Genomic DNA, 57,671 nt, shown 5'->3' with positions numbered 1-57,671 from the left:
CACAATCTACAGCGTAGGATTTAGAATGATTAATATGGGTCTCTACGGTTTCAAGATCCCATTTTTTTCTTCTTGCATACATTTGAATTGTCATAGAAGTACAGGCTGCCAAGCCGGCTGCGAGTAACTGATAAGGATCCGGGCCAAAATCATTTCCTCCGGCCTCAACTGGCTCATCGGCAACCAAATGATGATTTCCAGCTTTAATCCTGGTTGTGAAACCTGAATTTCCAAGATTCGCAGCTACTTCGTGATTCGATTCTAAGGCCTTTAGGACTGGAATTTCCAAATACCTGATTGCCCAACTGCCAATAATATTTCCGGCATATTGTGAATCTTTTTTATCTGAGAGTAAATGATCTGCTCCATCCAAAGACACAAAACTTTTGGGATGTTTGGCGGCAATATATAATTCTTCGGCATTTTCGATCGCTACTATGTTATCCTGCGGAGAATGAAGAATAAGAATCGATTTTTCCAGTTCCGGAAGGACTTTTGTTAAGTCTTTTTTTTCCAGATCTTCAATAAATTGTTTTTTTATACTGAAGGATCTTCCCCCAATATTTACAACTGCTTTGCCCTTTTTATTTATTTCTTCAAGGTTTTCCTTTATTAGATGTCTCACGTGGTTTATTGATGAGGGAGCGCCCAAAGTGGCAATAGCTTTTACCTTTGGAAGATGTTGTGCGGCAAAGTAAACCGCTGCCCCACCCAGGGAATGTCCAATTAAAAGGGTAGGGGACTTGTAGTTGGCTTTAAGGAATTCTGCAGCAGAGAGAAGATCTTCCACATTTCCCGAAAAATTGGAGTCAGAAAATTCTCCTTCGCTTTCTCCAAGGCCTGTAAAGTCAAAACGCAAAACACCAAATCCTTTATCGGTTAAGGCATCACAAATATTCTTAACGGCAAAAAAATTCTTGTTGCAAGTAAAACAATGTGCGAAAATAACAAAATTATGAGGTACCTGATCAATGGGTAATTCCAGTTTTCCGTGGAGTTCAAACCCTTCTTGGTTTTTGAATTTAACTTTTTCTGAGCTCATTGGTATATTTTTTATTTTAAGGAATTCAATTTTGTTCAAATTAAGGAAAAGATCGAAATAAATTTCTTCTTCAAATAAAAAAAGCTGTAACAGGGTTTCCTGTTACAGCTTTTTCATTCTTAAAAAAATGACTTATTTAAGTTCCCGTATTTGTATATTTCTGAACCAAACTTTGTCATCATGGTCCTGAAGGGCGATATGTCCGGTTCTATGTTTTCCGAAATCTTCCCATCCTTTAAATTTGGATCCATCCACCATTTTATCCCATTCTTCGCCATGTACCGGAAATTCTGTGATTTTTTCACCATTTAGGGTTACCGATCCCAAATTTGCTTCATGATCTATTCGTAAAATAACCTTATTCCATTCCCCTACAGGTTTTGTAACATCTTTGGATGCTGGAACCATATCATAAAGAGCTCCCGCCTGACGGATTGGACCGTTTTTGGCATCTGGATGCTTTTGGTTGTCCAATACTTGTATTTCTGGGCCGGTAAGGTATGGTTCATCAAATTTTTTATCTTCCTGAACCCCCCACATAATTCCACTGTTACCGCCTTCAGAAATTTTCCATTCTAAAGAAAGTTCAAAATTGGTAAATTCTTCTTCTGAAATAAGATTTTCAGATCCTGAACGTTCTCCTTCAGAAGCCGAAAAAGATATTGCACCATCTTCTACCTTCCATTGCGTTATTTCATCAGAATTATATGCTTTCCATCCATCAAGGTTTTCACCATTAAAAAGCATGGTTACATCCTGGTCTTCCTGATCGCTTATATTTTCAGTTTCCACGGGTTCCATGGCTTCTTCCTGGGTTTCGGTTTTGTCTTTACAGCTAATGCTAACCATCGCAATTGCCAGTATTATTAGGTTTGTTTTTTTCATAGGTAGATATTTATTGTTTTTTAATGGTCATATGCAATTCGCATATTAATCTGTGTTTGTATCTTATTCCCACTATGCTCATTTCATAAGCATGTATTTATTGGTTTATTTAATTCCTAAGATTCTTTTTAATTTTTCTTCATCGATTTCAGTTCCTGCAAAATCATCAAATTTCTTTTGCGTGGCTTCAATAATGTGGGATTGGATAAAGGAAGCACCTTCCCTTGCTCCCTGTTCTGGAGATTTTATGCAACATTCCCATTCCATAACAGCCCAAACATTACATCCATACTGGGTTAATTTGGAAAAAATAGTTTTAAAATCCACCTGACCATCTCCCGGGCTTCGATAACGTCCAGCACGGTCTATCCAGTCTCCATAACCTCCAAAAGAACCCTTTTTTCCGGTAGGATTAAATTCGGCATCTTTTACGTGGAACATTTTTATATAATCGTGATAATGATCTATATATTCAATATAGTCCAGTTGTTGAAGCACAAAATGACTTGGGTCATATAATATATTTACCCGTTTATGATTGTTGGTAGCATCTAAAAAACGTTCAAAAGTAACCCCGTCGTGAAGATCTTCTCCGGGATGGATCTCATAACATACATCTACTCCCTGCTCATCGAATTCATTTAAAATTGGCATCCATCGCTTGGCTAATTCCTGAAAACCCATTTCTACCAAACCTTCCGGACGTTGGGGCCAGGGATGCGCTGTGTGCCATAACAAGGAGCCACTAAAGGTTCCATGAACATCTAAATCCAGATGTCTGCTGGCTTTGGCAGCACTCTTTAATTGGGCAACGGCCCATTCAGTTCTTTTTTTAGGATTGTTTTTATAAGCTTCAGGAGCAAAATTGTCAAACATGATATCATATGCAGGATGCACCGCAACCAATTGCCCCTGTAAATGGGTGCTAAGCTCGGTTATCTCCAATCCGTAAGACTGAATTTTTCCTTTTAATTCATCGCAATAATCCTTGCTTTCTCCGGCTTTGGTAAGATCTATAAGGGAAGTTTCCCAGGTTGGGATCTGAATTCCTTTATAGCCAAGATCAGCCGCCCATTGGCATAATCCTTCCAAAGAATTAAACGGTGGCTTGCTGTCCATAAACTGCGCTAAAAAAACCGCAGGGCCTTTTATAGTTTTCATCTGTTTATTTTTTTGTTTTTTATCGGTCATAGGTAACATCCATAATAATCATCCAACTTTAGATGGACTTGCCGTTATGGATGTTTCATTATATGTCTACTTTAAATTTTATTCTTCAATTTTCACCCAAACATTTCCTTGTTGGTGAGAAGCTACCGCTTTTTCTATAAAATTAACACCTCGTATCCCATCTTTCATAGTTGGGAATTCCCCAGGGTGATATTTTTCCTTTTTAATAGCTCTGGCAACTCCTTTATAGATATTACCCATTGAATCAAAAATTCCCTCGGGATGTCCAGGTGGTAATTTGGTTCCATCTAAGGATAGTTCGCTATTGTAAGCATGTCCGGGTTTTAATACACGTAAAGGTTCACCATGCTGAAGTAAATACAGGTAATTTGGATTTTCCTGTTCCCATTTAAGTCCGGCTTTGTCCCCGTAAATGCTTACTGTAAAATTATTTTCTTCCCCGGTAGCGATTTGGCTGGTCCTTATAACGCCTTTTACAAATTCTGAAAATCGCAATAAAATTGTTCCGTCAATATCCATTTTATTATCCTTATACAGGTAATTAAGATCTGCCAGAATTTCTTTTATTTCAAGGCCACTTACATACTCAATCATATCGAATGCGTGGGTTCCAATATCTCCAACACAGCAACTTATTCCCGATTTTTCAGGATTTAAGCGCCAGGTATTAGCACGTTTTTCAGCATCATGAATTATTGGATTAATCCAACCCTGGTAGTATTGGACATCGATTTTCTGAACTTTTCCTATGGCTCCGTTCGAGATCATTTCCCTCATTTGGCGTATCATAGGATACCCGGTATAGGTATAGGTCACTGCAAATACCGTTTTGGATTTTTCAAGAAGATCTTCCAATATTTTGGCTTCTTCAAGAGTTGTCGTTAAGGGTTTCTCGCAAATTATGTTATATCCGTTTTCCAAAAGTTTTTTCGCCATTGGAAAATGAAGAAAGTTGGGGGTTAGAATAGAAACTACTTGCATTCGTTCTTCCTTTGGTAAAGCAGATTCAGCTGCTATAAGAGCATCGAGATCTTTGTATATTCTATCGGTACCAATCCCTATTTTTTCAGCAAATGCAATGCTTTCGCTTAGTTCCGGATTAAAAACCCCTCCTACAAGTTCATATTGGTCATACATTGCCGAAGCAACCCTGTGTAAAATTCCAATAAGGGAATCGCCTCCGCCGCCAAGTATGCCTAATCTTATTTTGTTATTCATCAATCAAATTTTTAGCAATTAAATTTTTTCTATTACTTTTTTGTCAAGCTTTTCATTTTTGAAGAAAATAGCAAATAATATCATCACTACAAATGCAAATGCTGCAGGAACTATCCATATTTGTTCCCAGTCATGGGTTCCGTCTGCATTTAAATATAGATCGCTTATTTGCCCGGCAACCCAAAAACCTATTAGCATTCCAACACCATAGGTAGCCAGGGTTATTAATCCCTGTGCAGCGCTTTTAATTTTCGGACCAGCTTTTGAATCGGTGTAGATTTGGCCCGCTACAAAGAAAAAGTCGTAACAAATACCGTGTAATGCGATTCCAATGATAAGCATGTATACCATTTCTCCTGCATCTCCATAGGCAAAAAGCAAATATCTTACCGCCCAGGCCAGCATTCCCGCAAGCAGGGTAATTTTAAATCCGAATTTTTTAAAGAAAAACGGTAATAAAAGGAGGAAGAGCACTTCAGAAATTTGGCCAATAGTCATCATGGCAGTGGGATCTTCCATTCCAACTTCAGATAAAAATGGGTTTGCATTCTGATAATAAAAAGCCAATGGAATACAAATAAGCACAGAAGATATAAAGAACATCAGAAAATTTCTTCCTTTCAATAAAGCAAGTGCTTCCAAACCTAAAATATCTGAAAGAGTTACTTTTTCTCCTTTGCTGCTGGGAGGGGTTTTTGGTAATGTGAAGCTAAATAATCCCAAAACTGCAGATGCTATTGCTACCATTAAAAAGGTGTTTCTCAACATTCCTTCTGCTCTTGCTGCCGGAGCATCCCAGGCAAAAACAAGGCTTATAACCAAGCCTGCGATAATCCAGCCAAGGGTTCCAAACACCCGTATACCGGAAAATTGTTTTTCAGGATCGTTCATTTGGTAGAAGGAAATGGAGTTCACCAATGCCAAGGTTGGCATATAAATGATCATATATCCTAAAATATAAGGGTAGAAGGTGCCAAAGTCTTCAGAGGTGTACATCATATACAATAAGACGGCTCCGGCTAAATGAAGGAATCCAAGAATGCGTTCTGCATTAAAGAATTTATCTGCAATAAGCCCAATAATAAAGGGAGCTATAATTGCTCCCCAGGATTGTGTAGAGAAAGCCATCGCGGTTTGTGTCCCGGTAGCTTCTAGGTTATTGCCTAAAAAAGTTCCTAATGTTACAAACCAACCTCCCCAAATAAAAAATTCAAGGAACATCATGGCCGAAAGTTGAAAACGGACTAAATTTTTCATATGCTATTAAAGTTTACTTCCTTCAGCAATTAATAATTCTTTAGTAGCTATTATACCTTCTTCGGCTGAGAGTTCCTCACCTTCATATTCAATCCCAATAAAACCGGAATACCCGGCATCTTTTACGATTTTAAGCATTTTACCAAAATCAATTGTTGTTTCCTGTCCGGATTCATCAAAAGCATAGGATTTAGCACTTACTGCTTTAGCGTGAGACATCATTTCTTCTACTCCCTGATATTTAGGATACTCCTCAATACAAGCTGCCTCCCATCGCTCTCCTTCTTCACGTTTAAGACAGAAGTTCCCGAAATCTGGAAGGGTTCCAACATTAGGTAGGTTTACACCTTCCATCACTTCTACCAAAAGTTTTGCATTAGAAGATAAATATCCGTGGTTTTCCACTAATACATTGACCCCTTTGGAAGAGGCATATTCTCCTAAACTTTTAAGTCCATCTATTGAATTGGCTTTCCATACTTCAGGATCATCACTTCCAAATAAATTTACCCGTATGGAATGTGCTCCCAGGAACTGCGCTGCATCCACCCATTTTTTATGATTTTCCACGGCCTTATTTCGTTCTGCTTCATCTGAAATAGCAAGATCTCCCTCACCATCTATCATTATTAAAACATTTTCAACATTATATCGTCCGCTTCTGGCTTTTAAGGTATCCAAAACAGTTGCGAGGTTTGTTTTTTCAATTTCAGAAGTATAAAGACCGCTTACATATTCAATTCCTGTAAAACCCATCTCATTGGCCTTTTGAGCAAAATTCATAGGATCCATTTTACCTTCAATAATTGGTTTGCTTAGGGACCATTGAGCCAAAGAAATTTCGAAAAACAATTCCTGAGTTTCGGGTTGGCTATCGGTAGTTTCAGTTGTTTCCTTTTTTTCCTGATTGTTTTTACATGAAACCAGGCTTGCCATAATAAATAAAGCAATAAAAAATGATTGAGTAATCTTTAGGGATTTTTGTGTCATGAATTCTTGTTTAAAAGTTTTTATTTTGGTTGTAACTTTAGGAATCTTAAATGTAGACTTTTTTTCAAAGATGTGAAAAAATAAACATAATTTGATATATTTGGCAATATAGATTAAATGAAAAATTAATTAATCCCAGAACTGTGAGTAAAATTTATGAAAATGAAACCTATGATGCAATTGTAGTAGGTACAGGAATTAGCGGTGGTTGGGCTGCTAAAGAACTTTGTGAAAAAGGATTTAAAACCCTTGTTTTAGAAAGAGGCCGCATGGTAAAACATGTGGAAGATTATCCAACTATGAATGATGATCCCTGGGATTATAAATTTAAAGGACAGGTTCCCAGAGAAGAGGCTAAAAATCAAAAAGTACAGGCCAGAACCGGATATACTGTGAACGAAGCTAGTAAACACTGGTTTGTAGATGACCTTAAGCACCCTTACAATGAAACAAAACGATTTGACTGGATGCGTGGATATCACGTTGGAGGAAGATCTATCATGTGGGGGAGACATAGTTACAGATTAAGCGACCTGGATTTTGAAGCGAATAAAAAGGATGGTATCGCTGTAGACTGGCCGGTACGATATAAAGATGTTGCGCCATGGTATGATTACGTAGAATCTTTTATTGGGGTAAGTGGCGAGAATCTCGGACTTTCACAATTGCCGGATGGTAAATTCCTGCCAATGATGGAATTGAATTGCGTGGAGGATCATCTCAAAAAGAGTATGGCCCAGAATTTTACCGACAGGGTTCTTACTGCTGGGCGTGTGGCACATATTACCAATAATGACAAATTTGAAGGAAGGGCTCCTTGCCAATACCGAAATCGTTGTATACGCGGATGTCCTTATGGAGCATATTTCAGCAGTAATTCATCAACTTTACCTGCTGCCGAGCGTACAGGGAATATGACGCTACGCCCAAATTCAATCGTGAGTGAGGTGATCTATGATCCTGAAACCAAAAAAGCAACAGGTGTAAAAGTTATTGATGTGGATTCCAAGGAGGTTCATGAATTCAAAGCAAATGTTATATTCTTATGTGCCTCTGCCATTGCATCAAGCAGTATTTTGATGCAATCCAAATCAGACAGATTTCCTAACGGAATGGGAAATGATAGCGGGGAACTGGGACATAATGTAATGGATCATCACTTTAAGGCTGGAGCCTCTGGTAAATATGATGGTTTTGAAGACCAATATTATAAAGGAAGGAAACCAAATGGAATTTATCTGCCACGTTTCCGAAACCTTTCCGAAAATGAAAATCTTGATTTTATACGCGGATACGGATATCAGGGTGGCGCAAGTCGTGGAGACTGGGCCGCTGATATAGCGGAAGCAGGATATGGTAAAGAACTAAAAGAAGCCATTGTTAAACCGGGAGGTTGGACTATGGGATTGATGGGGTTTGGAGAAACTTTACCTTATCACGAAAATAAAATGACTTTAGATTATGATAAACTGGATGATTGGGGACTGCCAACAGTAACTTTTGATGCAGAATTCAAGGAGAATGAATTGAAAATGCGTAAAGATATGGTCGATCAGGCCGTTGCAATGTTGGAAAAAGCCGGTTTTAAAGATGTTCAGGGATATGATGATATAGGCGCACCAGGTTTAGGGATTCATGAGATGGGAACAGCCAGAATGGGAAGAGATCCTAAGACTTCTGTTTTAAATGGGAATAATCAGGTTCATGATGTACCAAATGTGTATGTTACCGATGGTTCCTTTATGACCTCTGCTGCCTGTCAAAATCCTTCGCTTACCTATATGGCCATGACGGCAAGAGCTGCAGATCACGCTGCAAAGAATTTTAAAAAATCCAAAGCTTAATTTTTATAAATTATGAACAGAAGACAAGCATTAAAAAACTTCGGCCTGGGTGCAGGAATCCTTATAGTTGGGCCAAGTACACTAAGCCTGTTGCAAAGCTGTAAAAGCGAACCCAAAACCGATTGGGAACCTGCTTTTTTAACGGTAGGCAACGGTTTTATACTCAAACAAATCCTGGACGTTATAATTCCGGAGACAGATACTCCCGGAGCAAATGATTTGAATATAGCCGAATTCATTGATTCCTATATGGACCAGGTTGCGCCAATTGAACGACGGGATAAATTTAACAGCAGCGCAAATGCTTTTGCAGCTGCATTTAAATCTGAATTTGATAAAAACCCGGAAAAGGGAAGTGCAGAAGAATATGAACAAATAGTAAAGAAATATCTAAAAGCTACTCCAGAACAACAGGAAATTTATTTAAAACGGCCAACTGAGGATCAATTAGATATAGAGCCTGCGGAGAGTTTGGATACTGGTGCCGGAGTTTATTCTTATTTAAGCGAAGTTAGGGGGATGGCTATATGGGCTTGGAAAACCAGTGAAGAAATTGGAGAAAATGTGCTGTGGTATGATCCTGTTCCGGGTCAATATATCGCATGTGGTCCAGTTTCAGAACTAGGAAAAGGCAAGGCGATGTCTTTATAATAAATTCCATCTAGATAGAAATTTAAGGGAACCCAGTGTGGTTCCTTTTTTTATGTTGAAATCAACAGTAATAGTTCCTTTTTTGGATGATTTATGAAGGGAAATGAAGCTAAGAAAGTCTAAATATGCGGTGTTTTAACTTATATGGAAATATTTTTCACATTTAAAATCTTGAATTTTGATAGTTTTTGTGCCTTTTTAAAGCCATTTTTTAGCTAAATCTGTAATTTTTTTTAATTCTTTTTCACAATAAATAAATTGAAAAACGGTCTTTCTTTTAAATATATCATTAAAAAATATTGAATTTTGTGAAAATCTATTATAAATTGAATGATGATGCAAAAAGATGTTAAAATGAACACGAAAACGATTTCGTAATTATATCGATATTGTGCTTCGCGTTTACCAAATATTTACATAAATTTAACTTTGATTAATATTTCGTTTGAAAACTAAACTAAAACTTTAATTTATGAAAAAATTTACTTTCAGGGGCTTTTTGTTTGCTATCGCTTTTCTGTGTTTCAGCATGGTGAATGCCCAACAGACTGTTTCCGGAACAGTTACAGATGAAAGTGGCCCTCTGCCTGGCGCAACTGTTGCCGTTAAAGGAACATCTACAGGTACCACTACTGATTTTGATGGAAATTACACTTTGAACAATGTACCGACTGATGGAATCCTGATATTTAGTTTCATAGGTTATGAAAGCCAGGAAATTGGTGTCAATGGACGTTCTATTATCAGCGTAAATTTAGCGGCTGATGCAGCTGAATTGGAAGAAGTAATACTTATTGGTTATGGTACTACCACAGTTAAGGATGCGACTGGCTCTGTAGCCTCTGTAACAGCTAAGGACTTTAATAAGGGGGTTATAGCTTCTCCTGAGCAACTTATTCAGGGTAAAACCGCCGGAGTTCAGATTTCAGAAACTTCTGGAGAACCTGGAGCAAGCATAAATGTTAGAATACGGGGTTCCAATTCAATTCGTTCCGGAAACAATCCGTTATTCGTTGTAGATGGAGTCCCTTTAACCAGTGGTGCTGCTCCACAAACAAATGCTGCAGGTATTGGTGGTGGTGGACAGAAAAACCCTCTAAATTTCCTTAACCCCAATGATATTGAAAGCATCTCTATTTTAAAAGATGCTTCTGCTACTGCTATATATGGTTCCAGGGGAGCCAATGGAGTTATTATTATTCAAACCAAAGGAGGTAAAGGAAGAAAAGGAACCTTTGAATTTAATAATACATTAAGTATAGCTTCACCTGCAAATGAATATGACCTATTAGGCAGAGAGGCCTTTTTGGAAGGCCTTGCCAGCGTAGGGAATGATCCCGATGCCTTGGATTTTGGAGCAGATTCAGATTTTCAGGATTTTTATACCCGTACCGCTATTTCTAATACTACAGATTTAAGTTATTCTAAAAGTTACAACACGGGTAATGTGAGAGCCTCTTTGGGATATGCCGATCAAGAAGGTATTGTCGAAAACTCCTCTTTAGATCGATTATCAGCACGTGTTAATGCTACTCAACGTCTTTTGAAAGATAAATTAACCTTGAGCGCTCAGTTATCCTATTCAGGAGTGGATGAAGAAAGAGCTCCAATTTCCGGGGAAGCTGGTTCTACGGGGGATTTAATAGGTGCCTCTATCACCCAGAATCCAACAGCTCCTATTGATCCTTTATTTAATCCGGGTGGTAACGTTTTAAACCCGGTAAGTTTATTGAATAGTTTTCAGGGACTTTCTGAATCAGACAGGTTTTTAGCAAACTTATCTGCAGAATATAAAATTACAAGTGAGTTTACGGGAAAGATAACGGTAGGTTATGATAAACAAGACACAGAAACCACCTCGGTTTTTGGATCTGATGTTATAGGCCTTAATGGTGTTTCCGGAATTGGTAGAGGTAATTATAACACTTTCAATCAAGAAAATACATTATTGGAGACTACCCTTAATTATCTAAAAGAGTTTGATAACTCAGTGCTCGATGTGGTGGGAGGTTTTTCTTATCAAAAATTTCAACGTGATGGATTTGGATCTGAAGGAGCAGGATTCAATACTACAGATCTGGGTGCAATGGCATCTCAGCTGAGAGAGGCTTATGGTAATGTTACATCCGTTATTGATAATTTTGCAACTTTTGGATACGGCGAAGATGGAACTTATTTAAATACAATATTACCAAGTTTTACTTCCGGAGAATTACCTTCTAATTTCGATCGACCTATTCCAGCTTTCGTTGTGAATAATACCTTTGACAATTTTGACGAATTGCAATCATATTTTGTGCGTGCCAATTACACAATAGCAGAAAAATACCTTTTCACCGGAACTTTTAGAGCCGATGGTTCTTCTACATTTGGAGAAAACAATCAATATGGTTATTTCCCTTCCGGAGCATTCGCCTGGCAAATACACAGGGAAGACTTTATTGGAGAAAATGTGTCTATGCTTAAATTGCGTTTAGGGGCAGGTATAGTTGGAAGTCAGGAAGGTCTGGGGTATGGGCGTTTCGTTCAGCGTGAAAGAGCCGCAGGTGGAGGAATTAGCAATGATCTTAATGTATTGCCGGCACCTGGTTCTTTTATTGTAGGTGATGCAAACGCCGATCTTAAATGGGAAGAAACTACAGATCTAAACCTTGGTATTGATTTTGGGTTTAATGCGGATCGCTTAACGGGTACCTTTAACATCTATCAAAAAACAACCAATGACCTTTTGCTTCCAAGGCAAACTGCCGCACCTAGTAATGGGGAAGTAGTTTTTAGTAACCTAACGGACGGTAAAGTTGTGAATAAAGGGGTGGAGTTTTCACTTGACTACGATTTTGTAAATACACAGGATTTTGGGTTTTCAGCAAGCTTTAATGTTGCCTACAATGATAATGAAGTTCAGGACACACCTTTCATCATTAATACAGGGGCGATACGTGGAAATGGTTTGACTAATGCTTTTGCACAACAGCTAAAAGCAGGACAGCCATTGTTCTCTTATTTTATGGCTGAATTTACAGGCTTTGATGAAAATGGAAACCCAACCTATCTCGATGTGGATGGAAATGGTATTGGAGATCCTGATGCCGATAAATTCTTTGTAGGAAAAGATGCTATTGCAGATTGGAATGCAGGTCTTTCTTTAAATGCCCGGTATAAAGCTTTTGATTTTGCTGCATATTTTAATGGTCAATTTGATTTCTATGTATATAACGCAACTGATAATGCATTTTTTACAAAAAGTGCTTTATTAATAGGTAAGAACGTAACAGAAGATGTATTAACTAACAATGAAAATGCAGCTTCAACTGTTGCAGTTTCAACAAGATTTCTTGAAAGAGGTGATTTTGTTAGGTTAACTTCAGCTTCTTTAGGATATCAACTTCCGTTGGATGGTGATAACTTTGTAAAGTCTTTAAGACTTAGTGTGATAGGTCAGAATCTTTTCTTGATCACAGGGTATAGTGGATTAGATCCTGAAATCTCAACTAATACGGGATCGGTGAATGCCTCAGCTATTCCTACAGCCGGGATAGATTATGCAGCTTTTCCAAGACCAAGAACTGTATCTTTTGCACTCAACGCTAGTTTTTAATTAAATAAAAATTGATAATGAAAAATATTAGAATAACAAAACGAATTATAAACCTTACTCTGGTAATGGTATTGCTGGGAAGCACCATCATCTCTTGTAGCGATTTGGAAATTGAGGGAACAGATTCGATTATAAAGGATGCGAGCGAAGCAGGTTTTCAAGGAGTAAGTGATCCAGATTCCTTTCTGGACAATGCCTATAACAGCTTACGTGGTTATATAGGCGATCAGGCCAATTTATATGCCCTAGCTGAAGTAACCACAGATGAACAACTGGTGCCTACCAGAGGTTCAGACTGGGGGGATAATGGGATTTGGAGACAATTACACCAACATGAATGGACACCGGAGCATGCCTTTATTCTGAATGTATGGAATCAATGGAATACACTTCACTTTCAGGGTGCACAGGTGCTTGCTGAATTAACCAATAGCAATCCGCAACAGGAAGCTGATGCTCATTTTTTGAGAGCCCTTGGTATGTGGGTTGTGCTGGATAATTTTGGTCAGGTACCCGTTAGGGACCCTCAGGCGCCTCTTTTTGAAGATCCAATAGTACTTAAGGGTCAAGAGGCGGTAGATCAAATTGTTTCGGATTTAAATGCGGCTATAGCAGGATTACCAGCTATTGGTCCAGGTGCCGGTGTGGGAGATGCCGGAGCAGCAAATGCACGACCTGGAAAAGAAGCGGCGAAATACCTATTAGCAAAAGTTCTTTTAAATAAACATATTTATCTTGGAACAGAGCCTAATTCTGCAGATATGAACCAGGTTGTAAGCCTTGTTGATGAAATTACTGCATCGGGATATGGCCTTGAAGAAGGGTACTTCGATATTTTTAGAAGAGAATTGGACAGGGAAACTATTTGGTTTATCCCTACCGCAGTTGGTAATAGAATCTGGAATGGACTTCATTATAATATGGCTCCAGATCAAACTGGTGGTGGTTGGAATGGTTTTTCTACCCTTGCAGAATTTTATGATATGTTTGAAGGTGACCCTAATTCTAACAAGGGTACAGCTCAGGGAGAACCTTTGGATGGGCAGGAAGAGCGCAGAGGTTATGTTCCTGCAGCTGGAGTACCGGCTGGAGCATTTCCGGGTGCAACAGATAGCAACAATGATGGGTTTGCAGACGGTTCCAGTGTTGGTTTCGGTTTTCTTATCGATCAGCAGTTTGATTATGATGGAACGGCTTTAAAAGATAGAGGTGGAAATCCATTAACTTTTAAAAGACAGTTTACTGATGGTTCGGGAAATATTAGCCTTATCAATAACAGTGAGACCACTGGTATTCGTACCATTAAATATAATCCTCGCTATGGGGCATTTACAGAACATGAAATTTTCTTCAGATATTCAGATGCACATCTTATGAAAGCAGAGGCAATGTTGAGATCCGGTATGGATGCATCAGCATTGGTTAACGAATTAAGGATCCTTAGAAAAGCCCAGCCACTTGGTACTGTTACAGAAAGTGATCTTCTGGAAGAAAGAGGAAGGGAATTATATATGGAATTCTGGAGAAGGAATGATATGATTCGATTTGGAGAATATACCAGAGATTGGAGTTTAAAAGCTCCTTCCGCTGTTGGGGATGAAACAAAAAACTTATTCCCAATACCTGCAAATCAATTGATTTTAAATCCTAATCTTATTCAGAATCCTGGATATTAATTTTAAGTTTTTAAAAATAAAAAATAGAGGGCCAATTGGCCCTCTATTTTTTTAAATATTTTATTTTTGAAAATATTTTGTTATAAATTGCCTCAAATTCCAGTTTTCAAATTCGTGGTAAAAACTAAAAAACTATTCCTAATTTCTATCTTTTCTATCCTGTTTTTCCAGGCCTGTAAAAAAGAGGAATTTCTTTTCGAAAAGATAGTGCCTTCGCATTCAAATCTTCTTTTCTCTAATGAACTAAATCCAAACTCTGAATTAAACATTTTTAATTATCTGTATTATTATAATGGCGGCGGAGTCGCAGCAGGGGATTATAACCAGGATGGCCTTATAGATTTATATTTCACCTCCAATGAGCAAGAGGATAAGCTTTTTTTGAATATTGGTAATTTTAAATTTAAAGATATAACTCCGGTCTCCCAGATTGATAACTCCCAGGGATGGACCACAGGAGTTAGTAATATAGATATTAACGGGGATGGTTTACTGGATCTTTACATTTGTAAAGTAAGTGGATTCCTTAATCTGGAAGGGCATAACCTGCTATACGTTAATCAGGGACCTAATGAAGAAGGGATTCCCATTTTTGAGGAACAGTCTGCAAAGTATGGTCTCGATTTTTCAGGTTTTTCTACTCAAGCTGTCTTCCTGGATTATGATCAGGATGGAGATCTTGATATGTTCTTATTAAATCACTCCGTGCATCCAAACAGGAATTACGGTAGAGGGGATAAAAGGAAGAGCTATGATCCTAAATCAGGCGACCGGTTGTTCAGAAATGATAATGGTTTTTTTACAGATGTTTCTTCTGAAGCTGGAATTTTTCAGGGAGTGATTGGCTACGGACTGGGTGTGGCAGTGGGAGACCTTAATAATGATTTGTATCCTGATATTTACGTTGGAAATGATTTTTTTGAAAATGATTATTTATATATTAATCAGAAAAACGGTAGTTTTCACGAACTAATTTCAGATCAACCTGAAAAATTAGGCCATACCACGCATTTTTCCATGGGTAACGATATTGCCGATATCAATAATGATGGCCTTGCAGATATCATATCTCTGGATATGCTTCCTGAAAATCTGAAGACCTATAAAACCTCAGGACTGGAATATCCATTTCAAACTTATGCTAGCTATTTAAAGAACGGCTTTGCTCCACAATACATGCAGAATACCCTTCATATCAATTCAGGAAATCTCAATTTTTCGGAAACTGCATTTCTTAGTGGTATTGCGGCTTCAGAATGGTCTTGGGGAGCACTTTTTGTCGATTTTGATAATGATACCCACAAGGATATTTTTATCACCAATGGAATAAAAGGCGCTACCAATGATATGGATTTTATCAAGTATATTTCAAATGAAAAAATTCAGAAACAATTAAGTCAGGGAAAATTTGAAAATTATGATGATTTCGTCAAAGAGCTACCTGAAAAGAAAATAGCAAATTATATTTTTCAGAACAATGGTGATAATACTTTTGACAACCGAAAAAAAGAATGGTTAAATGCTGAGCCAAGTTTTAGTCATGGTTTTGTGTATGCTGATCTTGACAATGATGGGGATATGGATTTAGTAGTGAACAATACCGATGGAAATGCCAGTATTTTTAAAAATAATTCAGAAAAATTAATACGAAACAATTATCTCAGAGTGAACCTGTTGGGAGATAATAGCAACAAATTTGGTATCGGTGCAAAAATTATACTTTACTATGGAGATAACCTGCAACAACAAGAACATTATTTAAGCAGGGGCTATCTTTCTTCATTGGCACCGGGTTTGAATTTTGGCCTCGCCAAGCATACTTCAATAGATTCGGTAAAGGTAATTTGGCCGGGTTTTTTAACTGAAACCAAGTACAATATTAAGCCCAATAGAACTATCGAATTTAATATAAATGATGCCGACTCCCTTATATTCAATAAATCTGAAAGAAATTCTATTTTTACAAAGAAAGATTCTTTAATAGACTATAAGCATGTCGAGCAATCCACGCTGGAATTTAACCGTGAGCCGCTAATTCCTTTTGGTTATGGTAATCAGAGTCCGCGTGCCGCAGTAGCCGACATCAATAAAGATGGTCTTGACGATCTGGTAATAGGAGGAGGAAAATCACAGAGCTTGAATTTGTGGCTGCAAAACCTTGATGGTAGTTTTGAAAAATCTGAGCAAAAAATATTCGAGGAAGATGCAATTTCAGAAGATACCGATCAAATATTCCTGGATGTGGATGTGGATGGTGATATGGATTTGATAGTGGTAAGCGGGGGTAATGAATTTACAAAAGGAAAATCCTTGCAACCGCGACTATACCTGAATGAAAACGGTAAATTCAGATTGGACGATCAACAGTTTAAGGGTGTCAGCCTTAATGCTTCGAAGGCAACATCGGTAGATTTGAATGCAGATGGTTTTCCCGATCTTTCTTTTAGTGCAAATATAGTCCCGGGGGAATACGGTAAAAATCCTGTGCAGTATTTATTTTTGAATGATGGCAATGGTAAGTTTACAGAAGTTACCGATCAATATTCTGAAACATTTAGGAATGTCGGAAATGTTCAGGATATTATCTGGATCGACATCAATAATGATAAGATTAAGGATGCAATAGTAGTTGGTCACTGGATGCCTGTCACGATTTTTATCAATGATGGGAGCAAACTTAGCAAACTGGATAGCGGGCTTGAAGATACGAACGGATGGTGGAATGCCGTGATTGCAAAAGATTTTGATGGCGACGGCGATATAGATATCGTTGCAGGAAACTGGGGGCTAAATTCCAGACTAAAGGCTTCTATAGAAAAACCTTTAAGACTGTACCTTGGCGATTTTGATGGAAATGGATCTATTGATCCGGTAGTGAGTTATTTTTATGAAAATAAGGAAACAGCTTTTGCTTCTAAGGACGAACTCGATCACCAAATGCCATTTTTAAAAAAGAAATTTCTCAGGTACAAAGATTATGCAGATGCAGATTTTTCTGAGATTCTACCCATGGAAAAACTGAAAAATGCTGAAGTGAAACAGGTTTTTGAATTAGCCAGTTGCTATTTTGAAAATAATGGGGATAACACTTTTACAAAGCATATTTTACCCTTTGAAACACAGGTTTCGGCAATCTTTGCTATTGAGACGCAGGATTTTAACAGTGATGGTTTTCCCGATCTGTTTTTAGTAGGAAACAACTATGAAATCAGCACTCAATTGGGTAGATTAGATGCCAGCCATGGAACTGTTCTTATCAATGATAAAAACGGTTTTTTCCAAACTTATAATAAAGAAATGCCTGATATTTCCGGAGCTGCCCGTGATATTAAGGAAATCTGTATAAATGACGAATTACATCTTATCGTAACATTTAATAATGGTACTCCAAGCATTTTGAAAATTAATAATTAATGAAAGCACTGTAAGGGGAGCTGTATCCTAAATAAGTTAAAAATGACCAATTCTAAAGAGAAATTTGCAACCAGATAAATCCATGAAAAAAATACTTATATTATTCCTTGCCCTGTTGCTTTTAGGATCGATTTGGTACTTATTTATTAAAAAATATGATTATCGTTTCACGATGGAAGCGAAATACGGCCCCGGTACCGTCTTTCATGAAATTTTAGAATGGAAAAATTTGAACCCTGATATTTCTGAAGAAAATATTGCGGTCACCCAAAGTGAACCTTTCAAAAATCTAACACAAAAAGTATATTCATTTAGTGATTCCCCGGTAGAATTCTACTGGGAATTTGAAAAAAGAAATGATAGCCTAACAGAAGTTGTACTAAATATTAGATCTGACAAGAATTCACTGGCTAACCGCCTGGATATAATGAACCCCTTTGTAAAAAGTAATTATATAGATAGTTTAAAACAACATTTGCTGGCTTTTAGACTTAGATTACAAAATGAACAAAAGGCCTATCGTATTCAAATTGGCGACAGTATCGTCACTTCACCCGCACTGGACTGTATTTGTCATACTTCTGAAAATGTTCCGGTAAAAGGAAAGGCCCGGGAAATGGTAAAAACCATTGATATTCTGGAAGATTACATTCTAAGTCGTGATCTTAAATTAACAGGAAATCCATTTGTAAAGATCATTAAATGGAATCGAAAGGAGAATATCATAGATTTTGAATTTTGTTTTCCGGTGAATCTTCCCCAGGATATTAAGCCTTACGGAGAAGTTAAATTCAGGCAAATTCCATCTTCTACCGCATTGAAGGCGGTGTTCAACGGAAATTATAGGTTATCCCATAAAGCCTGGTTTGACCTTCTTTATACAGCTGAAGAAAAGAAATTAAAAACTAATGGATTACCGCTGGAGGTTTTTTTTAATAACCCTAATGTAGAAAGCACTCCATCACCTACATGGAAAGCAGAAATCTATTTGCCAATAGTGGAATAAAATTATTCTTAGATCTTATTTTAAGAATTAATAGCAACGGTTAACCTTTTGGACTTTAATTAGGCATGAACGGACTCCCTTTTTTCCTAAATTTGATAATTTTACTCGAATTTAAACAAATTGCTATATTCTAAAAATAAATCCGGTATTATGAATATTCTCAATCTTAATGGACGGTTCCTTATCAAGATATTTCCTTAATCGGGAAACAAATACATTTAAACTTCTTCGGGTGAAATAATCATTTGTTCCCCAAATATTTTTCAACAATTCCTTATGCGTACAAATTTCATTTTGTTTCGAAGTCAAATATCTTAATAATTCATTTTCCCTGGAAGTTAAGGACACCTTGGATTCTCCAAGTCCTAAAGTTTGCTGCTGGGGTTTATAGGAATATTTTCCAAGATGGATCTCTTCCCTGGATGAACTTTCGATCTCGGGTTGAGAAAGATTTTTCAGTAAAATATTGATGCGTATTACAAGCTCTTCTTCATCTATTGGTTTTTTAAGGTAATCTACTGCCCCTTTTGAAAAGCCTTTTAAAACATCAATTTTAAGAGATTTCGCGCTAAGAAATATGAATGGAATTTCCGGATAAGTAAGCTTCATCTTTTCAGCCAGTGTAAAACCATCCATTTCTGGCATCATTACATCCAGGATTGCAAGATCAAATTTTTCCTTCTCCAGTTTTTGCAAGGCCAGATTCCCATTTTTGGCCCAGGATATACCAAAACCCTTTATTTGAAGATATTCTGTGAGTAAATATCCTAATGAATCATCATCCTCAACCAGTAGAATATTCTTTTTGTTTTCCATAGTAATGTAAAGGTATTTTGAATTTTATATAACCTAACCTTTTTTCCGCATTTGTTAGGTGAAATTAAAATAAATATTCCGCCTCGAGCTCATAAAGGATTCCAAAGTCTGAAATTAGCAGCGAATTAACCGCACTGATAATAGGCTTAAAACTCCGTTTTTGAAAGATATAGATGTAAATACCAGATGAAATACTGAAAATAATTTTTGCTTAATCTTTCCTTGTGTTAATTTATCTTTCATTAATACTTTTTAATAGGTCTTCGCCTCGTATTCTCCAATATTATACTATTTTACACCGGTTTTCAAAAGAAATAAATCAAATTCGAATGTAGTTAAGAAAATATTAAAATGTCTTTCTCATCCAGTATAAAACTTATAATTTCGAAGTTATAAATATTTTTTATCTACACTCGATTTTAGTCAGACAAAACTTTTACTCTGATTCACAAAAAAATAAAAATAAATTAATAATAGTTATATTATTTAATGACAATGAATTTTAATTTACCCCGAAATATTTTCACATTTTCTCTTATTCTTTTAATTTTTGGTTCCTGTGAATCCAATAAAAAAGAATCAAATGTAGAATTAGATGTGGAAGATAAAAACACGCTATTTACCTTAATGTCTCCCGGAGATACCGGATTGGATTTTATTAATGAAGTGGTAAATCAAAAGGATTTCAATATTTTTAAATATCGGAACTTTTATAACGGGGGTGGTGTTGCAATTGGAGATATTAATAATGACGGACTTCCTGATATTTATCTAACAGCCAATATGGGTCCCAATAAATTATTTTTAAATAAGGGGGATTTTAAATTTGAAGATGTTACTGATAAAGCTGGTGTAGCCGGTAATAAACCATGGTCTACCGGGGTGAATATGGTGGATATCAATAATGATGGTTTACTCGATATATATGTGAGTAACGCGGGGAATATGGAAGGCAATAACCACGATAATGACCTTTATATCAACAATGGTGATCTAACTTTTACCGAAAGTGCAGAAGAATATAATTTAGCTAAAACCGGATTTAGTACTCACGCAACATTTTTTGATTATGATCTGGATGGAGATCTGGATGTTTATATATTAAATAACAGTAATATTCCTGTCAGCAGCCTGGGGTATGCCGAACAAAGGGGGGTAAGAGCACAGGACTGGGAAGGAATTCCTGCAATTTTTAGGGGAGTTGGCGATATGCTATTGCGAAATGATAACGGAAAATTTGTAGATGTTAGTGAAGAGGCAAATATTTACGGAAGTTTAATCGGTTTTGGACTGGGCGTTCTAATAAGCGATATCAACAAGGATCTTTATCCGGATATTTACGTATCAAATGACTTTTATGAGCGGGATTACCTGTACATCAATAATCAGGATGGAACCTTTACGGAAGATATCATGAACTGGACATCGCATTTAAGCCTTTCGGCGATGGGAGTAGATATGGCCGATATCAATAATGATGGACATATTGATGTTTTTATTACAGACATGCTGCCTGAAGAAGATTCCCGCGTAAAATCGGTGATGGAATTTGAAGGTTATAATATCTTCAAATTAAAACAAAGCAAAGGCTTCTCCCAGCAATACATCCAAAATACACTTCAGCTTAATAATGGTAACAATTCCTTTTCTGAAATCGCTTACTTCAGTGGAGTGTCCGGCACAGACTGGAGTTGGGCAGGATTGCTTTTTGATATGGACAACGATGGGTTTAGAGATATTTTTGTTACCAACGGAATTAATCATGATCTTACAGATATTGATTTCATAAACTTTTTTGCCGATGAAATAATGCAAAAAATGGTATTAACAGGCAAGAAGGAAGCCATCGATTCTATAATTAGTAAAATGCCGGTGACTCCCATTCCCAATTATGCATATAACAATCAGGGAGATCTGAAATTTGAAAATACGGCAAAAGAGTGGGGGCTTGATACTCCGGGATTTTCAAATGGGGTTGCATATGCAGATTTGGATAACGATGGAGATCTGGATATGGTGGTTAACAACGTGAATATGCAAGCCTTTCTTTACAGGAATAATACTGAAAAGTTTACAGAGAACAATTATTTAAAAATAAAACTTGAGGGTAGCGAAAAAAATAAATTTGCTATTGGAAGTGTAGTAAAACTCTATTATAACAATTCGGTTATTTTACAGGAACTCCAACCCTCCAGGGGATTTCAGTCCTCCATGGATTATGTTATGACCATAGGCCTGGGAACTTCCAATAAAATTGATTCACTTAGGGTGATCTGGCCCGATAAAAGCACCCAGTTACTTAAAGATGTGAGCGTAAATCAACAACTTGGGCTAAGTCAGAAGGAAGCGACCAATCAATATAAAATTCCGAAGTCCTTAAATGAACCTGCTTTCCTTCAGGAAATGGAGGCAAAACAAGTGGTAAAGCACGAAGAAAATACTTACAATGATTTTGATTACGAAGGGCTTGCTTATAAAAAGCTTTCCCAGGAAGGACCAAGTCTTTCGGTAGGTGATATTAATGGAAATGGAAATGAAGATGTTTTTATAGGAGGTGGGAAAATGCAACCTGGAATAATTTATCTCAATTCTGGAAATGGAGTTCTGAAAATTACTTCCCAGAAAGCTCTGGAAACCGATGCCGGTTTTGAAGATACAGCAGCTTCATTTTTTGATGCCGATGCCGATGGGGATTTGGATTTGATCGTTGGTTCCGGCGGGAACCAGGTTGGAGATTCAAGAACCTATTCTGCCAGACTTTATATAAACGATGGGAATGGAAATTTCACCAAATCATCCGTGGAATTACCGTCAACCTTTCATAATATTTCGGTGATCGCCCCTTACGACTTCGATGGCGATGGCGACGTAGATCTTTTTATTGGTTCACGGAGCGTGGTTGGAACCTACGGGGTAGATCCGGATCATTTATTTTTGGAAAACAAAGGGGATGGAACTTTTACGAATGCTACCCAACGTGTGGGATATGATCTAAAAAACGCCGGTATGATTACCGATGCGATTTGGACAGATATTGATAATGACGGAAAAAATGATCTTGTAACTGTTTCTGATTGGGGTTCACCTGTGATATTTAAAAATACAGGACAAAGACTTTCAAGAATGAAATCCGAACTGGATGAATTAACAGGATGGTGGAACACCGTTGAAGTTGCCGATTTGGATGGAGATGGAAATAATGATCTAATTTTAGGAAATAGTGGGACCAATACGGCTTATAAAACTTCCAAAACGAATCGCATGAAAATATGGATCAATGACTTTGATAATAACGGAACTATAGAGCAAATTGTAACAAGGAATTTGGGAGGAAAGGATATGCCAATTCATATGAAAAAAGAATTAACAACCCAGTTATCATCCTTAAAAAAGCAAAACCTGAAAGCGTCTGATTATGCCAGGCGTTCTATTCAGGAATTATTTCCGGCAGATGTTATTGAAAATTCAATAGTAAAAGAAGCGGTAATGGGAGAAACTATCATTGCTTTAAATTTAGGGAACGGAAAATTTGAGACTAAAATTTTGCCGTCCAGGGTTCAGTTATCCTGTGTTTGTGGGATTACTTGCATAGATGTAAATGGAGACGGAATCCTTGATCTTATAATGGGAGGGAATAATTTTGAATTTAAACCGCAGTTCTCAAGGCTGGATGCCAGCTACGGTCATGTTTTGCTTGGAAACGGAAATATGGAATTTACCTTGCAGGATTATACTAAGAGCGGTTTTGTTGTAGAAGACGAGATCAAACATTTAAAGAAATTTTCAGATAAAAACGGGGATACCTATATTATCACTGCTATCAACAATCAAAAACCTAAGGTATTTAAATTAAATGCGAAGTAACTATTTTTTTATTGGATTGATTTCTCTTCTCTTTAGTTGTTCTGAGAAGGAAGGTGATTTATTTGCGGATTTACCAGCTGATAAATCAGGGATTTCTTTTGCCAATACCCTTACCGAATCTGAAGATCAGAATATATTGGATTATATGTATTTCTACAATGGGGGCGGGGTTGCCATTGGAGATATTAACAATGATGGGCTAGCGGATATTTTCTTTTCCGGAAATCAGGTTAAGAATAAATTATATTTAAATAAGGGCAACCTTGAATTTGAAGATATTTCAGAAAAAGCCAATATTACCGGAAACAGTACCTGGAACACGGGTGTAACTATGGCCGATGTCAATGGAGATGGGCTTCTGGATATTTATGTATGCGCAGTTGTTGGAATTAACGGGTTTAATGGTCATAATGAATTATTCATCAATAATGGCGATGGGACCTTTACTGAAAGCGCTGAAAAATATGGGATCGATTTCGATTCGTACAGTTCTTCTGCCGTTTTCTTTGATTATGATCTGGATGGTGATCTGGATCTTTATTTATTGAATCATGCAATCCATACACAGGAATCCTATGGCAGGGCCGATTTAAGAAATCAGCGTACTTATGCTACCGGAGATAAACTTTTGAGGAATGACGGAGGCATATTTACCGATGTGAGTGAAGAAGCTGGGATTTTTGGAGGAGTTAATGGCTATGGGCTTGGAATTTCTATTGCAGATTTTAACCAGGATGGCTGGCCGGATATTTATGTGGGCAACGATTTCCACGAAGATGATTATTATTACATCAATAATCAGGACGGGACTTTTGCCGAAAGTTTGAAGGAATACTTTGGACACACCAGTAAATTTTCCATGGGGAATGATGTTGCAGATTTAAACCACGATGGTTTCCCGGATCTTATTACCCTGGATATGCTTGCTGAAGATGAAAAGGTTTTAAAAGCTTCAGAAGGAGACGAAAATTCAGAAATGTTATCGATGAGAACGGAGCGTTTGGGCTACCATTATCAATATCCGCGAAATATGCTTCAGGTCAATCAAAACGGGCAATTCTTTTCTGAAACTGGACTGCTCAGCGGAATTGAAGCAACCGACTGGAGTTGGGGCGCATTATTTGCAGATTATGATCTCGATGGAAAACAGGATCTTTTCATCTCCAACGGAATTCCCAAACGACCCAACGATTTAGACTATATTAAGTTTCTTTCCAATGACCAGATCAGAAAAAAAATCAATAACACAAACCTTGTAGATAAGGAAGCATTGGCATTAATGCCCTCCGGAAACGTTCATAATTTTATTTTTAAAGGGGAAAGAGATTTAAAATTTGAGGATATGTCTGGAAAATGGATAAGGAAGGACACCATAATTTCTACCGGAGTCGCTTACGGGGATTTGGATAATGATGGAGATCTGGATATTGTTACCAATAATATTAACAGTCCGGCAACCTTATATATCAATAAGTCAAAAAACGGGAATTATCTTAAACTCAATTTTAAATATAAAAAACAAAATGTATTTGGGGTAGGGACAAAAGTTTTTTCATATTCAAATGGAACCTTACAATACAAAGAACTCTTTCCCAATAAAGGTTTTCAGTCTTCTTCAGAACCAATTATTCACTTTGGCTACGGAAGTGATTCTAAGGTGGATTCCCTTGTAATTGTTTGGCCGGATAAATCGTATGAAACTTTAAGAAATATACAGGTAAATCAAACGCTGGAAATTACACCGGGAAAAAGTGAAGGAATTTTTGAATTCGGCCCGGTAAATAAAAAACGGGTATTATTTGAAAAGATCAAAGATAATTTAGGAATAGATTATACCCATCAGGAAGATAGTTTTTTAGATTTCAATGCACAAAAACTTATCCCTTATAAAATATCAGATCGTGGTCCGGCAACAGCCGTGGGGGACTTAAATATGAATGGGAAAAACGATATTTACTTTGGAAGTTCAAAATATTTTCCATCTGCAGTTTATGAACAAAGAGACACTTCCTTTGTCCTGAAAAGCCCTGAGGTAATACTTAAAGATTCTATAAATGAAGATGTGTCTGCCATAATTGGAGATTTTAGTAATAATAGTAAAAACGATTTGCTTATTGGTACTGCTGGAGGTAATTTTTATGGCAAGGCGAAACCATTGCTGGATAAACTATATTTAAAAAAGGATTCTTTTTTCCTTGAAAGTGAACTTCCGCTTATTTATGGAAATTCTTCGGTAATAAAGGCAAATGACTTCGATAAGGATGGTGACCTTGATTTGTTTATTGGAAGCAATGCTGTTTCTTATGATTTTGGGAATATACCAACTTCGTATTTATTGACTAATTCTAAAGGGAAATTTTCGATTGTTAAGAACGAAGAACTTTCAAAAGCAGGAATGGTTACAGATGCCGTCTGGACAGATTTTGATAAGGATGGATGGGATGACCTTGTTGTTGTAGGGGAATGGATGTCTCCAACTTTTTTCAAGAATAATAAAGGAAAACTTGAGAAAGTTGAAGTTTTATCATCTAAATTAAACGGACTTTGGCAGGCAATAATTCCATTTGATATTGATAATGACGGTGATATTGATTATATTTTAGGAAATTGGGGCACAAATACCAGGTTTGAGGCATCAGAAAAATCTCCGTTACGGATGTATTATGGCGATTTTGATAACAATGGATCAACAGAAACGATTCTGGCTTCCTATAAAAATGGGGAATATTATACGCTGGAAGGCCTGGATGGGCTTTCAGGTCAAATGAGTTCTTTAATGCGAAAGAAGTTCACCAGCTACAAATCATTTGCCGGAAAAACTGTGGAAGAGGTGTTTTCCAGAGATCTTTTAAAGAAAGCCCAATTATTGGAAGTTCAGGTGCTGGAATCAGGATATCTTAAAAATGAAAATGGATCTTTTACTTTTGTCCCTTTTGAGTCCGGTTTACAGGTTGCTCCTTTAACCGCTTTCGTAGAATATGATTTTGATAGCGATGGTAAAAAGGAAATCCTTGTTGCTGGAAATTACTTCGGAGTAAAACCTTATCATGGAAGATTTGATGGCTTTCCGGGAGCCCTTATCAAAAATGAAAAAGAGATATTATCCGGACATCTTTTGGGATTAAATCTTCGGAATAAATCCGTTCGGCATTTGAATATTATTGAAGCCAACAATCAGAAATATTTACTGGTTACTGTGAATAATGGCAAAGCTGAAGTATATAGCTTAAGAAACTATAAAAATTAATTACCAATGAATCGATTTAAATTCACATTGTTATTTGCTGGGTTACTACTATTTTCTTGTAATAAAGAGGAGAAATTTGCAGAAATATCGGCAGAGGATTTGCACGCATCTTTAGATAAGGTGACCAATATTATGGTTCACGATATCTTTTCTCCCCCTGTTGCCAGTAGAATATACGCATATGCCAATGTCGCTGCATATGAAATTGTTGCATTGTCCAATCCTAATTATATTTCACTTGCGGGTCAGTTAAACGGACTGGATTCAATACCGAAACCAAAGCAAACATCTCATTTAAATTACAGGATGGCGGCACTTATGGCACATATTGAAATAGGCCAGCATCTCATTTTTTCCGAAGAGAAAATGATTCAATATAAGGATAGTTTGTATTCTAATTGGAAGAAAACGAATTCGCAGGAATTTGAAAATTCCAGAACTTATGCCACTGAAGTTATTGACCACATAAAATCCTGGATGGATAAGGATAATTACAAACAAACCAGGACCATGCCTAAATATACGGTGAAAAGTGATGATCCTGGAAGATGGCAACCAACACCACCTTCTTATATGGATGGAATTGAACCACATTGGGACAAGATTCGACCTTTTTTAATCGATACAGCAAGTCAATTCCGACCAATACCACCCCCGGAATTTTCAATGGAAAAAGGAAGCAAATTTCACGATGAATTGATGGAGGTATATGCCATTAAAAATAAAATGGCCGAAGATGGGGAGGAAAGCGAAGAATTGGAAATAGCGAAATTCTGGGATTGTAATCCATACGTTTCTGTCACCCGGGGACATCTAATGTTTGCAACTAAAAAAATTACCCCCGGTGGTCACTGGATGGGAATTGCTAAAATAGCAAGTAAGAAAGCGAATGCTGATTTTGAAGAATCGGTTTATGCCTATACAAAAACTTCCCTTGCCATGGCAGATGCGTTTATAAGCTGTTGGGATGAAAAATACAGAAGTAATCTTGTACGTCCGGAAACGCTTATCAATAAATATATAGATGAAAACTGGAAACCTGTCTTACAAACTCCGCCTTTTCCTGAATATACCAGCGGGCATTCTGTTGTTTCCGGTGCTGCAGCCATTGCACTTACAGACATTTTTGGTGACAACTTTAGTTTTAGTGATGATACCGAAGTTATTTATGGTTTACCCATTAGGGAGTTTCAGTCTTTTAACCAGGCAGCCCAGGAGGCAGCTATGAGCAGAATGTATGGCGGAATTCATTATCGGGCTGCAGTGGAGGTAGGAATAGACCAGGGTCAAAGACTGGGTGATTACCTAATGAACAACCTTAAAATGAAAAAATCCAAGGATCCAATTGCTGCGAATTAAGTTTTTGAAGAAGATAATTTTGATTTTTTTATGCCTTTTTTAGTTTGATCTCCAGTTTAGATTTAAAACAAAATATGAATCCGGAGCTACATATCGGGAAATTCTGGATATAGATAATTTCAATGCGAACGATCCAAATTATAAAGTTAAAATCCTGCAAAAAGAGCCTTTTAAAAACATAGTATAAAAAGTTGACCTCAAAAACGGAAATCATCTTATCCTGGATTGGAATTTTGATTTCGTAAACGATTCTGTAATTCAGGTAACGGTAAATACTTTAGATAAAAAAAATAGTTTTCAAAACCGATTAGAGGTCTTAAATCCATTCGCTAAAAGTGAGAAAATAGCGATGCTTAAATCAAATTTGAATGCCATTAACACTATAATTAACGCGCATCAAAACTATTACAAAATCACTTTGGAAGATACCGCTTCCAATCCGGCATCTAATTGCGCCTGTATAACTTCCTCATCAACATTAGAAAAAAAGGCAATGGCGATGATGGGTACCATAGATAAACTCGAAGAGTTTATCGAAAATAACGATCTTAAACTCGACGGGTTTCCAATGCTAAAAGTAACTTCCTGGAACCTGGAAACAAATCAAATTTCTTTCGATTTTTGTTTTCCAATAACCGCTAAAAAGGGTCTTGCCTCCGTTGGAAATATTCAATTAAAACGAATAGAATCTAAGGAGTCTTTAAAAGCTGTTTTTAACGGTTATTATAGATTATCCCATTTAACCTGGTTGAACCTACTGGAAAAAGCAAAAAGAAAAAATATCGAGGTTGAGAATCTTCCACTCGAAATATTTTACAGCAACCCAAGGATGGGGGGAGAGGCTATGGAATGGAAAGCAGCCGTTTTTATGCCGCTAAAAAAATAAAAAGCATTCAAACAATTTTTTCCGGAATTGCAACGGTTAATTGATTGGGCAGTATTTTAGCACGAATGGATTCTTTTCTCCCTAAATATTCTCCATCTATTTGGAACGCAACAGGACTTGTACAACTTATTATTGCCTCTTGCGTACTTATAGTTTCCATGAATTCCGGATCATAGTCCACTTCATTTCTAAGGGTTTTTAATATTTTAAAAAAATCAAAATGTTTGAAGATTAAAATTTCGAAGTAGCCATCATTAATTTTTCCCTTCGGATTCACCTTGGCGCCGGTTCCATAAGAATTGGCATTTGCAATGGCTAAAAGAATCCCTTCTTTTTCGAATGTTTGGTTGTTTGCCTCAATTTTAAACTGAAAAGGGTATTCGCTGTCGAGCAATGTAGGAATAGAATTTAATACATAACCAAGTTTCCCCCTTATATTGGATTCTGCATATTTACCAATGAGTTCTGCATTAATTCCAAAATCGGCTATATGCAAACAATATTCCTCATTAATTACGATAATATCTATCTTTTGAAATGTATTACCCAAAGCTATATGGATTTGCTCCTCTATACTTACAGTTAGTTGAAGATTAGAGGCTAAACCATTTGCAGATCCGGCAGGAATAATCCCAACCGGAATGTCTTCACCTTTTAAAGCTTCGGCGGTTAATTTTATAGTTCCATCTCCTCCGGCAATCAAAATTCGGCAAGGTTTCAATTCCCTAATTTTCTTTTCAAGATTGAGCAAATCTTCCAGGCCTGTTGTTAGAAAAATATTTAAGTGGGCATTTATTTTTTTGACCTCTAATTCTATTTGCTGAATGAGATTCGCTTTATCTAAAGCCCCCGAAATAGGGTTAACCACCAATAAAACATTTTTAATAGCCGACATAGTTTCACTTTGAATCCAAAATTAATTAATTTGGTTCATCTTAAGAGTTAATAAAACGTAAATAGAGTGAAATTTGATCTAAAATTATATAGAGGGTATGCAAACGGGAATCAATTAGTGGTTTTCGGTCACGTTTTTGAATCCTGGGCACCGGATAAATATAGATCAGATCGAAAAGGATTACGACATGCCTTTTCCATTATTCATATGTTTAGAATAAAGCCCCTTAAAAATATTGCAATAACGCTAAAGTTTAAAAACCAGGAAGTTACTACCAAAACCCTCGATGATGGGTATTTTAGATTCGACATTCCATTCTTCGAGCCGTTGGAAAGCGGTTGGCACACCTACTGTGTTTCTTATGAGGTGGATAACATTGGTATCATTCAACAGGGAGAACTACTAAAGCCCTTCGAGAGTAAATTGGGGATAATTTCAGATATTGATGATACCTTTCTTATTTCCCACAGTAACAATTTTTTAAGGAAATTGTATGTGATGCTTTTAAAAAATATTGAAAAAAGGAAGATTTTTGATGATGTAGTAAAGCATTATAAGCATTTGAGCAGGGCAGGGCAGGAAAATAAAAACGGCTCTAATTCCTTTTTCTATGTTTCCAGCAGCGAATGGAATCTATATGGTTTCATCAATGATTTTGTTGAAATTCACGAACTTCCAAAGGCAGTTGTTAAGCTTAAAAAAATTAAAACAGGAATTTCAGATTTTCTTTTTACCGGTAGAGATAACCACGATCATAAATTTGAAAAGATAAAAGATATTATTTCCTTTTACCCAAACCTGCAATATGTACTTTTAGGGGACGATTCTCAAAAAGATCCTTTTATTTATGAACGTATTTGTAAAATTTTCCCAAAAAATATAAAAGCGGTATACCTTCGCCAAACAGGGAAGAAAAAGAAAGACATTACTCAAAGAACTCTTGAAAATATTCAAAGTTTAAACGTGGAAACCTGTTATTTTAAGCACAGTGAAAAAGCGATAGCACACTCCATAAAAATAGGGATTACTTAATAGGATGTTTGTTCAGATTACTTAATTTGTGATTCGTAGCCATATATTTACTTTCCTTTTCATTCAGTAATTTTTTTAAAACCAGTTCTATTGAAGTTATTAGATTTTATTAAATCTCAGGTAGATTTTCCTGAGAAATCCATTCAGAATACATTAAGCCTTCTTTCCAAGGATGCTACCATTCCTTTTATAGCCCGTTATAGAAAAGAGTTAACGGGGAACCTTGATGAAGTTGAGATAGAAAATATTTCAGATTTGCTTCGGAATTTCAAAGAACTTGAGAAACGTAAGTCAACTATTTTAAAGGCTATTGAAGAGCAAAATGCTTTAACAAAGGAGTTGCAATCAGCAATTGAAAAAGCAACTACACTTAGCATTTTAGAAGATCTTTATCTACCCTATAAAAAGACCAGAAAAACAAAGGCAGATGTTGCCCGGGAGCAAGGTCTTGAACCTTTTGCGAAAATATTGATATCTCATAAGGAAGCAAATATTGAGTTTATAGCAAAACGGTTTAAATCCGCCCAAGTTAAATCTGTTGAAGAAGCTATAGATGGTGCTAAAAATATAATTGCTGAATGGGTTAATGAAAATCAAATTGTAAGGGACGCGATCCGGCAGCTTTTTCAACGTCAGGCAGTTATTAAGACAAAAGTTGTAAAAGCAGAAGAGAAAACGGAAAAAGCCCAAAAATTTCAACAATATTTTGATTGGGAAGAATCTTTAAAAAAAACACCTTCACATAGGTTTCTTGCAATGTTTCGTGCTTATAATGAAGGCATTCTGAGGCTAAAAATTGAGGTGGATGCAGCGAAGACCACAAATTTAATTTCAGGGATCATCCTTAAAAATGGCACAAATACTAGCAGAAAATATATTATTGAAGCTATTGAAGATTCCTATAAACGTTTATTAAAGCCATCTTTTTCCACCGAATTTTTATCGGAAGCCAAAGCCAGAGCAGATAAAGATGCTATTCTTGTGTTTGCAAACAACCTGGAGCAATTACTGCTTTCAGCACCTTTAGGCGGAAAACGTATACTTGCCATAGATCCCGGTTTTAAATCCGGCTGTAAAGTGGTATGCCTGGACGAAAACGGGCAATTACTGGATAACGAGAATATCTTTCCGCATCCGCCACAAAAAGAAAGGAAAACGGCAGGGAAAAGGATTAGCGATTTGGTAAAGGCGTACAATATTGAAGCAATTTCAATTGGGAATGGGACCGCCTCCCGTGAAACCGAAGAGTTTATCAGGGAAATTCCGGGTTTGAAGGACATTGCTGTTTATGTTGTAAATGAAGCAGGGGCTTCTATTTATTCCGCTTCAAAAATTGCAAGAGAAGAATTCCCTTCCTTCGATATTACTGTTCGTGGCGCTGTTTCTATTGGCCGACGATTAAGTGATCCTCTGGCAGAATTGGTGAAAATAGATCCGAAGTCGATAGGAGTAGGGCAGTATCAGCACGAGGTAGATCAGTCTAAACTCAAGGATAAGCTCGATAATGTGGTGATGAGTTGTGTGAATAGAATAGGAATCAATGTAAATACGGCCAGTAAAGAATTGCTTTCCTATGTTTCTGGAATAGGCCCCGGGTTAGCCGGTAATATTATAGCATATCGAAAGGAACACGGGAATCTTAAATCCAGAAAGGAATTGCTTAAAATACCCCGCCTGGGAGCAAAGGCCTATGAACAATCTGCAGGGTTTTTAAGGATCAAAAACCCCAAAAACGTTTTGGATGATTCTGCAGTACATCCAGAAAGTTATCATTTAGTAGAAAAAATCGCGCGGGATCAACGGCTTAAAATTTCTGAACTTGTTGGAAATAAGGAAGTATTGAAAAAAATACCTTTACAGGAATATATACAAGCAGATCTAGGCCTGCCAACCTTGACCGATATTATTCAGGAGCTGGAAAAACCCGGAGTGGACCCCCGAAAATTAAAAACCGAATTCAAATTTGATCCTTCGGTAAAAAATATATCCGATTTAAATCCTGGCATGAAAATACCGGGAATAGTAAATAATATCACCAATTTTGGTTGTTTTGTAGATATAGGAATCAAAGAAAGCGGCCTTGTACATATTTCAAAACTTGCAGAGGGTTTTATAAGTGATGTGAATTCGGTTGTGAAATTAGGACAGGTATTAACCGTTACTGTTGTTGAAGTGGATGAAGTAAGAAAACGTATTCAGTTATCACTGGTGGATTAATGTTAATTTATTTACTGAAATTCTGATCCCTAAATCGTATTCTTTTAAAATTAGCTGTGATATTTGTATTCTGGATGAATTCTTATGGGATCAATAAAAAAGCAGCGGATTTCTTTAAGCTTGTATTTTTTTATGGCAGGTTTTGGCTTCGCTACCTGGGCATCGCGTATTCCAACAATAAAAATGGATTTCGATCTCAATGAGGCTCAGCTCGGGAACCTGCTACTTGCTATGCCAATTAGCTCCTTACTGGGACTTCCTATTTCAGGTTGGCTTGTTTCCAGGTTTGAAAGTCGTTTTCCCTTACAAATCTCATTTATTTTATTTGTACTATCCCTGGCACTTATTGGAATGGCTGATAGTTTGCTTGCAATAATTTTTGGGATTTGCCTGTTTTCCTTTTGCATGAGAATTCTAAATATTGCTATGAATACTCAATCGCTAACCCTTCAAAAATCTTTTGAAAAAAAAATTATCGGTTCTTTTCATGGCTTATGGAGTACGGGAGGGTTGGCGGGTGTAGGGTTTTCAACTTTAATGATCAAATTCAAAGTTCCAATGGATACACATTTAATTGTGGTCTCTGTTTTTTGTTTGTTAACCTCTTTATTCGTTTACCGTTCTTTACTGAAAAAGGATAGAGCTATAGAAGGTAATAAATTAATCCTGGGCAAACCGGATAAATTTATACTCTATTTGGGGATCCTGGTTTTCTTTGCCGCAATTTGTGAAGGAGGAATGTTCGACTGGAGCGGTGTTTATTTTAAGGAAGTTGTCAAAGAGGATTTATTTACCCTGGGCTACTTCATTTTTATGATATTTATGGCACTTTCAAGATTTTTTTCCGACAAGGTCATTGAAAGAATAGGGATGAAAAAAATGTATGTAATAAGTTCTTCATTTGTATCTTCAGGTATTTTGCTTATGATCATTTTTCCCTATTTCTGGCCGGCAATAATAGGTTTTAGCCTTGTAGGGATAGGGGTAGCTGCTATTATACCTATGACGTTTTCCCTCGCGGGCACTTCTAAAAAATATTCGGCTGGAATGGCAATTTCCATAATTGCCACCTACGGTATAATTGGGATGTTGTTAGGTCCTCCGCTTATTGGGTACCTTGCACATTTATTCAATTTAAGGGTGTCGTTTATTTTGTTATTATTTTCAGGGTTGATGCTTATCCCGATCTCTCAACTTTTCTTCAGGCACATAAAAGGGGAAAGATTCTAATTAAAAAAATGCGTGAACAAACCTTGGTTTGTTCACGCATTTAAGAGCTATTTCTATATGGCGAAATTTACAGAAGCTTCAGCAAATGCTCCCAGGCTGCATCGAGGCATTTTTATTACTTCACGGCGATTATTGACGATATCGGGATCTGCTGTTAACTGTTCCGAATCAGTTCTGAAAAATTAGTAACCTATAAAAAAAAATCCGGTAACTTTTATAAGTTTCCGGATTCTAATTAATACTGTTCTAAAATTATTATTCTTTGTACTTATTAAACCAGGCAAGTATAGCTGCAACTTTAGCCATTAAATTACTGGGAGTACTTGCTATACCGTGCGATGCTCCGGGAATTCTTACCATAGCCGTCTCTACACCTTCAATTTTTAAGGCTGCATAAAACTGCTCAGATTCCGCAATAGGTGTCCTGAAATCCTCTTCTCCAGTTAATAGCATTGTGGGAGTGGTTACATTGGCAACATAGGTTAAAGGAGATCTTTTCAAATAACTTTCCGGATCTTCCCAGGGCTTTTTGCCGAACCAGTATTTGTAAAAATACCCAGGATTATCAGCATACAAAACAAAACTGTACCAGTTGATAACCGGTTTGGCCACAACTGCTGCTTTGAAACGATCTGTTTTTCCTACAATCCATGCGGTCAAAACTCCACCGCCGCTTCCGCCGGTTACAAATAAATTATCGGGATTTACATATCCTTTTGCAATAAGAGCGTCCACTCCAGACATCAAATCATCATAATCATTATTCGGATAATCGTGATGGATCAAATTCCCGAATTCCTCACCATAACCTGTACTTCCTCTTGGATTGGTATACAATACCACATAACCTGCGGCTGCCATAAGCTGAATTTCAGCAGAAAAAACCTTACCATAACTGGCAAAAGGTCCACCGTGTATCTCCAGGATCATCGGATATTTTTTTGAAGGATCGAAATTGGGAGGAGTCACGATCCATCCCTGAATCTCTTTTTGATCAAAAGAAGAATTCCACCTGATCTCTTCAACATTACCTAAATTTTTAAATGAAAACAGATCTTCATTTAAGTTTGTAAGTACTCGAATGTTTCTTTTACTTCCCACAGCCAGATCTGCAGGCATTGTCTCTTTACCTGTTGTAAAAGCGTAATTTCCATTTGGGGCGACGCTGAAAGATGCTGCATTATATGGTCTTCCCTGCGATAGTCCTCCTAAATCTGCAGTTAAATCAGATACATTTCCTGAAAAATCTATTTTAGCGAGTTTAGTACTTCCCTGATCATCATAGTAAAAGTAAATTTCCTTACTGTTCTTACCCCATTGAATCCCATTGATATCTCTGTCAAATTCTGAAGAGATTATTTGTTTTCCTGTGCCATCAGTATTCATTACATAAAGATTGCTTAACTGGTAACCTTGTAAGTTATCATCAAATCCTAGGTAAGCCAGCTTATTTCCATCAGGAGAAACTACAGGATTAGCATCCGGACCCTGTCTATCTGTAAGTGCTGTAACATTTCCTGAGGAAATGTCCATCTTATATATTTCAGAATTTAGAGGATCAAGCTCCCGGTCTTCCTGCATATTTGCTGAAAAATATAATGTCATACCGTCTTTTCCCCAAACAGGACTTTCATAATCAAATTCAGAGTTGGTAAGCTGTCTGGGAGTTCCACCATCGGTTGAGAGTATAAAAATTTGAGAATTTCCGGTTTTCAGATATCCTGCACCATCACCACGATAATTCATTTCGGTAATGTATTTAGGTTCTTCATTCCATTTTGCTCCTTCGGGTTTCTTCGGAAGTTTAATTATAGAAGCTTTTTCTGAAGGAACAAATTTCGTGAACACAATTCGTTCTCCGTCAGGGCTCCAGGAAATATCTCCTGGAGACTCCTTTGAATCACTAAGAACCATCTTTTGTTTTGTATCCATCCACATTAAATAGAGTTTCATTTCTCCATCCATGTTAGATTTAAAAAGAAACTTATTCCCTTCAGGAGACCAAATAGGATTGAAATCCCTGCTGTTTCCGGTAGTTAAAGGTCTGTTTCTTGATCCGTCAAAATCGGCAATCCAAAGGTTAGACAAATTTTTATCTGTCATAATATCTTTGAAGTTCCGAACATAAATTATCTGCTTTCCATCAGGTGAAATTTGAGGATCTGAAACATTTTCCAGATCATAGATATCTATTAATTCCAGATTCGACTTGTTTTGGGCCACAAAACTTTGGCTTATCAGTAAAAGCAGAAGTATTATTCTTTTCATAGGGATTTTTATTTTATTGAAATATAGGTTTTATAGAAGTTCCAAAAACCGTTTCCAGGCTGCATCGTGAGCTTTTTTATTGGCTTCATCTCCATCGGGTTGATGTCCACTTCTCATAAAAGCATGGCCAGCCCCTTCATAGATTTCATAATCATAGGGATTATTGGCAGCCTTCATATATTTTTTGGTTTGCTCGATGGTTGCATTCACTCTATTATCGTCACCTCCATAATATCCATAGACCGGTGTTTTAATTTTTGCAAGCGCATCTGCATCATCCGGAGCAGTTCCATAAAATACATGAGCCGAAGTTATATCCTGATTGTTGGTCGCATATCTAAAAGTTTGGGAACCACCCCAGCAAAATCCTACGACCGCAACTTCTCCTGTAGAAGATGCATCATTTTTTATATAATTATAGGCGACATCAAGGTCTGCGGTTACCTGATCCGGATCTAGTGCATATATAGCATCTCTTGCAGCATCGGGATTTTTAAAATCTGTTGTGCGCCTTTTTCCATCCTGTGTATTGGATATAAGATCGGGAGCAATTACCAGGTAGCCTTTTTCTGCAAGTTTATCGGCAAACAATCTGGCCCAATCATTCAAGCCGCGATTTTCATGGATAACGATGACCGATTTTGTTTTTTCATCTGTTTCAGGATATACTACAAATGCCTGAAATTCTCTGTCTCCGTGAGAAAGTGTCACCCATTCATGATGTCTTGGGGAATCTGATAGTTCCTGAATTTCAGTTTTTTGTTGTATTGTATCTAAAACGCTTTGGGGGTCTTCTGCTGTTTCAGCCTGTTCTTTCTTGTTCTTGTTTCCACAAGAGATTAGTATCACACTCAAAAAGATGTAAAGGATTGTTTTTAATAAATTTGTCATAAGTGCTTATTGAGAATTTTAAAAATTAAATCATCGATATTATCTAAAGGTTCCTGAAGGAAAAACCACTACACCTTCTTGCCCATTTTTTCCTACCGCTGCAACTCCAAAATAAAAATTGTCAATCACGATCCCTTCCAGGGTAAATTCGTTTACGTCTCCTACGAATCTTGAATACTGCCACTGAGGCGCGGTAGTATCTCTCCAGTAAATTTTATATCCGGCTAAATCACCATCAATTTTATCCCATCGTAATTTTGTGGAAGGTTCCACAATCCCACCAATCTCAACATTTTTGGGAGCCGGGGGTGCCCAGGCAAGGCTAGCCAGGTTAATAGCATTTACAGCAGTTAGTTTTGCGGTATAATCAAAGTTTACGCCTTCTACCACATCCCCGTATTCAATTCCATCTTCGGTTCTTAAATCCTGATGCTGCCTGTTGTAATTCTCGTGAGCCTCCATGATTCTGATTCCGGGAAAACCTAAATCATTAAAGGGGCGATGATGGCCCCCACGTCCAAAACGATCCAGCCTGTAAATCATCATAGGGTTCATCTCGGGCATATAAGTCTCTGTGGTTTTAAGGACATATCTGGCGAGTTGTCGTGAAATCCCATCTACTTCGCCTCCATAAAATCTGCGCATATTTCGTTCCTGCTCAGTTTCAGTAGGTGGAACCGGTTCAGAAAATATCCTGAAAGTTCGATTGTCGATGACACCATCCAAGCCTTCAATATTTCCAATCATATCATTATTAAGGATCCCTATGATCTCCCAGTTATTCTTTTTAGCATATTCAGCGAGTCCTTTTCCGCCAAATAATCCCTGTTCCTCTCCGGAAAGGCCTACGTAAACAATGCTGTTTTCAAACTTGTAATTCGATAAAACCCTTGCTGCCTCTATTGTTCCGGCCATTCCGCTGGCATTGTCATTTGCTCCGGGAGCATCATCGGTAAAATTCATTGTGTCTGAATTTCGGGAATCGATATCTCCGCTCATAATAATATATCGGTTTGGATATTTTGTTCCCTTTTGAATCGCTACAACATTTACAACCCAGGCTTCTTTGGGAATTCTATTTCCATCTTCAGGTGTGACGAAATCCTTTTGGTAGAATACGTCCAGACAGTTATTACATTTAGTGGAAACCTGGTCAAATTCAGATTTGATCCATCTTCTGGCGGCCCCAATTCCGCGGGTATTAGAAACGGTATCGCTGAAGGTGTTTCTTGTTCCAAAACCTGCAAGTGTACGAATGTCACTTTCCAATCTTTCCGCAGAAACATTTTCTATTATTTCATAAATCTGTGGGTTTGTTTGCTGTGAATTCCCTGTTTTGGGAAGAAAAAATATTACAAGGAACAGTGTGCTTAAGGCAGATAATTTCAAATTCATTTTTATAAATTTCAGATTAGAAGTTCGTAATTTACTGAAAGTTTTATTAAACCCGAATATTTGAGAAGAACAAAATTATAAACATAAAAAAACCCCGAAAATTTCGGGGTTTTAAATAATATGAGAATGAAATTAACGGGATTTCATGTCCTGTATTTCGGCTTTTGCCTGATTTATTTTCTCTTCAGCTTTGCTGAAATTTTCCTTTCCTTTTGATTTTAAAGCTTCTGCTTTGTCGTTGATACTATCGGCAAATTCATTCATTTTTCCTTTTGCATCTTTTAAATAGTTATCACTTGTTTCGCTGATTTTTCTGCGGGTATCGGCACCTTTTTTAGGGGCAAATAATAATCCTAAGGCTGCTCCTATAGCTGCACCTGATACTAAACCTGTTAACAATTTTCCTGCTTTCATAATTATGTTTTTATTTATTTGGTTCGTTTATAAACTCTATGCAAAATTACTTTATTTTTCCTTGTTAACATATTTTGATTAGTTAAGTTTGGTATAATTTTACGGCAGTTTTATTAATGTTTTTAACAATTAATTTTCTTAAGAATATAAATTCCTCCCTAATGGTGTTTAATGTACCCTGGAGATTTGTAAAAGTAAATCCCGAACCTTGTTTGTATCTTCAACATAATAGGAGGCCGTTGTTTTTTTTACCCCTACCTTAATCGTTATTGCATTTTCCGGCAAATCCTGAAACAAAAATTCATCGGTCCAGTCATGCCCAATAGCAAAAATAAAATCATAATTTTTATTTAACAGAACTTTTCCTGCGGCTTTCCCTTTATTAACTCCGCTGCTTTTAATCTCAAGGACTTTATTGCCTTCCAGAACGCTTAATCCATGGTTTGAAATAAGTTCTTTTAAAACATTGGAAAGTTCATTTGCTCTTATTTCTCCCAGCTCAGGATCTGCTTTTCTATAATGCCAGGCAAGGGAATAATTTTTTTCTTCTAAAAACGTACCCGGTGTCCTATCGCAAAAAGTTTCCATAACAGGCCTTACATTTATCATCCAATTATTGTGTACTTTTTCATTCAATTGCCAATTCTTGCCGGTTTTGCGTACCCAAACTCCATGTTCAGCGATGAGTTCTACCGGCAGTCCTTTCCACCATGTTCCAAGGGTTTCTTTATCCCGGCCACTTATAAGTACTACTTTGGTGTTTTTTATTTTAGAAATCGTGTTTATTAAATCCAATAATTCTTCATCTGGTTTTGCAAGATTGGGTTTGTCTTCAAAACCCACAAGTGTGCCATCATAATCCAAAAACAGGATCCTGTTATTTGCATTTTTATAGCGCGTTAGGATTTTCTCCTGGATTTCCTGGGAAATATGCAGGGCTTTAAAAGCAGGTTGATTTTCTTTTGTTTTATCCAGGGCTTTCATGAAATCGTTCGCCCATCGAACGACATTATATCGCTTTAATCGTTTTTGAAGCAATGTATTTCTTCTCATTTGTTCCTCTTTGGGCATTTTAATGGCCTGCAAAATTGAATCTGCTATTTGTTCAAAATTGTTTGGATTTATGATGAGGGCTTCATTCATTTCCTCTGAAGCACCTGCCATTTCACTTAAAATTAATACCCCTGTTTGATCCGTTCTTGTTGCGATATATTCTTTAGCAACCAAGTTCATTCCGTCCCTTATTGGAGTTAAAAGTGCGACATTACATGAGGTATAAAGATCGATCAAATTTTCAAAAGGCATAGACCGGAAAAAATACCATATCGGGATCCAACTCACGGTTGCAAACTTACCATTGATCCTTCCTACCAATTCATCTATTTCTTTTTTTAAAAGTTGATATTGAGGGACGTCCGACCGGGAAGGGACTGCAAGCATTACCAGTCTTACTTTACCTAAATATTCCGGATATTTTTCCAGAAAATATTCAAAAGCCCGAATCCTGTTTGCTATTCCCTTGGTATAATCCAGCCGGTCAATGCTAAGGATTAATTGAGAATCGGGTGATTTTTTTCTATGAAAATTTAATCTTTGCTGAAGTTCCGTTTCCTGATCCTCACTAATTTCAAAATGTTTTAAAGCTGCCTGTTCAAATTTATCATAATCGATGCCCATGGGAAAGGAATCCACTTTTACTACCCTATTGGAAAGTGTTACTTCGTTAAATTCTACATGCCGTCTAAGGATGCGTCTTACCGAACTTAAAAAATGCCTTTGATAGTCGTAGGTATGAAACCCAATGAGATCTGCGCCCAGCATTCCGTTTAAGATATCTTCCCTCCACGGCATTGTTCTGAACACTTCATAGGAAGGAAAGGGGATATGATTAAAAAATCCAATAGTTGCATTAGGGCGTTGCTCACGAATCATATTGGGAACCAATAACAATTGGTAATCATGAACCCAAATCTTATCTCCTTCGGTGTAATGTTCAATTACGGAATTGGCATATTTTTGATTTACTTTTTTATACATATCCCATTGCCAGGATTCCCATTCGGTATATTCGGTAAAATAATGAAACAGTGGCCAGATGCTTCTGTTGCTGAAGCCATAATAAAAACCATCCATTTCTTCAGCTGTAAAATTTACGGTAATACAGGCATCCTCCCTGGCTTTGGTTTTAATTTCCGCCCTTAAATTCTCCGGAATCTCCTCTTCTGTTAAGCCGCTCCATCCTATCCAAATACTGTCGCCTTCCCTGTGAAATGATTTTAGGCCTGTAGCCAGTCCTCCCACACTGGGCGTAACCTGCAGTTTTCCTTTTGTAATATTTATTTGAAGAGGTAATCTATTGGATAAGATGATGGTTTTGCTCATAACTATTTTTATTCTGGGTATTATGGGAAATCATATTTCTTAAATTTCCGAAATTGTATTTACTTTGCCACCCTTTTAAAAGAACTTTAAGATAAATGAAGAATTTAGACTACGGAATTATTGGAAATTGTAAAAGCGCCGCACTTGTATCAAAAACCGGCTCTATAGATTGGTGTTGTTTACCTCATTTTAATTCCGCTGGCGTATTTGCCAAGTTGCTGGATGAGAAAATAGGAGGTAGTTTCTCTGTGGATGTAACAGATGATTACACCATAAACCAGGAGTATTTATGGCAAACCAACATAGTAAGCACAGTTTATGATAACGGAGAGCATGCCTTTCAACTTATAGATTTTATGCCGCGTTATTTGCGGGAAGATGGATCCTACTATTCTCCACCGGATATTATCAGGTTTTTTCGCCTCCTTAAAGGCAAACCCGTTTTAAAAGTCAAATATGATCCCAGGCTTGATTTTTCCCGGGAAAAAACATATTCTGATAATCACCGGAATTATATCAAGAGCTTTACCCAGGATGGAACGTATGATTCGCTGTTTCTTTACTCAAGTTTCGATCTTGATAAAATTTTGAATTACACAGAAATTACCCTAGAAGAAAATGCATACATGCTGCTGGGTTATCATGAGAAATTAATCACCCAAAATCTGGATCGTTCTTATTTGAAATTTCAGCGAACCAAAATGTACTGGATGAATTGGAGTGAAAAAACCACTAAATACAGTAAATACAATAATGAAATCTTAAGAAGTGCTTTAGTTTTAAAAGCATTAAGTTTTGAGAAATCCGGAGCTGTTTTAGCAGCTGCAACGACTTCTCTTCCTGAAACTTTAGGAGAAGAGAGAAACTGGGATTATAGGTTTTGCTGGATTCGTGATGCTTCTATGGTGATAAAAGTGATGGCGGGATTGGGACATACAAAATCGGCAAGCGATTTTCTTCAGTTTATCATCAACTTAATTCCTCATAAAGATGAAAAAATACAGATCATGTATGGTATCAATGGGGAAAAGGATCTTACAGAGCATATACTGACCCATTTGGATGGTTACAAGGGATCTAAGCCTGTAAGGACTGGAAATGCTGCCTATATTCAAAAGCAAAATGATATTTATGGTATTTTGATGGAGGTGATCTATCAACAATTTATACAGTTTGAGACTTCGCTGGAGAACAGTGAGGAGTTATGGACCATCGTTCGTGGGATCGTGAAAATAGTGGAAGAACACTGGATGAAACCGGATAAGGGAATTTGGGAACTAAGAACAGAAGACAGACACTTCGTTTTTTCAAAGTTGCTATGTTGGGTTGCGGTAGATCGGGCCATTAAAATAGGGGAGATCCTTAGAAAAGGAATTAATGAAGAAAACTGGATCGCGCTTCGCACAGAAATCCACGAGGATATTTATAAAAATGGATGGAATGATGAGATTGGAGCTTACACCCAGTCTTATGGCTCCAAAGATTTGGATGCTTCTACCTTGTTAATGGAACAGTATGGTTTTATAAACGCCCGTGACCCAAGGTTTGTAAGTACTGTTAAGGCTACAGAAAAGGAATTATGCCAGGATGGATTAATGTATCGTTATAAAAATCAGGATGATTTTGGAAAACCAACATCTTCTTTTACAATATGCTCCTTTTGGTTTATAGACAGCTTATTTAAAATAGGAGAGCGTAAAAAGGCAAAGGAAATGTTTGATCAGCTTTTATCGTACAGCAATCACCTTGGGCTTTTTAGTGAAGATATTGATTTCGAGACGAAGCGGTTGTTAGGTAATTTTCCTCAAGCCTATTCACATTTGGCATTGATTGAAACCGCTGCTAATTTTTCCCGTGGTTTATTGCCGGAGGAAGACCTGTGGACAAATAATTAAGAATTTTCATCGGAAGGATTTGATACAGAGATTCTTGTTTTCGGTAAGCTTTCAGGATAATTTTCTTTTAAAAACACCAGGAGCTTTTCCCGAATAAATACGCGCAAATCCCAGGCAGTACCGGAATCTTTAGCACTCATAAGAGCACGTATTTCCACCGCTTTTTCAGTTGCATTAGTTACCTGAAGCACATTGACTTTTTTATCCCAGAGGGGAGAGCTTTCAAGTAATCTTGTGAGTTCTCCCCTTATTGCTTCAAAGGAGACTTCATAATCTGTATAGATGAAAACCGTTCCAAGAATATCGGCCGACTGGCGGGTCCAATTCTGAAAGGTATTTTCAATAAAATAAGTGGAAGGCACTATCAGCCTGCGTTGGTCCCATATTTTCACCACCACATACGTGAGATTGATCTCTTCTATTCGTCCCCATTCTCCTTCTACTATAACTACATCATCCATTCTTATGGGTTGGGTTATAGCGATTTGAATTCCTGCCAGAAGGGTTCCTATTGCTTTTTGTGCAGAAAAACCAATGATTATTCCTGCAATCCCTGCCGATGTTAATACACTTACTCCAATAGATCGGATACTTTCAAAGCTCATAAGCGCAATTCCCAGGGCCATTATCACTATTATAAAAATAATGATTCGTTCCAGGATCATAAATTGGGTGTATATTTTCCTGGCACTTAAATTATCCTTACTTGTTACATCATAGTTTAACAAAATTCGTGATTTTACAATTTTCAGGGCAACAATAAAAAACCAGGCGATACTAAAAATAAATCCCAGTGAGCTTAAGCTTCCTAATAATTCATAGGTGTACTCAAATCTGAATAATCGCGCTAAAACAGCAATTTTAATTAAGAGGGAAGCAAGAAATACCAGCATTGGCACCCCAATACGATTGGCGAAATTAGCCGGAAGAATATTTCCGGGATCTTTACCTAATTTTTTCAGAATTTGGAAGACAATAATAAAGAGGACCAGAAGGATGACAATTCCACCCAAAAAATATTGAAGTACTTCAGGATTTAATGCATTCATATTTCTGAAGATTTATTGTTCAAAAATTAAAGCTATTAAAAATTCGTGTGTTTAGCGAAGTATTTTTTTAAAAAAAGCTGGATAGTATGATCAAAAAAGGGATCTCCAAAAAACCTTATTCCCAGATGCTCCGAAACCGAAGTGCTCCGGGGAATTAAAATTCTTTTTGGAAATCCACTAAAATCAAATACCTCGGGGGAAGCCCCCGAGGTATGAATTAAAAAATATCGTTAAAAATTCGAGCCAGGCCCGTGTGAATGATTCGGGCAGTCCTCGAAGAATTAAAATCTCAATAAAGAGAAAAGCTTAAAAACAGTACTTGTTTTCTGAAGTCAGTTTTTCTGCAATAGTATTCCTTAAAGCTACTACATTGGGTTGATTTTGATATTTGGTAAATCGTTTAAGACCCATTAACATCATTCGTTGTTCATCACCTTCAGCAAAAGAAACCACTCCTTCTTTAGCCTTTTGGGTAATCTTATCTACAGCGTTATACAAATAAAGCTGAGACATTGCTATTTGCTCCTTTTGAGTTTCTTTTCCCAATCGGTTTGCATTTTTCTCGGTACGTAAAATCGCACTTTCTGCCATATAGATCTCAATTAAAATATCTGCCGATGCCAATAGCAATTGTTGATGTTCCTCAAGTTCAGCACCAAATTTTTGAACGGCACTTCCGGCAACCATCAGGAATATTTTTTTCATATTTTGAAGGATCTCTTTTTCTTCAGCAAACAATTCAGAATAATCCGGTTTGTCCATAGATGGAATCCCTGTTAATTCCTGACCTACTGCTGTAGCCGGACCTAAAAGGTCTACATGTCCTTTCATCGCCTTTTTAACGAGCATGCCAACCGCCAGCATTCTGTTTATTTCATTGGTACCTTCATAAATTCGTGGTATCCTGGCATCTCGCCAGGCAGATTCCATAGGAGCATCGGCAGAGAAGCCCATTCCTCCAAAAATTTGTATTCCTTCATCACTGCAATGCTGAATATCTTCTGAACAGGCAACTTTTAAGATAGAACATTCAATAGCATACTCTTCCACACTTTTAAGCTCGGCTTCAGCATGCGAATTTCCTTCTTCAATTCTTAAGGCTATCCGGTCTTCAATATTTTTGGCAGCACGATAAACGGCAGATTCACCTGCATATGCTGCGGTTGCCATTTCGGCTAATTTTAATTTGATAGCTCCAAATTTTGCGATAGCAGTATTGAACTGTACACGTTCATTGGCATATTTCACAGATCCATCAATAACCCTTCTTTGTGCATCTAAACAAGCTCCAGCAAGTTTAATCCGGCCGATATTTAATACATTCATGGCGATCTTGAATCCATCACCTCTTTCAGCAAGTAAATTTTCTGCAGGAACTTTTGTTTCATTAAAAAACACCTGACGGGTAGAGGAGGAATGTATCCCTAGTTTCTTTTCTTCTTCGCCCATGCTTATTCCGTTAGGATTCTCTTTGTCGTACTCAACTATAAATCCTGTGATGTATTTATCGTCTTCAATTCTGGCAAAAACTATGAACGTACTTGCAAATCCGGCATTGGAGATCCACATTTTTTGTCCGGTTATGCTGTAATATTTTCCATCTTCAGATAGTACCGCTTTTGTCTTCCCGGAATTTGCATCACTTCCAGCTCCAGGCTCAGTAAGGCAATAGGCTCCAAAAACTTCCCCGGTTGCCAGTTTTGGAACATACTTTTTCTTCTGTTCTTCTGTTCCATAGAGGGTAATAGGCATTGTTCCAATTCCTGTATGTGCCCCAAATGCGGTAGCAATAGAACCTGTCGCGCCGGAAATATAGTCACAAACCAACATGGTAGATACAAATCCCATTCCCAGTCCGCCATATTCTTCTGGTACTGAAACTCCAAGAAAACCAAGTTCCCCTGCTTTTTCCATCATCTCTTCAGTAAGCGCATAATTTTTCTTCTCAAACTCTTCTTTCTTCGGCCATACTTCGCGGTCTATCCATTCTTTTACCGAACCTTTCATCATCTCTTGCTCCTCATTAAAATCTTCAGGAGTAAAAATATCTTCAGCTTTGGTTTCTTTTACCACGAACTGTCCGCCACGGATGAGTTCTGTTTTTTTTGTTTCTGTGCTCATTTTGTTTGTTTTAGGATTCAAGAATCAAGACATAAGAAACAAGACTTTATTTGTTTATTCCGTCTAAAAATCCTGATATCATTCTTTGAATTTGTTGAATTTTGTTTTCTAAATCTATAAATTTTTCTTCTGAAATATATTTTCATTATAAGCTACGATAATTTGAGTTTCCCATTCAAAGGCCGAACCAAGACTGTTTTCCAGGTAAGTTTTAAAGTGTTTATCAGTACTTTTACTTGTTCCTTCTGCAATATTTGAAGGAATAGAAACTGCGCACCTTATTATTTGAGAAACCAAATTGAACTTTTCATAATCAGGAAAATCTCTAACTATTTTATATGTTTCATTAACCAAAGACATACTTTCTTGCCAAATTTTTAATTTTTTAAAGTTATGCCTAGCCATCGTCTTTAGTCTTGGTTCTTGACTCTTGTCTCTATATTTTCTGGTCTATTTTCTTAATTAAAAAACTCATAGACTCCCGCAGCTCCCTGTCCTGTTCCCACGCACATAGTGACCATAGCGTATTTGTCTTTAAGGTCACGTTTCCGCATTTCATCAAAGATCTGGACTGAAAGTTTAGCACCGGTGCACCCAAGCGGATGCCCCATTGCAATAGCACCACCATTTACATTTACCATGTCTTTATCCAAACCTAATTCCCTTATCACTGCAAGGGACTGAGAGGCAAATGCTTCATTTAATTCTATAAGTGAAATATCGTCCTGTTTTAATCCTGCTTGTTTCAACGCCTTCGGAATTGCATAAACCGGTCCTATTCCCATAATTCTTGGTTCAACTCCAACAGGGGCATAACTTACCAGTCTTGCAATTGGTTCTAAATTTAGTTCTTTGACCATTTCTTCGCTCATCACCATCACAAATGCTGCACCGTCGCTCATTTGTGAAGAGTTTCCGGCGGTTACACTTCCACCTTCAGCAAATACAGGACGAAGTTTGCCCAAAACTTCTTTGGAAGTATCGGCACGGGGTCCTTCATCTTTATCTATGGTATAAGATCTGGTTTGTTTTTTACCGTTTTCATCAACGTAAGTTTGATCGATATTAATAGGAACTATCTGTTCTTTAAAACGGTTCGTTTCCTGCGCTTTTAAAGCCTTTTGATGGGAATTAAAAGCAAATTCATCCTGATCTTCCCTGCTTACTTTGTATTTATTGGCAACAGCCTCTGCCGTAAGTCCCATCCCCCAGTAATAATCTTCCTTTCCTTCCTTGGCAAGTTTATAATCCGGAACAGGTTTATAACCTCCCATTGGAATATAACTCATGCTTTCTGCCCCTCCTGCGATGATACAATTTGCCATTCCGCTTTGGATCTTGGCAGTTGCAATCGCGATGGTTTCCAATCCCGAAGCGCAATATCTGTTCACGGTCATTCCCGGAACATCTTCAATCTTTAATCCCATAAGAGAAATAAACCTACCTACATTCAGGCCTTGTTCTGCCTCTGGCATGGCATTTCCAACGATCACGTCATCGATGCGTTTTTTATCAAAATCCGGTAATTGCTCCATCATATAATTGATGGTTTCCGCCGCCATTTCATCAGGTCTCTTAAATCTGAACACTCCGCGGGGAGCTTTTCCCACAGCTGTTCTGTAAGCTTTTACGATATATGCTGTTTTGCTCATATTTTTTAGTATTTAGATGTTAGTATTGAGATTTGAGAATTACTCTTTTCCTAACAATCTTATTAATTAATAATTTATTTTTTGATCTACCAGTAACTCGCTATTAATATTGTGCAGTGTTTCTAATTAAAAAATTAAACTAACTCAATACTCAATACTAATTACTCAATACTAATTTCTAAGCGGTTTCCCCTTTTTAATCATATGCTCCAGTCTTTCCAGGGTTTTTCGTTCCCCGGTTAGGGAAAGGAAAGCTTCTCTTTCAAGATCCAACAGGTACTGTTCGCTTACATAAGAAGCTTCTGATAGATCTCCTCCGGCCATTACATAAGCAAGTTTGTTGGCGATTTTTTTATCGTGCTCACTTATATATTTTCCTGCGAACATTTGATCGGTACCTACTAAAAATGTACCCAGGGCTTGTTTTCCTAAAACTTTGATATCTGTTCGCATGATAGGTTGGGTGTATCCGTTTTCAGCCATTAGTAATGCGTGACTTTTAGCGATAGCCAATTGTCTGTCTGGATTCACAACTACTATATCTTTTCCTTTTTGAAGGATATTCAAATCGTAAGCTTCATAAGCTGAAGTGGATACTTTTGCCATTCCAATAGTGAGGAAGTGCTCCCTTAAACGGTTTAATTCCACATCATCTTTATGAAAAGTATCTGCAGCTCTAAGTGTCATCTCCTTGGAGCCACCTCCACCAGGAATTACACCAACGCCAAATTCCACGAGTCCTATATAGGTTTCAGCAGCGGCTACTACCATATCTGCGTGCAGGGAAAGTTCACAACCTCCGCCCAGGGTCATCGCATGAGGAGCTGCTACAGTTGGAATTGATGAATAACGCATGCGCATCATCGTATCCTGAAAATATTTAACAGCTGCATTAAGTTCGTCATATTCCTGTTCTACAGCCATCATAAAGATCATCCCGATATTAGCTCCTACAGAGAAGTTCTGTCCGTTATTGGCAACTACAAGTCCCTGATAATCCCTTTCGGCGATGTCCAGTGCTTTATTTAACCCATCGAGTACATCACCTCCAATAGTGTTCATTTTACTGCGGAATTCCACGTTTAGGATCCCGTCGCCAAGATCCTCCACAACAACGCCGCTGTTCTTAAAGACTTGTTTTGATTCCCGAATGTTATCAAGAATTATAAAGGAGTCCTGTCCGGGTACTTTTACCTGTTCTTTTTTAGGAATATCATAATAAAAAGTATTCGCATTTTTTACCGTATAAAAGTTTTTTTGGCCTTTTTCAAGCATTTGATTCACCCAGGAAGCAGGCTCAAAACCTTCCTGCTTCATCATTTCAACACCCTTTTCAACTCCTATGGCATCCCATATTTGAAAAGGCCCATGTTCCCAGCCAAAACCGGCTTTCATCGCATCATCGATCTTATAAAGCTCATCGGTTATTTCCGGAATTCTATTGGAAACGTATGCAAATAGTGCCGATAAATTTTTTCTGTAAAACTCTCCGGCCTTGTCTTTTCCATTGATTAGGACTTTAAAACGATCTTCAACCTTATCGATGGTTTTGGTTTGTTCCAGAGTCGCGAAATTCGCTCTTTTCCCTGCACGGTATTCCATCGTATTTAGGTCCAGAGACTGAATTTCGCTGGAACCATCCTCATTCTTTATTTTTTTATAAAAACCTTGTCCGCTTTTACTTCCAAACCATTCATTCTCTACCATTGTACCTATAAAGTCAGGCAGGGCGAATAAGTCATGTTGCTCATCTGAAGGAACACCCTTATGAAGCCCATTGGCAACATGTACCAATGTATCAAGACCTACAACATCCACGGTACGAAAAGTGGCAGATTTTGGCCTTCCAATTACCGGCCCGGTAAGCTTGTCTACTTCTTCAATGGTAAGGTCCATCTCTTTCACCATATGAAAGAGGCTCATAATGCTAAAAATACCAACCCGATTTCCAATAAAGGCCGGAGTGTCTTTTGCGACCACAGAGGTTTTTCCAAGAAATTTTTCACCGTATTCATTCAGGAATTCCAGGACTTCTTCTGAAGTATCAGGTCCCGGGATAATTTCGAATAATCTTAAATATCGTGGCGGATTGAAAAAGTGAGTTCCGCAGAAATGTTTTTTGAAATCCTCACTTCGGCCTTCATTCATTTGCTGAATTGGAATTCCGGAAGTGTTGGAGGAAATAAGCGTTCCTTCTTTTCGATGTTTTTCCAAATCATCAAAAACTTTCTTTTTAATGTCCAAACGTTCAACCACCACTTCAATGATCCAGTCTGCTTCTGAAACTTTTGAAATATCATCTGTGAGATTCCCGGTTTCAATCCTTTTGGCGAAATCCTGATGATAAATAGGGGAGGGCTTGGATTTTAAAGAAGTCTGTAAAGACTCATTCACCAGCCTGTTTCTTACCTGTTTATCTTCCAGGATTAATCCTTTTTTCTTTTCCTTATCATTGAGTTCCCTTGGGATGATATCAAGAAGCAGGACCTTTACGCCAATATTGGCAAAATGGCAGGCTATTCCGCTTCCCATGATCCCGGAACCAATGATTGCAACTTTGTTGATTCTTCGTTTCATATGTAGATATTTATTGTTTCGACTTCGCTCAATACAAGCGTTTTTAATTGGTCATATGTAATTCGCATATCTTTATCGGTGTTTGTAATGTGTTTCCGTTATGCTCATTTCATAGACTAAGGTTTTATTATAATTTTTAATATGAATTTTATTCCGCCATTTGATCTGGAGGATGTTTTTGAAATTTATTTTAAATTCTTATCATAGATTTTTTTTTCAATAATCAAATCTGTGATGGTTTTGGCTACGTTTATAAAAGTTTTAAGATCCTTTTCCGGAACCGAACTCTTAACTGCCTCGTCAAACCTGAGAACCACTCCTTTGGAATATTCCCTCATCTCTTTCCCAAAAGGTGTTAAGTAAAGCAATACACTTCTGCCATCCTTTGGGTTTTTTTTGCGAACAATGAGTTTTTTTTCTTCCATAGATTTTAAAATGCGGGATAGGCTTGTTGCTTCCATTCCCATTTTCGGACCTAAAGAAGTGGAGGGAGTGCCTTTTTCGGGATCAATACTTAATAGCGCGAAACCTGTTGCCATCGTGCTGCCAGCTTTACCGGCTTCCTCATTATACATTTTGGATACCGCCATCCAGGTGGCTCGTAAAACATAATCGATGGTTTTTTCCTTCATTCTAAATTAATGATTAATATCAAAGTTAAGCAAAAAATACTATGCGCGCATAATAAAATGACGAGATTTTTTTTCTATTTGGGGAAGAATATTTCTAAAATTACATTAAAGCCATAAAAAAACTCCTCAAAATGTGAGGAGTTTAACAGATATTGAAAGTATTTAATGCGAATTCCTAACGCTCGTAAATAGCATTGTAAAGATTTTTATACAGGTCTTTTATATTTCTGCGTTTTAACTTCATGGTAGGAGTAAGGTGTTCACCTTCAATACTCCATACCTCTGGAGTTAATTCGAATTTCTTCACCTTTTCCCAATGTCCGAATTTTTGATTATAAAAATCTACTTCATCCTGGATCCGTGTTATCACTTCAGGATTTTTGATCATTTCTTCATTGGTTGATCCAATATCGATATTTTTTCGTTTTGCCCATTCTTCCACAAATTCAAAATTTGGTTGAATGAATGCGGCAGGCATTTTTTCTCCTTCACCAATAACCATAATTTGCTCTATGAAACGGGATTGTTTCATAATATTTTCAATAAGCTGCGGAGCTACATATTTTCCTCCGGAAGTTTTAAACATTTCCTTCTTCCTGTCGGTAATCTTTAAAAAACCTTCGCTGTCAAATTCTCCAATATCTCCGGTATGGAACCATCCGTCTTCATCGATAGCCTCATTGGTTTTATCTGGTTCTTTATAGTAACCCAACATCAAATTAGGCCCTTTGGTAAGTATTTCGCCATCCTCGGCAATTTTCACTTCTACTTTTTCGATCACTTTTCCCACGGTTCCTATTCTAAAACCATGGTTTCTTTGATCATTAACTGCAATTACCGGTGAAGTTTCGGTTAGCCCGTAGCCTTCCATAACCGGGATTTCGGCAGCGGCAAAAACCCTTGCCAATCTTGGTTGTAACGCAGCACTTCCGGAAACTATTAATTCTATGTTTCCACCTAATCCTTCTTTCCATTTGGAAAAAATGAGCTTTCTGGCAATGTTTAATCTTGTTTCATACCACCAGCCATTTGCACCATATGGTTCAAATTCCAAACCGAGTTCTACAGCCCAATAAAATAATTTTTCCTTAATCCCTCCAAGAGAAGAGCCTTTTGCTATAATTTTATCGTAAACTTTCTCTAATAATCTAGGGACTGCGGTTATAACGTGCGGTTTAACTTCCTTAAGATTATCACTTATCTTTTCAATAGATTCAGCAAAATAGATAGAAACGCTATAATACTGGTACAAATAGAGGATCATGCGTTCAAAAATATGGCAAACCGGTAAGAAACTTAAAGCCGTATAAGTCCCAAACGGAAAGGGGACCCTGGTAGCGCTTCCTAAAACATTGCTCACAATATTATTATGCGATAACATTACGCCTTTTGGTCTCCCGGTGGTACCGGAAGTATATATTAAAGTAGCCAAATCATCAGCTTGAACTGCCTTTTTCAGCGTTTCCACTTCATCCTGATTGCTTTTGTTCTCTCCTAATGCAAGTATTTCTTTCCAGTTTTTACAACCTTCAATTTCATCAAAACAATAAACTTCCTTCAGGTTGGTACGTTCTTTAATCGCATTTACTTTTTCCAGAACTTCCAAATCTGAAACAAAACAATAGATTGCTTCACTATGATTTAATACGTACTCATAATCTTCTTCTGAAATTGTAGGATATATTGGAACATCCTGAGCGCCTAACTGAAGGATCCCAATGTCCATAATATTCCATTCCGTTCTGTTTGAAGAGGAGATAAGGGCTATTTTATCATTGGGTTTTACTCCAAGCCGAAGCAGTCCCCGGCTAATGGCATTTGCCTTGTCTATATATTGTTGTGTTGATAAGGTTTCCCAGGTACCATTATATTTAGTTCCTAATGCCTTTTCCAGGGGATGATTTTCCAATTGATAATATGGAAAATCAAACAGTCTTTTTATTTCGATCATTTGTATGATTATGTTTTTATAGGATATTCCTTGCAAAATAGGAAATTAAAGGTCTATTTCAAACCTATTTCTAAAAAAAGAGGAGATATTTTCATATCCCCTCAATTAACCTTGAAATAATCTTAACGTCTATTTTTGTTCTAACCACTTTCTGGCATTTACAAATGCTTCCATCCATGGAGAAACTTCATCTTTTCTACCCTTTGGATAGTATGCCCAGTTCCACTGAAATGTAGAGCGTTCCAAATGCGGCATGGTAACAAGGTGTCTTCCGGTAACATCGGTCATCATCGCTATGTTGTAATGCGATCCGTTAGGATTTGCAGGATAGCCAGTGTAGCCATATTTCCCAACGATGTTGTACTTGCTTTCTTCATAAGGTAAGCTAAACCTTCCTTCTCCGTGCGCTGCCCAAATACCAAGTTTACTTCCAGCAAGACTTGAAAGCATCACGGAATTGTTTTCCTGAATTTCTACGGAAGTAAAATTACACTCAAATTTATGCGATTTGTTGTACAGCATTTTTGGTTTTTGCAAATCTTCAGGATTGATAAGCCCCAATTCTATAAATAACTGACATCCGTTACAAACTCCCACAGAAAGCGTGTCTTCCCGATTGAAGAAGTTCTCTAGCGCCTTACCGGCTTTTTCATTGTATAAAAATCCGCCGGCCCAACCTTTTGCACTTCCCAGCACATCAGAATTTGAAAAACCACCTACGGCTGCAATAAATTTAATGTCTTCCAAAGTTTCCCTTCCGCTTATCAGGTCGGTCATATGAACATCTTTTACATCAAATCCGGCGAGATACATCGCACGGGCCATTTCCCGTTCACTATTGGAGCCTTTTTCCCGAATGATGGCTGCTTTAATCCTTGGTTTATTTTCATCGATTACAGGAAGTTTTCCATCAAAATCTTCAGGAAAAACAAACTTCAGCGGTTGCTCCTTGTAATTGTTGAAACGCTGCGTTGCCATATCGATCCCACTTTGTTTTTCATCCAGCAAAAACGAAGTTTCATACCAGGTATCACGAAGGGCAGGAATGTTGAATTCAAAGTTTTGATTTCCGTTTTTAATAGTTACCAAGCTTCCTTCAGCAGGAGCACCTATCTTAAAGAAGTCTATCTTTTCATCATTTAATAGTTTTTCTACAGAATCATCTTTGGCCTGGAAAACAATTCCGCAGTTCTCATTGAAAAGCAACTTTATTGAATCTTCTTCATTTAAGGCTGAAAGATCGAGCTGAGCTCCAAGATTTACTTCAGCAAAACACATTTCCAAAAGCGTAGTGATCAATCCTCCGGAAGCAACATCATGGCCGGCAAGGATAAGATCATTCTTTATCAAACCCTGCATCGTATTAAAAATGTTGGCAAATTGGGCATCGTCCCTAATTGTAGGAACTTCATTACCAACTTTATTTAAAATTTGTGCAAAAGAAGAACCTCCAAGTTTAAAAGAGTCCTGGGATAAATTAATATAATAGATGGAACCGCCGTCTTTTTGAAGCACGGGCTCTACCACTTTGGTGATATCATCGCAATGTCCGGCTGCAGAAATGATCACAGTTCCGGGGGATAAAACTTCTCCCTCTTTATATTTTTGCTTCATGGAAAGCGAATCCTTTCCTGTTGGAACATTGATTCCCAGCGCGATTGCAAAATCTGAAACCCCTTTTACAGCATCGTATAACCTGGCATCTTCGCCTTCGTTATTGCAGGGCCACATCCAGTTTGCAGAAAGTGAAACCGATTTTAATCCTTTTTCCAGCGGAGCCCAAATTATATTGGAAAGCGCTTCTCCAATGGAATTTTTTGATCCTGCAACCGGATCTACCAATGCAGAAATAGGGGAGTGGCCTATGGAAGTTGCCACACCTTCTTTTCCATTGTAATCCAAAGCCATCACACCGCAATTATTTAAAGGCAATTGCAATGAGCCGGCAGTTTGTTGTTTTGCCACTTTTCCAGTCACACAACGGTCTACCTTATTGGTAAGCCAGTCTTTACAGCCAACAGATTCCAGTTTTAGAACCTGTTCCAGGTATTCGTGTGTTTTATCTGAAGAATACTGAACTTCTTCGTAATTTCTTTTAATATTTTTATCGGTCATGACCGTTTTTGGTGAGCTTCCAAACATATCGGCCAGGGAAAGATCCATAGGTTTTTCACCGTTGCTTTTTCGTTGGAACACAAAATTATGATCTTCAGTTACCTCTCCTACATCATACATTGGAGTTCGTTCCCTTTCCGAGATCCTTTTCAGGATATCCATATCTTTTTCAGCAATAATAAGTCCCATTCTTTCCTGAGATTCATTCCCTATAATCTCCTTGGCAGAAAGGGTTGGGTCACCAACGGGCAATTTATCCAGATCGATGTTTCCACCTGTTTCTTCCACAAGTTCGCTAAGGCAGTTTAAATGTCCGCCGGCGCCGTGATCGTGAATTGAAATTATAGGATTATGATCGCGTTCTACCATACCTCGAATTGCATTTGCAGCTCGTTTTTGCATTTCGGGATTGGCGCGTTGTACTGCATTTAGCTCAATACCACTGCTGAATTCTCCGGTATCTGCAGATGAAACCGCTGCTCCACCCATTCCAATTCTGTAATTGTCTCCTCCAAGGACTACAATTTTATCTCCTTTTTCAGGAACTTCTTTTATGGCCTGATCTGCTTTTCCATACCCAATTCCACCTGCAAGCATAATGACTTTATCATAGGCCATGATCCGCCCGTGTTCAGCATGTTCGAACGTTAGTACAGAACCTGTAATTAAAGGTTGTCCAAATTTATTTCCAAAATCGGAAGCTCCATTCGAGGCTTTTATCAAAATATCCATCGGGGTTTGATAGAGCCAGTTTCGCTCCTTCACCTTATCTTCCCAGGAACGGTCTTTTTGAAGCCTGGAGTAAGAGCTCATGTAAACTGCGGTCCCGGCTAATGGCAGGGAACCTTTTCCCCCGGCCAGCCTGTCGCGAATCTCACCACCACTTCCGGTTGCAGCACCGTTAAAAGGCTCTACGGTTGTTGGGAAATTATGGGTTTCTGCTTTGATGGAAATCACCGAATCAAAATCCTTTATTTGATAAAAATCCGGAACATCGGCAGATTTTGGTGCAAACTGTTCTATTCGCGGTCCTTTTATAAAAGCTACATTATCTTTATATGCTGAAACTATTCCGTTTGGGTTTTCTTCGGAAGTTTTTCTGATGAGTTTGAATAGGGTAGAAGGTTTTTCCTTTCCGTCTATCACAAAAGTTCCGTTGAAAATCTTATGCCGACAATGCTCAGAATTTACCTGTGAAAACCCAAAAACTTCAGAATCGGTAAGTTTTCTTTCCAACTTTTTTGCAAGACCTTCAAGATATTCAACTTCCTCTGAATTTAAAGAAAGTCCTTCCTGCTTGTTAAATGCCGCGATATCCTTAATTTCCAACACCGATGCCGGTTCTATATCTACCGAAAATATTTCCTGATCCAGATCTTTATATTTCTGGGAGATCATAGGATCATAATCTTTAAATTTTGAATCCACCTTCATGAATTCTTCTATTCGAATAATTCCCTGTATTCCCATGGTTTGTGTGATTTCCACGGCATTGGTACTCCAGGGAGAAACCATTGCGGCACGGGGGCCAATAAAAAAATCTGCCAGTGCAGATTTATTGAGGTGTTGGGCGTCTCCAAAAAGCCAGTCTAATTTTGAAATATCCTGGGCTGAAAGTGAGGAATGCGTTAGCACTGCGTAAACCTTGGTGGTTTGGGTTCCGAAGAATAGGATCATTCTGCTTGGTTTTGTGTTATTTGAGAAAGGTCAAATTTAAGATTTTTTTGTAAGATTAATGACGGAAACCAATCTGAAAATTTAGCTGAAAAATCACTTTTTTTCAAATTTTAAAAAATCATGACATTGTGGGAGGGTAAGGAGGCATGAAATGGAAAACAATTATATCTAGGAATAATAATTATTTGATCGAAAATTTTAAAATCAACAGATTAAGTCAGTTTAATACCGTTTATTTCTTTTGGATTTATTCAGTGTCCTGAAAAGTATTAAAAACAGCATTTAAGAATACAGTTTGTGAGTGTTCATCCACAATAAAGAAAGCTATGTAAGG

At 37.4% G+C, this 57,671-nt stretch carries 35 protein-coding genes (1 of these 35 cut by a window edge); 14 read left to right on the top strand and 21 right to left on the bottom strand.

Going from position 1 to position 57,671, the window contains the following annotated elements; all coding sequences use genetic code 11:
• The 6 genes from ACKGJN_RS14080 to ACKGJN_RS14055 form a co-directional block, all read right to left on the bottom strand.
• A protein-coding gene (locus tag ACKGJN_RS14080) for a bifunctional alpha/beta hydrolase/OsmC family protein (RefSeq protein ID WP_409540188.1) crosses the window boundary here: on the bottom strand, positions 1-1,042 show its 5' portion. It extends 176 nt beyond the left edge of the window; only the first 1,042 of its 1,218 coding nucleotides appear in the window; it begins with the start codon at positions 1,040-1,042; its stop codon lies off the left edge, out of view.
• 132 nt (positions 1,043-1,174) lie between these two features.
• Positions 1,175-1,927 carry a 3-keto-disaccharide hydrolase gene (locus tag ACKGJN_RS14075; RefSeq protein WP_409540187.1) on the bottom strand — a complete coding sequence of 251 codons (753 nt, stop codon included), beginning with the start codon at positions 1,925-1,927 and terminating at the stop codon, positions 1,175-1,177.
• A gap of 105 nt (positions 1,928-2,032) precedes the next feature.
• The gene (locus ACKGJN_RS14070; RefSeq protein WP_409540186.1) at positions 2,033-3,088 is read right to left on the bottom strand and encodes a sugar phosphate isomerase/epimerase family protein; all 1,056 of its coding nucleotides are present in this window, start codon (positions 3,086-3,088) and stop codon (positions 2,033-2,035) included.
• A gap of 108 nt (positions 3,089-3,196) precedes the next feature.
• Complete coding sequence (locus ACKGJN_RS14065) at positions 3,197-4,336, bottom strand: Gfo/Idh/MocA family protein (protein WP_409540185.1); 1,140 nt, start codon at positions 4,334-4,336, stop codon at positions 3,197-3,199.
• Positions 4,337-4,354: 18 nt separating this feature from the next.
• Positions 4,355-5,593, bottom strand: a complete 1,239-nt coding sequence (locus ACKGJN_RS14060; RefSeq protein WP_409540184.1) for a nucleoside permease — start codon at positions 5,591-5,593, stop codon at positions 4,355-4,357.
• Positions 5,594-5,599: 6 nt separating this feature from the next.
• On the bottom strand, positions 5,600-6,583 hold the full coding sequence (locus ACKGJN_RS14055) for a sugar phosphate isomerase/epimerase family protein (protein ID WP_409540183.1): 984 nt from the start codon (positions 6,581-6,583) through the stop codon (positions 5,600-5,602).
• 143 nt (positions 6,584-6,726) lie between these two features.
• On the opposite strand from ACKGJN_RS14055, the gene ACKGJN_RS14050 reads away from it, so the two are divergent.
• From ACKGJN_RS14050 to ACKGJN_RS14025, 6 genes are all read left to right on the top strand, one after another.
• A complete protein-coding gene (locus ACKGJN_RS14050) occupies positions 6,727-8,427 on the top strand; it encodes a GMC oxidoreductase (protein WP_409540182.1) in 1,701 nt (566 codons plus the stop codon).
• A 12-nt stretch (positions 8,428-8,439) separates the two neighbouring features.
• The gene (locus ACKGJN_RS14045; protein ID WP_409540181.1) at positions 8,440-9,078 is read left to right on the top strand and encodes a gluconate 2-dehydrogenase subunit 3 family protein; all 639 of its coding nucleotides are present in this window, start codon (positions 8,440-8,442) and stop codon (positions 9,076-9,078) included.
• Positions 9,079-9,550: 472 nt separating this feature from the next.
• A complete protein-coding gene (locus ACKGJN_RS14040; protein ID WP_409540180.1) occupies positions 9,551-12,676 on the top strand; it encodes a SusC/RagA family TonB-linked outer membrane protein in 3,126 nt (1,041 codons plus the stop codon).
• Positions 12,677-12,693: 17 nt separating this feature from the next.
• Complete coding sequence (locus ACKGJN_RS14035; protein WP_409540179.1) at positions 12,694-14,352, top strand: RagB/SusD family nutrient uptake outer membrane protein; 1,659 nt, start codon at positions 12,694-12,696, stop codon at positions 14,350-14,352.
• 66 nt (positions 14,353-14,418) lie between these two features.
• Positions 14,419-17,766: a VCBS repeat-containing protein gene (locus ACKGJN_RS14030; RefSeq protein ID WP_409540178.1), complete on the top strand. Its 3,348-nt coding sequence runs from the start codon at positions 14,419-14,421 to the stop codon at positions 17,764-17,766.
• Between the two features lie 82 nt (positions 17,767-17,848).
• Positions 17,849-18,772, top strand: coding sequence for a GyrI-like domain-containing protein (locus ACKGJN_RS14025; RefSeq protein WP_409540177.1), 924 nt, complete (start codon positions 17,849-17,851; stop codon positions 18,770-18,772).
• A gap of 123 nt (positions 18,773-18,895) precedes the next feature.
• Here the strand turns inward: ACKGJN_RS14025 and ACKGJN_RS14020 are convergent, their stop codons facing one another.
• Positions 18,896-19,588, bottom strand: a complete 693-nt coding sequence (locus ACKGJN_RS14020) for a response regulator transcription factor (protein ID WP_409540176.1) — start codon at positions 19,586-19,588, stop codon at positions 18,896-18,898.
• Positions 19,589-20,083: 495 nt separating this feature from the next.
• Between ACKGJN_RS14020 and ACKGJN_RS14015 the strand changes: the two genes are divergently transcribed.
• The 4 genes from ACKGJN_RS14015 (at position 20,084) to ACKGJN_RS14000 (ending at position 28,944) form a co-directional block, all read left to right on the top strand.
• Positions 20,084-23,452, top strand: a complete 3,369-nt coding sequence (locus tag ACKGJN_RS14015; protein WP_409540175.1) for a VCBS repeat-containing protein — start codon at positions 20,084-20,086, stop codon at positions 23,450-23,452.
• A complete protein-coding gene (locus ACKGJN_RS14010; RefSeq protein WP_409540174.1) occupies positions 23,442-26,699 on the top strand; it encodes a VCBS repeat-containing protein in 3,258 nt (1,085 codons plus the stop codon). The genes ACKGJN_RS14015 and ACKGJN_RS14010 overlap by 11 nt, the downstream gene beginning before the upstream one ends.
• Before the next feature lie 6 nt (positions 26,700-26,705).
• Positions 26,706-28,058: a vanadium-dependent haloperoxidase gene (locus ACKGJN_RS14005; protein WP_409540173.1), complete on the top strand. Its 1,353-nt coding sequence runs from the start codon at positions 26,706-26,708 to the stop codon at positions 28,056-28,058.
• A gap of 349 nt (positions 28,059-28,407) precedes the next feature.
• Positions 28,408-28,944 (top strand): hypothetical protein, encoded by a 537-nt coding sequence (locus ACKGJN_RS14000; RefSeq protein WP_409540172.1) that lies wholly within the window; start codon positions 28,408-28,410, stop codon positions 28,942-28,944.
• Between the two features lie 7 nt (positions 28,945-28,951).
• On the opposite strand, the gene ACKGJN_RS13995 is transcribed toward ACKGJN_RS14000, so the two are convergent.
• Positions 28,952-29,839, bottom strand: coding sequence for a diacylglycerol/lipid kinase family protein (locus ACKGJN_RS13995; RefSeq protein ID WP_409540171.1), 888 nt, complete (start codon positions 29,837-29,839; stop codon positions 28,952-28,954).
• A gap of 66 nt (positions 29,840-29,905) precedes the next feature.
• Between ACKGJN_RS13995 and ACKGJN_RS13990 the strand changes: the two genes are divergently transcribed.
• The 3 genes from ACKGJN_RS13990 (at position 29,906) to ACKGJN_RS13980 (ending at position 34,318) form a co-directional block, all read left to right on the top strand.
• Positions 29,906-30,871, top strand: a complete 966-nt coding sequence (locus ACKGJN_RS13990; RefSeq protein ID WP_409540170.1) for an App1 family protein — start codon at positions 29,906-29,908, stop codon at positions 30,869-30,871.
• A gap of 90 nt (positions 30,872-30,961) precedes the next feature.
• Complete coding sequence (locus tag ACKGJN_RS13985; protein ID WP_409540169.1) at positions 30,962-33,088, top strand: Tex family protein; 2,127 nt, start codon at positions 30,962-30,964, stop codon at positions 33,086-33,088.
• 84 nt (positions 33,089-33,172) lie between these two features.
• Positions 33,173-34,318 carry an MFS transporter gene (locus ACKGJN_RS13980; RefSeq protein WP_409540168.1) on the top strand — a complete coding sequence of 382 codons (1,146 nt, stop codon included), beginning with the start codon at positions 33,173-33,175 and terminating at the stop codon, positions 34,316-34,318.
• 255 nt (positions 34,319-34,573) lie between these two features.
• Here ACKGJN_RS13980 and ACKGJN_RS13975 read toward each other — a convergent pair whose 3' ends face one another.
• The 5 genes from ACKGJN_RS13975 to ACKGJN_RS13955 all read right to left on the bottom strand — a co-directional run bounded on the left by ACKGJN_RS13975 (position 34,574) and on the right by ACKGJN_RS13955 (position 41,668).
• Positions 34,574-36,586, bottom strand: coding sequence for a prolyl oligopeptidase family serine peptidase (locus tag ACKGJN_RS13975; protein WP_409540167.1), 2,013 nt, complete (start codon positions 36,584-36,586; stop codon positions 34,574-34,576).
• Between the two features lie 30 nt (positions 36,587-36,616).
• Entirely contained in the window at positions 36,617-37,477 is an 861-nt protein-coding gene (locus ACKGJN_RS13970; protein ID WP_409540166.1) for a dienelactone hydrolase family protein, read from the bottom strand.
• 39 nt (positions 37,478-37,516) lie between these two features.
• Positions 37,517-38,872, bottom strand: a complete 1,356-nt coding sequence (locus ACKGJN_RS13965) for a M28 family metallopeptidase (protein WP_409540165.1) — start codon at positions 38,870-38,872, stop codon at positions 37,517-37,519.
• A 132-nt stretch (positions 38,873-39,004) separates the two neighbouring features.
• On the bottom strand, positions 39,005-39,286 hold the full coding sequence (locus ACKGJN_RS13960) for a YtxH domain-containing protein (RefSeq protein ID WP_409540164.1): 282 nt from the start codon (positions 39,284-39,286) through the stop codon (positions 39,005-39,007).
• A 168-nt stretch (positions 39,287-39,454) separates the two neighbouring features.
• On the bottom strand, positions 39,455-41,668 hold the full coding sequence (locus ACKGJN_RS13955; protein ID WP_409540163.1) for a bifunctional alpha,alpha-trehalose-phosphate synthase (UDP-forming)/trehalose-phosphatase: 2,214 nt from the start codon (positions 41,666-41,668) through the stop codon (positions 39,455-39,457).
• Between the two features lie 95 nt (positions 41,669-41,763).
• Here ACKGJN_RS13955 and ACKGJN_RS13950 point away from each other — a divergent pair, with 95 nt between their 5' ends.
• On the top strand, positions 41,764-43,563 hold the full coding sequence (locus ACKGJN_RS13950; protein ID WP_409540162.1) for a glycoside hydrolase family 15 protein: 1,800 nt from the start codon (positions 41,764-41,766) through the stop codon (positions 43,561-43,563).
• Here ACKGJN_RS13950 and ACKGJN_RS13945 read toward each other — a convergent pair.
• The 8 genes from ACKGJN_RS13945 to purL all read right to left on the bottom strand — a co-directional run bounded on the left by ACKGJN_RS13945 (position 43,560) and on the right by purL (position 57,337).
• Positions 43,560-44,612, bottom strand: coding sequence for a mechanosensitive ion channel family protein (locus tag ACKGJN_RS13945; protein ID WP_409540161.1), 1,053 nt, complete (start codon positions 44,610-44,612; stop codon positions 43,560-43,562). The genes ACKGJN_RS13950 and ACKGJN_RS13945 overlap by 4 nt on opposite strands.
• A gap of 306 nt (positions 44,613-44,918) precedes the next feature.
• A complete protein-coding gene (locus ACKGJN_RS13940; RefSeq protein WP_409540160.1) occupies positions 44,919-46,733 on the bottom strand; it encodes an acyl-CoA dehydrogenase family protein in 1,815 nt (604 codons plus the stop codon).
• Positions 46,734-46,847: 114 nt separating this feature from the next.
• A complete protein-coding gene (locus tag ACKGJN_RS13935; RefSeq protein WP_409540159.1) occupies positions 46,848-47,138 on the bottom strand; it encodes a four helix bundle protein in 291 nt (96 codons plus the stop codon).
• 53 nt (positions 47,139-47,191) lie between these two features.
• Positions 47,192-48,385, bottom strand: a complete 1,194-nt coding sequence (locus tag ACKGJN_RS13930; RefSeq protein WP_409540158.1) for an acetyl-CoA C-acyltransferase — start codon at positions 48,383-48,385, stop codon at positions 47,192-47,194.
• Between the two features lie 171 nt (positions 48,386-48,556).
• Entirely contained in the window at positions 48,557-50,962 is a 2,406-nt protein-coding gene (locus ACKGJN_RS13925; protein WP_409540157.1) for a 3-hydroxyacyl-CoA dehydrogenase/enoyl-CoA hydratase family protein, read from the bottom strand.
• A gap of 185 nt (positions 50,963-51,147) precedes the next feature.
• Positions 51,148-51,594, bottom strand: coding sequence for a MarR family winged helix-turn-helix transcriptional regulator (locus ACKGJN_RS13920; RefSeq protein WP_409540156.1), 447 nt, complete (start codon positions 51,592-51,594; stop codon positions 51,148-51,150).
• A 175-nt stretch (positions 51,595-51,769) separates the two neighbouring features.
• A complete protein-coding gene (locus ACKGJN_RS13915) occupies positions 51,770-53,545 on the bottom strand; it encodes an AMP-dependent synthetase/ligase (protein ID WP_409540155.1) in 1,776 nt (591 codons plus the stop codon).
• A gap of 129 nt (positions 53,546-53,674) precedes the next feature.
• Positions 53,675-57,337, bottom strand: coding sequence for a phosphoribosylformylglycinamidine synthase (gene purL / locus ACKGJN_RS13910; RefSeq protein WP_409540154.1), 3,663 nt, complete (start codon positions 57,335-57,337; stop codon positions 53,675-53,677).
• Positions 57,338-57,671: the final 334 nt, after the last annotated feature.

Source organism: Gillisia xinjiangensis (assembly GCF_046298265.1).
Taxonomy (GTDB): Bacteria; Bacteroidota; Bacteroidia; order Flavobacteriales; family Flavobacteriaceae; genus Gillisia; species Gillisia xinjiangensis.
This window is presented reverse-complemented; position numbering and strand designations above follow the sequence as displayed.

What these genes read in the sequence shown, in the direction of transcription:
- ACKGJN_RS14075 (WP_409540187.1), bottom strand. Translation starts at nt 1,927, where the DNA reads ATGAAAAAAACAAACCTAATAATACTGGCAATTGCGATGGTTAGCATT.
- ACKGJN_RS14070 (WP_409540186.1), bottom strand. Translation starts at nt 3,088, where the DNA reads ATGAAAACTATAAAAGGCCCTGCGGTTTTTTTAGCGCAGTTTATGGAC.
- ACKGJN_RS14065 (WP_409540185.1), bottom strand. Translation starts at nt 4,336, where the DNA reads ATGAATAACAAAATAAGATTAGGCATACTTGGCGGCGGAGGCGATTCC.
- ACKGJN_RS14060 (WP_409540184.1), bottom strand. Translation starts at nt 5,593, where the DNA reads ATGAAAAATTTAGTCCGTTTTCAACTTTCGGCCATGATGTTCCTTGAA.
- ACKGJN_RS14055 (WP_409540183.1), bottom strand. Translation starts at nt 6,583, where the DNA reads ATGACACAAAAATCCCTAAAGATTACTCAATCATTTTTTATTGCTTTA.
- ACKGJN_RS14045 (WP_409540181.1), top strand. Translation starts at nt 8,440, where the DNA reads ATGAACAGAAGACAAGCATTAAAAAACTTCGGCCTGGGTGCAGGAATC.
- ACKGJN_RS14040 (WP_409540180.1), top strand. Translation starts at nt 9,551, where the DNA reads ATGAAAAAATTTACTTTCAGGGGCTTTTTGTTTGCTATCGCTTTTCTG.
- ACKGJN_RS14035 (WP_409540179.1), top strand. Translation starts at nt 12,694, where the DNA reads ATGAAAAATATTAGAATAACAAAACGAATTATAAACCTTACTCTGGTA.
- ACKGJN_RS14025 (WP_409540177.1), top strand. Translation starts at nt 17,849, where the DNA reads ATGAAAAAAATACTTATATTATTCCTTGCCCTGTTGCTTTTAGGATCG.
- ACKGJN_RS14020 (WP_409540176.1), bottom strand. Translation starts at nt 19,588, where the DNA reads ATGGAAAACAAAAAGAATATTCTACTGGTTGAGGATGATGATTCATTA.
- ACKGJN_RS14015 (WP_409540175.1), top strand. Translation starts at nt 20,084, where the DNA reads ATGAATTTTAATTTACCCCGAAATATTTTCACATTTTCTCTTATTCTT.
- ACKGJN_RS14010 (WP_409540174.1), top strand. Translation starts at nt 23,442, where the DNA reads ATGCGAAGTAACTATTTTTTTATTGGATTGATTTCTCTTCTCTTTAGT.
- ACKGJN_RS14005 (WP_409540173.1), top strand. Translation starts at nt 26,706, where the DNA reads ATGAATCGATTTAAATTCACATTGTTATTTGCTGGGTTACTACTATTT.
- ACKGJN_RS14000 (WP_409540172.1), top strand. Translation starts at nt 28,408, where the DNA reads ATGCTTAAATCAAATTTGAATGCCATTAACACTATAATTAACGCGCAT.
- ACKGJN_RS13995 (WP_409540171.1), bottom strand. Translation starts at nt 29,839, where the DNA reads ATGTCGGCTATTAAAAATGTTTTATTGGTGGTTAACCCTATTTCGGGG.
- ACKGJN_RS13980 (WP_409540168.1), top strand. Translation starts at nt 33,173, where the DNA reads ATGGGATCAATAAAAAAGCAGCGGATTTCTTTAAGCTTGTATTTTTTT.
- ACKGJN_RS13975 (WP_409540167.1), bottom strand. Translation starts at nt 36,586, where the DNA reads ATGAAAAGAATAATACTTCTGCTTTTACTGATAAGCCAAAGTTTTGTG.
- ACKGJN_RS13970 (WP_409540166.1), bottom strand. Translation starts at nt 37,477, where the DNA reads ATGACAAATTTATTAAAAACAATCCTTTACATCTTTTTGAGTGTGATA.
- ACKGJN_RS13965 (WP_409540165.1), bottom strand. Translation starts at nt 38,872, where the DNA reads ATGAATTTGAAATTATCTGCCTTAAGCACACTGTTCCTTGTAATATTT.
- ACKGJN_RS13960 (WP_409540164.1), bottom strand. Translation starts at nt 39,286, where the DNA reads ATGAAAGCAGGAAAATTGTTAACAGGTTTAGTATCAGGTGCAGCTATA.
- ACKGJN_RS13955 (WP_409540163.1), bottom strand. Translation starts at nt 41,668, where the DNA reads ATGAGCAAAACCATCATCTTATCCAATAGATTACCTCTTCAAATAAAT.
- ACKGJN_RS13950 (WP_409540162.1), top strand. Translation starts at nt 41,764, where the DNA reads ATGAAGAATTTAGACTACGGAATTATTGGAAATTGTAAAAGCGCCGCA.
- ACKGJN_RS13945 (WP_409540161.1), bottom strand. Translation starts at nt 44,612, where the DNA reads ATGAATGCATTAAATCCTGAAGTACTTCAATATTTTTTGGGTGGAATT.
- ACKGJN_RS13940 (WP_409540160.1), bottom strand. Translation starts at nt 46,733, where the DNA reads ATGAGCACAGAAACAAAAAAAACAGAACTCATCCGTGGCGGACAGTTC.
- ACKGJN_RS13935 (WP_409540159.1), bottom strand. Translation starts at nt 47,138, where the DNA reads ATGGCTAGGCATAACTTTAAAAAATTAAAAATTTGGCAAGAAAGTATG.
- ACKGJN_RS13930 (WP_409540158.1), bottom strand. Translation starts at nt 48,385, where the DNA reads ATGAGCAAAACAGCATATATCGTAAAAGCTTACAGAACAGCTGTGGGA.
- ACKGJN_RS13925 (WP_409540157.1), bottom strand. Translation starts at nt 50,962, where the DNA reads ATGAAACGAAGAATCAACAAAGTTGCAATCATTGGTTCCGGGATCATG.
- ACKGJN_RS13920 (WP_409540156.1), bottom strand. Translation starts at nt 51,594, where the DNA reads ATGAAGGAAAAAACCATCGATTATGTTTTACGAGCCACCTGGATGGCG.
- ACKGJN_RS13915 (WP_409540155.1), bottom strand. Translation starts at nt 53,545, where the DNA reads ATGATCGAAATAAAAAGACTGTTTGATTTTCCATATTATCAATTGGAA.
- purL (WP_409540154.1), bottom strand. Translation starts at nt 57,337, where the DNA reads ATGATCCTATTCTTCGGAACCCAAACCACCAAGGTTTACGCAGTGCTA.